Source organism: Marivita sp. (assembly GCF_022763305.1).
Lineage (GTDB): Bacteria > Pseudomonadota > Alphaproteobacteria > Rhodobacterales > Rhodobacteraceae > Marivita.
Window position 1 is genome coordinate 1 of sequence record NZ_JALEGT010000037.1, and the last position, 57,671, is coordinate 57,671.

Annotated in this window: 54 protein-coding genes and 1 pseudogene (1 of these 55 running past the window's edge); 22 read left to right on the forward strand and 33 right to left on the reverse strand. The window is 61.1% G+C overall.

Annotated features, from left to right (window positions below):
- From MRY75_RS06575 to MRY75_RS06655, 17 genes and pseudogenes are all read right to left on the reverse strand, one after another.
- Positions 1–438: pseudogene (locus tag MRY75_RS06575) on the reverse strand (type VI secretion system membrane subunit TssM); the annotation flags it as partial.
- Positions 435–1,886, reverse strand: coding sequence for a type VI secretion system protein TssL, long form (tssL, locus tag MRY75_RS06580; protein WP_292306346.1), 1,452 nt, complete (start codon positions 1,884–1,886; stop codon positions 435–437). The pseudogene MRY75_RS06575 and the gene tssL, both read right to left, overlap by 4 nt.
- Before the next feature lie 15 nt (positions 1,887–1,901).
- Positions 1,902–3,242 (reverse strand): type VI secretion system baseplate subunit TssK, encoded by a 1,341-nt coding sequence (gene tssK, locus MRY75_RS06585; RefSeq protein ID WP_292306347.1) that lies wholly within the window; start codon positions 3,240–3,242, stop codon positions 1,902–1,904.
- 37 nt (positions 3,243–3,279) lie between these two features.
- The gene (gene tagH, locus MRY75_RS06590) at positions 3,280–4,818 is read right to left on the reverse strand and encodes a type VI secretion system-associated FHA domain protein TagH (RefSeq protein ID WP_292306419.1); all 1,539 of its coding nucleotides are present in this window, start codon (positions 4,816–4,818) and stop codon (positions 3,280–3,282) included.
- A 9-nt stretch (positions 4,819–4,827) separates the two neighbouring features.
- The gene (locus MRY75_RS06595; RefSeq protein ID WP_292306348.1) at positions 4,828–5,139 is read right to left on the reverse strand and encodes a PAAR domain-containing protein; all 312 of its coding nucleotides are present in this window, start codon (positions 5,137–5,139) and stop codon (positions 4,828–4,830) included.
- Positions 5,140–5,739, reverse strand: a complete 600-nt coding sequence (locus MRY75_RS06600; protein WP_292306349.1) for a hypothetical protein — start codon at positions 5,737–5,739, stop codon at positions 5,140–5,142.
- A gap of 10 nt (positions 5,740–5,749) precedes the next feature.
- On the reverse strand, positions 5,750–7,708 hold the full coding sequence (tssI, locus tag MRY75_RS06605; protein WP_292306350.1) for a type VI secretion system Vgr family protein: 1,959 nt from the start codon (positions 7,706–7,708) through the stop codon (positions 5,750–5,752).
- Positions 7,709–7,806: 98 nt separating this feature from the next.
- Positions 7,807–10,518, reverse strand: a complete 2,712-nt coding sequence (gene tssH, locus MRY75_RS06610) for a type VI secretion system ATPase TssH (protein WP_292306351.1) — start codon at positions 10,516–10,518, stop codon at positions 7,807–7,809.
- 37 nt (positions 10,519–10,555) lie between these two features.
- Positions 10,556–11,599 carry a type VI secretion system baseplate subunit TssG gene (gene tssG, locus MRY75_RS06615; protein WP_292306352.1) on the reverse strand — a complete coding sequence of 348 codons (1,044 nt, stop codon included), beginning with the start codon at positions 11,597–11,599 and terminating at the stop codon, positions 10,556–10,558.
- Complete coding sequence (gene tssF / locus MRY75_RS06620) at positions 11,563–13,443, reverse strand: type VI secretion system baseplate subunit TssF (protein ID WP_292306353.1); 1,881 nt, start codon at positions 13,441–13,443, stop codon at positions 11,563–11,565. The genes tssG and tssF overlap by 37 nt, the downstream gene beginning before the upstream one ends.
- A 6-nt stretch (positions 13,444–13,449) precedes the next feature.
- On the reverse strand, positions 13,450–13,947 hold the full coding sequence (gene tssE, locus MRY75_RS06625; RefSeq protein WP_292306354.1) for a type VI secretion system baseplate subunit TssE: 498 nt from the start codon (positions 13,945–13,947) through the stop codon (positions 13,450–13,452).
- Positions 13,940–14,773 carry a type VI secretion system accessory protein TagJ gene (locus MRY75_RS06630; RefSeq protein ID WP_292306355.1) on the reverse strand — a complete coding sequence of 278 codons (834 nt, stop codon included), beginning with the start codon at positions 14,771–14,773 and terminating at the stop codon, positions 13,940–13,942. Before MRY75_RS06630 ends, tssE begins: the two co-directional genes overlap by 8 nt.
- 54 nt (positions 14,774–14,827) lie before the next feature.
- Positions 14,828–15,313 carry a type VI secretion system tube protein Hcp gene (locus MRY75_RS06635; RefSeq protein WP_292306356.1) on the reverse strand — a complete coding sequence of 162 codons (486 nt, stop codon included), beginning with the start codon at positions 15,311–15,313 and terminating at the stop codon, positions 14,828–14,830.
- Between the two features lie 87 nt (positions 15,314–15,400).
- Positions 15,401–16,894: a type VI secretion system contractile sheath large subunit gene (gene tssC, locus MRY75_RS06640; RefSeq protein WP_292306357.1), complete on the reverse strand. Its 1,494-nt coding sequence runs from the start codon at positions 16,892–16,894 to the stop codon at positions 15,401–15,403.
- 3 nt (positions 16,895–16,897) lie between these two features.
- Positions 16,898–17,419, reverse strand: coding sequence for a type VI secretion system contractile sheath small subunit (tssB, locus tag MRY75_RS06645; RefSeq protein WP_292306358.1), 522 nt, complete (start codon positions 17,417–17,419; stop codon positions 16,898–16,900).
- A gap of 68 nt (positions 17,420–17,487) precedes the next feature.
- Entirely contained in the window at positions 17,488–18,528 is a 1,041-nt protein-coding gene (tssA, locus tag MRY75_RS06650; RefSeq protein WP_292306359.1) for a type VI secretion system protein TssA, read from the reverse strand.
- A gap of 232 nt (positions 18,529–18,760) precedes the next feature.
- Entirely contained in the window at positions 18,761–19,885 is a 1,125-nt protein-coding gene (locus MRY75_RS06655; RefSeq protein WP_292306360.1) for a class I SAM-dependent methyltransferase, read from the reverse strand.
- A gap of 383 nt (positions 19,886–20,268) precedes the next feature.
- Between MRY75_RS06655 and MRY75_RS06660 the strand changes: the two genes are divergently transcribed.
- From MRY75_RS06660 to MRY75_RS06685, 6 genes are all read left to right on the forward strand, one after another.
- Positions 20,269–20,682, forward strand: coding sequence for a hypothetical protein (locus MRY75_RS06660; RefSeq protein ID WP_292306420.1), 414 nt, complete (start codon positions 20,269–20,271; stop codon positions 20,680–20,682).
- A gap of 1 nt (position 20,683) precedes the next feature.
- Positions 20,684–21,307, forward strand: a complete 624-nt coding sequence (locus MRY75_RS06665) for a MotA/TolQ/ExbB proton channel family protein (RefSeq protein ID WP_292306361.1) — start codon at positions 20,684–20,686, stop codon at positions 21,305–21,307.
- 9 nt (positions 21,308–21,316) lie between these two features.
- The gene (locus tag MRY75_RS06670; RefSeq protein WP_292306362.1) at positions 21,317–21,760 is read left to right on the forward strand and encodes a biopolymer transporter ExbD; all 444 of its coding nucleotides are present in this window, start codon (positions 21,317–21,319) and stop codon (positions 21,758–21,760) included.
- Positions 21,757–22,173, forward strand: coding sequence for a biopolymer transporter ExbD (locus MRY75_RS06675; RefSeq protein WP_292306363.1), 417 nt, complete (start codon positions 21,757–21,759; stop codon positions 22,171–22,173). The genes MRY75_RS06670 and MRY75_RS06675 overlap by 4 nt, the downstream gene beginning before the upstream one ends.
- Positions 22,173–23,777: a DUF4384 domain-containing protein gene (locus MRY75_RS06680; protein WP_292306364.1), complete on the forward strand. Its 1,605-nt coding sequence runs from the start codon at positions 22,173–22,175 to the stop codon at positions 23,775–23,777. The genes MRY75_RS06675 and MRY75_RS06680 overlap by 1 nt, the downstream gene beginning before the upstream one ends.
- 160 nt (positions 23,778–23,937) lie before the next feature.
- Positions 23,938–24,639 carry a hypothetical protein gene (locus MRY75_RS06685; RefSeq protein WP_292306365.1) on the forward strand — a complete coding sequence of 234 codons (702 nt, stop codon included), beginning with the start codon at positions 23,938–23,940 and terminating at the stop codon, positions 24,637–24,639.
- Between the two features lie 3 nt (positions 24,640–24,642).
- On the opposite strand, the gene MRY75_RS06690 is transcribed toward MRY75_RS06685, so the two are convergent.
- Positions 24,643–26,148 carry a caspase family protein gene (locus MRY75_RS06690; protein ID WP_292306366.1) on the reverse strand — a complete coding sequence of 502 codons (1,506 nt, stop codon included), beginning with the start codon at positions 26,146–26,148 and terminating at the stop codon, positions 24,643–24,645.
- 376 nt (positions 26,149–26,524) lie between these two features.
- Between MRY75_RS06690 and MRY75_RS06695 the strand changes: the two genes are divergently transcribed.
- A complete protein-coding gene (locus tag MRY75_RS06695; RefSeq protein WP_292306367.1) occupies positions 26,525–31,318 on the forward strand; it encodes a DUF4214 domain-containing protein in 4,794 nt (1,597 codons plus the stop codon).
- A gap of 81 nt (positions 31,319–31,399) precedes the next feature.
- On the opposite strand, the gene MRY75_RS06700 is transcribed toward MRY75_RS06695, so the two are convergent.
- Entirely contained in the window at positions 31,400–32,461 is a 1,062-nt protein-coding gene (locus tag MRY75_RS06700; protein ID WP_366934913.1) for an OmpA family protein, read from the reverse strand.
- 227 nt (positions 32,462–32,688) lie between these two features.
- Between MRY75_RS06700 and MRY75_RS06705 the strand changes: the two genes are divergently transcribed.
- A complete protein-coding gene (locus MRY75_RS06705) occupies positions 32,689–34,143 on the forward strand; it encodes a caspase family protein (protein WP_292306368.1) in 1,455 nt (484 codons plus the stop codon).
- A gap of 17 nt (positions 34,144–34,160) precedes the next feature.
- Here the strand turns inward: MRY75_RS06705 and MRY75_RS06710 are convergent, their stop codons facing one another.
- From MRY75_RS06710 to MRY75_RS06725, 4 genes are all read right to left on the reverse strand, one after another.
- Positions 34,161–34,940, reverse strand: a complete 780-nt coding sequence (locus MRY75_RS06710) for an IclR family transcriptional regulator (protein WP_292306369.1) — start codon at positions 34,938–34,940, stop codon at positions 34,161–34,163.
- 9 nt (positions 34,941–34,949) lie between these two features.
- Positions 34,950–36,308 carry a TRAP transporter large permease gene (locus MRY75_RS06715; protein ID WP_292306370.1) on the reverse strand — a complete coding sequence of 453 codons (1,359 nt, stop codon included), beginning with the start codon at positions 36,306–36,308 and terminating at the stop codon, positions 34,950–34,952.
- On the reverse strand, positions 36,308–36,976 hold the full coding sequence (locus MRY75_RS06720; RefSeq protein WP_292306371.1) for a TRAP transporter small permease subunit: 669 nt from the start codon (positions 36,974–36,976) through the stop codon (positions 36,308–36,310). The genes MRY75_RS06715 and MRY75_RS06720 overlap by 1 nt, the downstream gene beginning before the upstream one ends.
- 111 nt (positions 36,977–37,087) lie before the next feature.
- The gene (locus MRY75_RS06725; protein WP_292306372.1) at positions 37,088–38,317 is read right to left on the reverse strand and encodes a TRAP transporter substrate-binding protein; all 1,230 of its coding nucleotides are present in this window, start codon (positions 38,315–38,317) and stop codon (positions 37,088–37,090) included.
- A gap of 100 nt (positions 38,318–38,417) precedes the next feature.
- On the opposite strand from MRY75_RS06725, the gene MRY75_RS06730 reads away from it, so the two are divergent.
- Positions 38,418–40,049: a choline dehydrogenase gene (locus MRY75_RS06730; protein ID WP_292306422.1), complete on the forward strand. Its 1,632-nt coding sequence runs from the start codon at positions 38,418–38,420 to the stop codon at positions 40,047–40,049.
- Between the two features lie 16 nt (positions 40,050–40,065).
- On the opposite strand, the gene MRY75_RS06735 is transcribed toward MRY75_RS06730, so the two are convergent.
- The 6 genes from MRY75_RS06735 to MRY75_RS06760 form a co-directional block, all read right to left on the reverse strand.
- Positions 40,066–41,697: an acyl-CoA synthetase gene (locus tag MRY75_RS06735; protein ID WP_292306373.1), complete on the reverse strand. Its 1,632-nt coding sequence runs from the start codon at positions 41,695–41,697 to the stop codon at positions 40,066–40,068.
- A gap of 4 nt (positions 41,698–41,701) precedes the next feature.
- Entirely contained in the window at positions 41,702–42,502 is an 801-nt protein-coding gene (locus MRY75_RS06740) for an enoyl-CoA hydratase (protein WP_292306374.1), read from the reverse strand.
- A 17-nt stretch (positions 42,503–42,519) separates the two neighbouring features.
- On the reverse strand, positions 42,520–42,969 hold the full coding sequence (locus MRY75_RS06745) for an OsmC family protein (protein ID WP_292306375.1): 450 nt from the start codon (positions 42,967–42,969) through the stop codon (positions 42,520–42,522).
- Between the two features lie 29 nt (positions 42,970–42,998).
- Positions 42,999–44,138, reverse strand: a complete 1,140-nt coding sequence (locus tag MRY75_RS06750; RefSeq protein WP_292306376.1) for a glycine cleavage T C-terminal barrel domain-containing protein — start codon at positions 44,136–44,138, stop codon at positions 42,999–43,001.
- Positions 44,139–44,300: 162 nt separating this feature from the next.
- Positions 44,301–44,792, reverse strand: a complete 492-nt coding sequence (locus MRY75_RS06755) for an Lrp/AsnC family transcriptional regulator (RefSeq protein WP_292306377.1) — start codon at positions 44,790–44,792, stop codon at positions 44,301–44,303.
- Positions 44,793–44,955: 163 nt separating this feature from the next.
- Positions 44,956–45,222: a hypothetical protein gene (locus MRY75_RS06760; RefSeq protein ID WP_292306378.1), complete on the reverse strand. Its 267-nt coding sequence runs from the start codon at positions 45,220–45,222 to the stop codon at positions 44,956–44,958.
- A gap of 252 nt (positions 45,223–45,474) precedes the next feature.
- Between MRY75_RS06760 and phnC the strand changes: the two genes are divergently transcribed.
- The 5 genes from phnC to MRY75_RS06785 all read left to right on the forward strand — a co-directional run bounded on the left by phnC (position 45,475) and on the right by MRY75_RS06785 (position 50,187).
- Entirely contained in the window at positions 45,475–46,284 is an 810-nt protein-coding gene (gene phnC / locus MRY75_RS06765) for a phosphonate ABC transporter ATP-binding protein (protein WP_292306379.1), read from the forward strand.
- Between the two features lie 61 nt (positions 46,285–46,345).
- Positions 46,346–47,254 (forward strand): phosphonate ABC transporter substrate-binding protein, encoded by a 909-nt coding sequence (gene phnD, locus MRY75_RS06770; protein ID WP_292306380.1) that lies wholly within the window; start codon positions 46,346–46,348, stop codon positions 47,252–47,254.
- Positions 47,255–47,356: 102 nt separating this feature from the next.
- Complete coding sequence (phnE, locus tag MRY75_RS06775; protein ID WP_292306381.1) at positions 47,357–48,232, forward strand: phosphonate ABC transporter, permease protein PhnE; 876 nt, start codon at positions 47,357–47,359, stop codon at positions 48,230–48,232.
- Between the two features lies 1 nt (position 48,233).
- Positions 48,234–49,568 carry a phosphonate ABC transporter, permease protein PhnE gene (gene phnE, locus MRY75_RS06780; RefSeq protein ID WP_292306382.1) on the forward strand — a complete coding sequence of 445 codons (1,335 nt, stop codon included), beginning with the start codon at positions 48,234–48,236 and terminating at the stop codon, positions 49,566–49,568.
- Position 49,569: 1 nt separating this feature from the next.
- Entirely contained in the window at positions 49,570–50,187 is a 618-nt protein-coding gene (locus tag MRY75_RS06785; RefSeq protein WP_292306383.1) for a chloramphenicol acetyltransferase, read from the forward strand.
- On the opposite strand, the gene phnF is transcribed toward MRY75_RS06785, so the two are convergent.
- A complete protein-coding gene (phnF, locus tag MRY75_RS06790) occupies positions 50,184–50,903 on the reverse strand; it encodes a phosphonate metabolism transcriptional regulator PhnF (RefSeq protein ID WP_292306384.1) in 720 nt (239 codons plus the stop codon). The two genes, MRY75_RS06785 and phnF, sit on opposite strands and share 4 nt — an antisense overlap.
- A gap of 81 nt (positions 50,904–50,984) precedes the next feature.
- Between phnF and phnG the strand changes: the two genes are divergently transcribed.
- Genes phnG through MRY75_RS06805 form a run of 3 tightly spaced genes read left to right on the forward strand, consistent with a single transcriptional unit; the run spans position 50,985 to position 53,093 of the window.
- Positions 50,985–51,440, forward strand: coding sequence for a phosphonate C-P lyase system protein PhnG (phnG, locus tag MRY75_RS06795; RefSeq protein ID WP_292306385.1), 456 nt, complete (start codon positions 50,985–50,987; stop codon positions 51,438–51,440).
- Entirely contained in the window at positions 51,440–52,003 is a 564-nt protein-coding gene (gene phnH, locus MRY75_RS06800; protein WP_292306386.1) for a phosphonate C-P lyase system protein PhnH, read from the forward strand. The genes phnG and phnH overlap by 1 nt, the downstream gene beginning before the upstream one ends.
- Position 52,004: 1 nt before the next feature.
- Positions 52,005–53,093, forward strand: a complete 1,089-nt coding sequence (locus MRY75_RS06805) for a carbon-phosphorus lyase complex subunit PhnI (protein ID WP_292306387.1) — start codon at positions 52,005–52,007, stop codon at positions 53,091–53,093.
- Between the two features lie 2 nt (positions 53,094–53,095).
- Here the strand turns inward: MRY75_RS06805 and MRY75_RS06810 are convergent, their stop codons facing one another.
- A complete protein-coding gene (locus MRY75_RS06810) occupies positions 53,096–53,263 on the reverse strand; it encodes a hypothetical protein (protein ID WP_292306388.1) in 168 nt (55 codons plus the stop codon).
- An 80-nt stretch (positions 53,264–53,343) separates the two neighbouring features.
- Between MRY75_RS06810 and MRY75_RS06815 the strand changes: the two genes are divergently transcribed.
- A complete protein-coding gene (locus tag MRY75_RS06815) occupies positions 53,344–53,946 on the forward strand; it encodes an HAD family phosphatase (protein WP_292306389.1) in 603 nt (200 codons plus the stop codon).
- A gap of 5 nt (positions 53,947–53,951) precedes the next feature.
- Here the strand turns inward: MRY75_RS06815 and MRY75_RS06820 are convergent, their stop codons facing one another.
- Positions 53,952–54,140, reverse strand: a complete 189-nt coding sequence (locus MRY75_RS06820) for a hypothetical protein (protein ID WP_292306390.1) — start codon at positions 54,138–54,140, stop codon at positions 53,952–53,954.
- 80 nt (positions 54,141–54,220) lie between these two features.
- Here MRY75_RS06820 and MRY75_RS06825 point away from each other — a divergent pair, with 80 nt between their 5' ends.
- Genes MRY75_RS06825 through phnN form a run of 4 tightly spaced genes read left to right on the forward strand, consistent with a single transcriptional unit; the run spans position 54,221 to position 57,132 of the window.
- Positions 54,221–55,096: an alpha-D-ribose 1-methylphosphonate 5-phosphate C-P-lyase PhnJ gene (locus MRY75_RS06825; RefSeq protein WP_292306391.1), complete on the forward strand. Its 876-nt coding sequence runs from the start codon at positions 54,221–54,223 to the stop codon at positions 55,094–55,096.
- The gene (phnK, locus tag MRY75_RS06830; protein WP_292306392.1) at positions 55,093–55,863 is read left to right on the forward strand and encodes a phosphonate C-P lyase system protein PhnK; all 771 of its coding nucleotides are present in this window, start codon (positions 55,093–55,095) and stop codon (positions 55,861–55,863) included. The genes MRY75_RS06825 and phnK overlap by 4 nt, the downstream gene beginning before the upstream one ends.
- Positions 55,864–55,867: 4 nt before the next feature.
- Complete coding sequence (gene phnL / locus MRY75_RS06835; RefSeq protein WP_292306393.1) at positions 55,868–56,590, forward strand: phosphonate C-P lyase system protein PhnL; 723 nt, start codon at positions 55,868–55,870, stop codon at positions 56,588–56,590.
- Positions 56,587–57,132, forward strand: a complete 546-nt coding sequence (phnN, locus tag MRY75_RS06840) for a phosphonate metabolism protein/1,5-bisphosphokinase (PRPP-forming) PhnN (protein WP_292306394.1) — start codon at positions 56,587–56,589, stop codon at positions 57,130–57,132. Before phnL ends, phnN begins: the two co-directional genes overlap by 4 nt.
- On the opposite strand, the gene MRY75_RS06845 is transcribed toward phnN, so the two are convergent.
- Positions 57,114–57,671 carry the 3' portion of a DUF1045 domain-containing protein gene (locus MRY75_RS06845; RefSeq protein ID WP_292306395.1) on the reverse strand. Its footprint extends 114 nt past the window's final position, so only the last 558 of its 672 coding nucleotides appear in the window; its start codon lies off the right edge, out of view; the stop codon is at positions 57,114–57,116. The genes phnN and MRY75_RS06845 overlap by 19 nt on opposite strands.

A 57,671-nucleotide genomic window follows, 5' to 3' on the forward strand; every position in this document is an offset into this window, starting at 1 on the left:
CGGGAATTGCAGGCCGGAATTGACGATGGCGGTCGTCTTGCCCGCACCCGGCGGGCCAATCATGATGTACCAGGGCAATTCGTTCAGATGCTTGCGCCCGTTCTTGGACTTGCGCAGTTCCGACATCGCTGTCTTCAGCTTGTCGCGCAGTTCCGAAATCTCGCCGCTGACAGCTTCGTCGCCGTCGTCCGCCGTGGCCGCGATTTCTTCGGTCAGCTGGGTTTCGCGTTTGCGTCGGGTCAGGAAAATGCCGAGTCCGATCCCGCCGAAGATCAACGCGAACACACCCACCGTCACCAGTCGCACCATGATGGAGCCGAAGGGGCGGGACTGGTCCGTTCCGATCAGCGGCCCGAGGTACCAGACAAGCAAAGACAGGACGAATGCCGCGAAGAACAGCCCAAAATAGATGGATGTAAAGAAGCGCAACACCTTCATGCCTCGTTCTCCCGCACCAGAACCACTTCGATCCGACGGTTTGTGGCGCGGCCTTCGCGCGTGGCGTTGTCCGCGATGGGCTCTGCGTCGGCACGTCCCTCTGCACTCAGACGGGAGTCGTCGTCGATCTTGTCGGACATCTTGGTCATCACCGATTTTGCGCGGGCCAGCGACAGGTGCATGTTCGATGGGAACCGCGAGGACCGGATGGGAACATTGTCGGAATGCCCGACGATGATGACCTTTCCGGGTTCATCGTTCAGCGCCGTGGCGATCCGGTCGATGATCGCGTTGAATCGCTCCACAAGCACGTCCGAGCCAGAGCCGAACATCCCTGACCCGGCGATGCGGATTACCAAGGTGTTGCCCTGACCAAAGACCTTGACCAGACCTTCGTCGATCTCCGGCTTGAGGAAGGTGACGAATTTTTCAAGCTGCACGGCCTGCGTATCCACCGGCGGCGGCGGTGGAGGTGGAGGCGCACGACGTTCGAGTTCGGCCACCGGCCCGGCTTCGATGATGGAGAGCTGACCAATCAGATTCTCCGTCCGGTTCGAGAGAACATAGCTGAGGCTGGCGAATTCCGTGATGAGCAGAAGCCCGGTGACACCCAGAGCAATCCAGACCGGCTTCCACGCCGAGAGCGCGCGATAGGGTTTGTCCACCCCCTTCCAGTTCGGAGACAGGTCGCGTTCCATCGCCCCGCGCTGCGCACGGATCACCGAAGCCAGGCCCGCCCGGATGCGCATGTGCTTGTCCGGCCCGCCCTGTTCGACCCGCAAACGGCCCTCGAACCCGAGCGCGAGACACATATACATGAATTCCAGCAGGTCGATATTGTTGGCCGGTTCCTTTTCGAGCCGTGCAAGAAGGTCGTAGAACCGGTCGCCGCCCACCGTTTCCCGGTGAAAGGTCCCGACCATGGATTGCAGGCCCCAGCTTGACTGGCCTCCCCAGGGCGTGTTCAGAACAACGTCATCCAGCGTGGCGCAGAGCGAATAGCGCGCGGCCTTCACCGTCTGTGCCGGGATGCCCGCCTGCAGCGCCCGGTTTTCGAAGGCGCGCACTTCGGACACCACGGATTGGCGCAGTTTGTCCGCATCCATGTGCTGCGCGCGGTTGCGAATTCGGCTGATCAGCGAGAAGAGCGGCGCGGCACAGGCGTTGAGCCGGTTCATCCCGGTCAGGACCTGTTCGACTTCCTGTTGCTGGGCGCGCGGCGTCGTGGCGTCTTGCGCTCCTGCTGCGGCGGGAATGCCGAACGTGTCGACCGGGGATGCCTGCGGTTCTGCAGGCGCGTGCTGGGCAGGCTGTTGAGGCGCTGCCGGCTGGCCGTAGACCGGCTGTTGCGGCGGCTGCGGTGACAGCGAGCGACGACCGCCCGGATTGGGCTTGATAACCGTTCTATCGGTGTCGTCCGGTTCGGCAAACGGGTCTTCGTCAGACATCGCAGCAGCCTCTTGTTAGCTGTTTCTGATCGCCCACAGCTCCATATCGAGGCCGGGGTATTGGCCGGACACATGCACGGCGATGCCGCCGGATGTTGTCATCTTGCCCCAGTACGGACTGTCGGAATCGAGTTCAAAATACACTTTACCTGCCTGGTAGGGCACCTGTCGCGGTGCGACTGGCAGGGGTCTCAATGTGATACCCGGAAGGGCCGAATTGACCAGCTGCCGGATTTCCTCCACCGGGCCGATCTTGGACTGTCCCGCGAAGTGACGACGGATGTCCTCGGCCGGAACTTCTGCCTTGACCGCCAGCACGAAGCCCGCCGTGGACAACAGCTTGCGATCGGCAATGAGGCCGACGCTGATGCCGTACTTGCGTTCTTCGAGGTTGATCAGCACAGCAGACTGTTCCAGCACCGCGCTCAGGTATTGCCGCAGGATACGGAACACCGGCAGAAAGGTCGCCGGTTGGTCGTCGTGTTTGTACGGCGGAAGCTTGGGCACTTCCTTGTTCTCGGCCATGAAGGACGCAAGCTCTCCGGCCAGAACAACGCAGGCGCGATAGACAGCTTCGGGATGCACGTTCTCGATGGTGGTGAAATGCCGGAACAGCGGCAGAGCCTTGTTCACCGTCATCAAGAGCAGAAAGTCCGAGATGTCCGCTGTCCCGCGGGCCGGACCACTTTCTGACAGACGCCCCGCCAAAGCAGTCATGCGGTGGGACAGCAACCCCTCGAGCTCGCTGACGAACCCGGCAAGCGGCGGCGCCGCGCGAATGTCGACGCAGCTTGGGATGAAGGCGCGGTCGAGCAGGATTTCCTTGTCCGGACGCACCTCGATGATGCGGGCAATCGGAATGGCGAGCATATCCGCAAGGTCATCCACTTCGAGCGCGAATTGCAGACGCAGCTTGCCCACGCCGATGGTCACGCCCTTCTTCACCGCGCCCATGACATCGGTGATCTCGATCTCTGCGGGCTTCAACCGGCTGGCGGAATTGCCCCGGTCTGACAGGTCAACCTCCGTGGCGCCCTGCCGCCGCTGCGGTATGGTCAAAACCACGACGCAATCCTTGATGTTCTCGGGCACTTCAAGCGAGGGCGGATGGTCTTCGGCCTGAGGCACGCGAAAAACAGTGCCATCCTGCGTCAGCCCGGCACAGGATTTGAGGGCGAACTTGCCGATTTTCAGCGCCTCGTCGTCGATTTCAAGTTCACTGAAGCCCCAGGCATACGGCGTCACACGGCGCGCCAGCCCTGCAACCAGCGCTTCTGTGTAACGATCAGCCTGCTGGAAATGGTGGGGCTGCAGGAACAGCCCCTCCGTCCACAGCACCTTGTTGTCCCAGGACACGTTCAACTTCTCCTATCGTCTGCGCGCAAACGCACGCCTATTTTAACTTGTCGAGCTGGTCCTTGTACGCGCGAGCGAATTCGCGGCTGAACAACTCGTGAAAATCATTTTCGGCCTGATCGGAAATCTGGGCATACACCTTTTCGTACACTTCCCAGTACCGGGCCTTCTTGCCTTTGAACATACTTCCGATTGCAGTGGATGTCTCGATCTGACCGGCCAAGACCTCTGGGTCGAGCTTGGCCAAGACGCCCTTGATCGCCGCTTCCATGCCTGTGACCATGGCGATTTCATGCGCCTTGATGTCATCAAGCGCCTGTTCGGTCGCTGTCTCGGGGCTCAGATATCCCTTGGCTTTCGGCTTGACCAATGCGGTCACTGCGTCGTCTTCGCTGAGCGAAAACTTCAGCGGGTTGTTCCCGCCCGACGCGATCATCGTCTGGTCGATCCGAAACTCCGATTTGATCGAGGTGCGCGTCATCAGGATCTCGCGCAGGCCCACGATCATGGTCCGCATCACCCGACCCATGCGCGTCATCGTCTTTTCAAGATCGGCTTCATCGACCACGAGGTCTTCCACGTCGAGCGCGGCCAGAAAGGCACGGGCAGCGGCCTGATTGCCGCCCGCGACAGGTGCAACAGGTTGGGGCGCATGTGCAGAAGGCTCCGCAGGCACCGAGGCCGGCGGTGTCGGCGCGGACGGAGGAACGTTTGTCACCTCCGGTTCCGCGATGGGCGGCTCTTTCGGTGGTGGCGCAGATGCCGCCGGTTCGGGCTCAAGCGGTGCTGGCGGTTCGGGTTCCAACGCAGCAGGCGGTTCGGGTTCCAAGGGTGCTGGCGGTTCAGCCGGAGCTTCGTCCTTCGGAGGAATTTCGTCATCCGTCGGCGCGAGGAAGTCATCCCAATCGTCGGGGATCAGTCCCGGACTGCTTTTGCCTGCGGGCGAAAAACTGTCGGTTACCGAGGGGTTGTGCATCGGCAGCGATGCACCCACTCCTTCGCGGCCATCTTTCGGCTTCTGAAAGAAAGCGTCCTCCTCTTCTCCCAATGGGGGAAGAAGATCATCGATCGGGTCGGTCGCGCTGATGCCTTTCGGCCCGGTGGGACCGCCCTCGGAGCCCAGAAGATCGTCAAGGAAATCCCCTTCGGGACCCGGATCATCGAGCAAAGCAAGCGGATCGGGCGCATTTGCGGCATTGCCGTGCGACAATCCCGATTGCTCCGGCTGACGCGGTATCAGGTCGTCAAGATCCGGCAGGTCCTGACCGATCTCCACCACGAGTTCATAGCCACCGGCCGAGAGAACATCACCGTTGTTGAGCGTCGTCGGTGTGCGCCCCAGCGGCACTTTCGAATAGTTCAAGAATGTCCCATTGGTCGAAAAGTCGACGATCACGACCTTGCCGTTGTGGTCTTCGATGACGAAATGGCTTTTCGACAGCATGCGGTCGGGATCCGGCAGCACCAGATCGTTGCCCGGCCCCCGCCCTACAGTGAGGCTGCCGCCTTTCATTTGAACCGGACGGCCATCACCCGGCACCATGCCGGAAGACTGGAATTTCAGGGTCACCGTCATCACTGGCGGTCAGCCTCCTACAAGCACAGTAAATTCACCCTTCACGATCACCCCGCCGCAGAGGACATTGTCGCCAATGCGCGCCGCAGGCAGCTTACCGATGAGCACGGTCGCAGACCCTTTGAGGATCGGGTGCGGAAAGGCCGGATTGGTCATGTCCGTCAACCGCGCCGCTGGAAGCTTACCGACAAGAACGGTGGGGCAGCATGGCGTAAAAATCGGGATGCCCGGAACAGGAATCGGCACAGGCGGAGCCGGAGGCGGAGCGGGCGTAAAGCACGCATGAAAGTCGAACATTCTGGCCTGCGGCGGTCCCGGCATCTAGACGCCCTCTCCCTTTTCCTTGCGCTTCCCGTTGCCACCTCGCCCGATATCAATAGCGCGGTCAATAAGCTCTTGAATATATGCGTCGAAATCGTCTTCGCGCGTTGCAATTGCCTCGACATTCATGGCGAATGCCGCGATCGAAGATGCTCCGGGTGGCGCGGGAACCTGAGCCATATCGCCTGTACCGAGTGTCCCATCCGAATACTGAACAGCCGTGGCACAGTGAACGGTCACATCGTCCGAGTCCGCATGCTCGGTAGCATCGATGGCACTTGTTCGGGTCTCATCACCGGGGCGGAACACCCAAGCCTCAGCCGCCTGCAAAGACGGTGTTTGATTTTCAACTCCAACACCCACGATATCACGGGCAGCCAGACAAGCCCACCAAACCCGTTCGCGTGGCGGGAGGGCAATCGACAAAAGACGCAGCAGATCGACATTCGCGTCCTTGGAGTCAAGCTCTGTGAGCACTTCCTCTATCGATGCGCTGGCGGGTGCGTCGAGGCGCGTTTCCAGCTTCACGTTGGCCTGCGCCAAAAGCTTGGCCGCTGGTTCTGCGGGAATTTTCGTGAGGTCGGAAAAACGGCCTGCCATGACATATCCCTCAGTTGATCATCACGATGCCGCCTTTGAGCGTCAGCACCGCATCGCCTTTGACCGTTGTCATCGGACTGTTTACATCGGCTTTCATGTCCGCCTTAACGGTGATCATCGGACTCTTGATATTGATTGACTTGGGGTCCATCTTGATCGTCGACCCGCCCACCTTGAGTTCGATGGATTTCATGGCGGTGATGGTGATTTTGCCCATCTTCACGTCAACGCTCAGATCGCCCTGTTTGACCAAAGTGCTGCGATCGCCCGTATTGACGGTTTCTGACAGATCTTTGTGGACTGTCGTGCTCAGGCTTCCGGGATCCTTCTTCTCGAGTCCGACAGTGATGGTGGAATCGTTCTTCACGATCTGCTCATAATCCTTCTCGGATTGGAACCGGACCAGTTCATCGTCCTTCTTGTCCTCGAACATCAGTTCGTTGAAACCGCCGCCGCCTTTCGAACTGTTGGTCTTGACGCCGGACTGGGTCTTGTTTTCCGGCAACCCGTAGGGCGGCATGGTCATATCGTTGTAAAGCATTCCAATACACAGTGGGCGGTCGGGATCCCCCTCTTCGAAGCTGATCACAACCTCCTGACCGATCCGCGGGACGGCGATCATCCCCCAGTTCTTGCCAGTCCAAGGCATCATCGTGCGGACCCAGCAAGACGAGTAATCATTTTTTTTGCCGTCCCGATCCCAGTGGAACTGAACGCGGATCCGGCCATACTTGTCGGTGTGGATCTCCTCGCCGCTCGGACCGACGACCAAGGCGGTATGGATGCCCCCCACCTTGGGCCATGGCGTAGAGAGCGGCGCCCGATATTGCGTGTCTGCCGCGTCCATACCCAGAAAGTCGACATGATAAGCCGCCTTGGGCGAATGCGGCAGACCGATCTGCGAAAACACGTAATCCGCCTCGCTTTCGATCATGTCCTCGAACAGTTCCTGCTGAACGATGTGGTGGACACATTCGAGGAGAAGAACTTTTTTCGGCTCACCTTTGGTTCTCGGAAGGTCCGCGATCTGGAACAGATATCCCGCGCACATGTTGATCGCATCAGAGACACCCGTAACGGCGTGCTGCGGCACGGCTTCCGCCTCCATCCGCACGCGGGCCCGATGTTCGCCAAGACCGGCGTCCCGGAAATGGCCCGGGTAGTCGTAGCGTTCGTTCTTGTCGACCAGATACGCCTTCTTGCGACCCGTCTTGTTGTTCGACGTCAGGGTCGCCGTCGATGTCTCGAAATTGTAGTCGTCGAGGACGACCTTGCCGCTGCGCACTTTTTGCTGCGCGCCCCATGAATAAACAAAGGGCTCATCGACCGCGAGGGTGGAGCGCAGCGTATACGGGCGGAACGAGATGGTCGACGGCTGGGCGATACTGACGTGCCGGGCCATGTCATCGACCAGTACCATCTGCTCCGTCGTGGGCGTCTGGTCGAAATAGTAGTAGATGCCTTCTTCCTGCATCAGCCGGTCGATGAAATCCAGATCGGTCTCCCGGTACTGAACGCAGTACTCCCTCGGCTGGTACGAGTGCGAGAGCATGACCTTGATGTGGCCAGAGAAACCATATTCGCCGAGCACGGCCTGAATGATATCAACGACGGTCATGTCCTGAAAAATACGCAGGTCCGTGCGCCGGGTCAGGAACCACAACCAGGAGCGGACTTCGGCCTTGAAAAGCCCGCCGTCATCAAAGAACGACACGAATTCAGCCGAAATGCACGTTCCCCGGAACCATCGCTTCTTGGTGCCGTCTGCGCTTTCGGCCACGAGATGCATGCTGTTTCCGACAATGTCCTCAAGGGCCAATTCCACGTTCTTGCAGAAAAAATTCACTTCGATGGACGGGATGTCGCTGACGCGTTCGGTCACGGTTGCCGAAATCGGCAACAGCTTCTTGTCCTTGCAGCTTCCTTCAAGACGCAAAGGGAATTTCGAAGGATCGTTCTTCTTGAACATCTTGGTCTCTCCTTCAGTTCAGGCAGAGCCTAGCGCATGGCCCCGAGGCTGGCCAAGGCTTGGTAGGGCAGCCTCGGGAACAAAATCATCTTGTGGTCTCAATCGAACGCATAGGTGAACTCGCTGTCCTTCACGTCGATGGCCACTTTCGACACGCTCTTGCCCTCCATCATGCGGCGCAGGAATTCGCCCGAGATATCGGGAAGCATCGTATTGGTCACGATGGCGTCGATCATACGGCCTCCGGACTCGAGTTCCTGACACCGATCTACGATCGTATCGACCACGGCGTCGGAATATTCGAACGGCACACCATGCGCTTCGTTCACGCGCTTCTTGATACGGTCCAGCTGCAGACGGGTGATCTTGCCGATCATGTCCGGGTTGAGAGGATAGTACGGGATCGTGACCAATCGGCCAAGCAGCGCGGCCGGGAAGATCTTGAGAAGCGGATCGCGCAGCGCCTTGGCGATGCCTTCGGGTTCCGGCATCAGGTCGGGATCCGAGCACATATCCATGATCAGGTCCGACCCCGCGTTCGACGTGAGCAGGATCAGCGTGTTCTTGAAGTCGATCAGACGGCCTTCACCATCCTCCATGATGCCCTTGTCGAACACCTGGAAAAACACCTCGTGCACGTCCGGGTGCGCCTTTTCCACTTCGTCCAGAAGCACGACGGAATAGGGTTTGCGCCGCACCGCTTCGGTCAGGACACCACCTTCGCCATAGCCCACATAGCCCGGAGGCGCGCCCTTCAGGCTGCTGACGGTGTGCGCTTCCTGGTATTCCGACATGTTGATGGTGATGACATTCTGTTCGCCACCATACAGCACCTCGGCCAGGGCAAGGGCGGTTTCGGTCTTGCCGACGCCGCTGGTACCGGCCAGCAGGAACACCCCGATGGGCTTGTTCGGGTTGTCGAGTGCCGCGCGGCTGGTCTGAATGCGCTTTGCGATCATTTCCATCGCGTGGTCCTGACCAATGACACGTTTGGCCAAATGATCCTTGAGGTTCAGGACCGTCTGCAGTTCATCGCTCATCATGCGGCCAACCGGGATACCCGTCCAGTCACCGACGACGCTGGCCACGGCCTGTTCGTCGACAATAGGCAGGATCAACGGGTTCTCGCCCTGCAACGTGGTCAGTTCCGCGTTCTTGGCGCGAAGCTGTGTCAGCAGTTCGGCCCGTTCCTCTGCGGTCATCGGGCTTTTCTCGGCGGCGGCTTCGCCGGCGGCATCTGGCGTATCCACCGGAGCGCCCCCTTCGCGCAGCTTGGCGCGCAGGTCGAGGATCTCGGTCACGATGGCTTTTTCCGCCTCCCACCGCTTGTCGAGTTCCGCAAGCCGCGCCTCTTCCTCGTCCTTGAGCGCCTGGATGGTCTCGCGACGGGCGCCTACATCCATGCCTGCGGTCTCATCGCGGCCAATGATCTCGAGTTCCGTTGTCAGGGCGTCGATCCGTTTGCGGCTGTCGTCCACCTCGGCAGGCACGGCGTGCTGGCTGACGGCGACGCGGGCGCAGGCGGTATCGAGAACGCTGACAGACTTGTCCGGCAACTGGCGCGCCGGGATATAGCGGGCCGACAACGACACGGCGGCTTCGATCCCTTCGTCCAGCACCTGAACCTTGTGGTGGTTTTCCAGCATCGACGCGATGCCGCGCATCATCATGATGGCCTTGGGGATGCTGGGTTCGTCGACCTGCACCACCTGGAAGCGCCGGGTCAGAGCCGGGTCCTTTTCGATGTGCTTCTTGTATTCTGCCCATGTGGTCGCACCGATGGTGCGCAGCGTGCCCCGCGCCAGCGCAGGTTTGAGCAGGTTGGCGGCGTCTCCGGTTCCAGCCGCGCCCCCTGCCCCGACAAGCGTGTGTGTTTCATCGACGAACATGATGATCGGCACGGTCGAGGCCTGAACCTCGTCGATCACCTGACGCAGGCGGTTTTCGAACTCGCCCTTCATCGACGCGCCAGCCTGCAAGAGGCCGACATCCAGCGCCAGCAACCGCGCCTCACGCAGCGCGGGCGGCACATCGCCACGCGCAATCCGCAGGGCAAAGCCTTCGACAACTGCGGTCTTGCCGACCCCTGCCTCCCCGGTGAGGATCGGGTTATTCTGACGACGGCGCATCAGCACGTCGACGATCTGGCGGATTTCCTCGTCACGGCCGACAATCGGGTCGATCTCGCCGTTCCGCGCCTGTTCAGTTAGGTCGGTGCAATACTGGTTCAGCGCTTCCTGTTTGCCCATCGCACCGGGCGCCATCGCGCCCGACGCTTCGCCGGGCACGGCGCCACCACCGGTCTGCGACCCATCCTGCGGGCGCAGATGATCCTCGACGGATCCATCCGTGACCTTGTGGAAGTTGTCTGACAGATCGTCCGCGCCGACCTTGGAAAACTCCTTGGAGATGTTCATCAGGATCGACCGCAATTCCGGCGTCTTGAGCATCCCGAGGATCAAATGGCCGGTCCGCACCTGGTTGGAGTTGTACAGCAGCGACCCGTAAACCCACGCCCGCTCCATCGCGTCCTGCAAGTGCGAACTCAAATCCGAGATCGAACTTGCACCACGCGGCAGCGCATCCAACGCACGTGTCATATCAGCGGACAGCTTGCCGGGGTCGATGTCGTAGTGCTGGATGATCTTCTGCACATCGGAATTGTCGACCTGAACCAACTGGGCCAGCCAGTGGATGATTTCGACATAAGGGTTGCCCCGCATCTTGCAGAACACTGTGGCCCCTTCGACGGCTTGGTACCCGACCTTGTTGAGCTTGCCAAAAAGGGCAACGCGGCTGATTTCTGTCATACTCACTCTCCTTCGCCCATGCGCGAAATGGTTTCTTCTAAGCCGCGAGGGCCTCTTTCAATGGAACATCAGTCAAAGGTGTCATGTACAAATCGGCGACTTCGTCAGGATGGTCTTCGGAACCGATCCAGCTTGTCAGACCAAGCTGCGTGGTCGCCCCCAATTGCGCCTGCGGCACGTCCTTGCCGTGAAGGACAAGGTTCACATCCCAATCCAGCTGATCGCCCACGTAGTTGCGCACGATGGCGCGCAGTCGGATCTGGGCCGGCGTGCCCGGCAGGAACCGTTTGTAGTCCTCGAGCGACAGCGGCCCGATCCGCAGTCGGAACTTGGCGGAATGCGACCAGACCCGCTCGCCGATGCAGGTGGTTTGCCCCAAGCCGCCGAGTCCGCCCAGCTGCCAGCGGTCATCGGGTTCGAGCATGAGCCAATCCCCGACGAATTCCTCGATTCGCACCTCGGCGGCGAAAAAGCCCTTGAGAATGGACACGAGGCCTTCCGCGTTCTTCGGTGCCGCCGACAACAGACCGGCAAAATGACGTTTGGCCAGATCGGGCATCGCATCCCGATCCCGCATGTTCTCGCCCATGAAACCGGCCAGAGCGCCGATCTTGTTTTCGAGCTCGGTGTTTTCGCCCCTGTCGAACGCGGGTGCTGGTTGCCCCCGGACCCAGGCGCGGTAGAGCAGTTCCATCAACCGATGCATCAGCATGTCGGTGAAGGCCACGAGGGTGGTGTCCCGGTGGTTTGACTTACGGCCCCGGGCGTATTCCGTCAGGTGCAGCGGCAGCGGACCATGCGCTCCGTAGAGGCCGAAAAACAGGTTCTTGAGCTTGGCCGGCGCATCGGCAGTTTGCGCCTCGAAGGAATGGATCGTGGACTTCGGAAACGCCAGTTCCGGCTCCTGGCCGAAACGCACCTTTTCCTGACGCGGCCGCCGGGCCGTTCCAAAACGGGGCTGATCTGCAAAATGCGCCTCGAGAACGCGCATCGCGAAGAAGATATGATGAGATTGGGGATCGCGGACCAGACGCTCGAAGTGGGTCAGATCACGCGGTTCGCCCCCATCTTGGGTGCCCATCGCGCAATCTCTCCTCTTTGCTGGGTTTTCAAAACGGTTTCGGTAAAACTGTTGATCGTGGAATACTTGCGGAAGAACCTTTCAAGCACCGACCCGATCGTATAGATTGAGCTGCCTTCGAACAGGCTTTCATCCATGAGTATCGTAATTTCGAGTCCCCGTACCGCCGTGGACAACACCCCGTCATGGATGCGCCGCACGATGGGACGCGTGGTCACCGAGATGATGCCCTCAAGCTGGCGCTTCATCGCGTTGTCGCCGATCGGCGTATAAAGCCCGACCAATTCGCGCAGCGCGGCCGCACCTCCACCCGGGGACTGTGTCTCATCGGAAATGGACAGGTAGTTCAGGCTCAAATGGCTGACCGCGCGCCAGGCGGCATCCCCTTGCGCAATGCAGGGCCGGGGTTTGGTCGGGCCGATCAGGGTGCGGATCGTGGCAACCGGCCCTCCATCCGGCAGGTGAAACACATTGTCGACGCCGGTTGGAAGCAGCATCGGCAAATCGCGGTTCGTCACCATGGCTTCGACGGCCAGCTGGGTAAGATCATCAGGATAAGGGGCCTCGTTCGCGTCCACGACAGACAGGTAACTTTCCGAACCGAGGTAATTCGTGCGCAAGCCCCGCAGGGCTTCGCTTTCGCTGCGCTGACGCAGGTGGCGTTTGTGCGTGTAATAGGCCGAACCGACACCCCCGACCGCCGTGAATTCATCTGAGGAATAGAACGCTTTCAGCGGCAGATCATCCTTGCCCTCCGTCCGTATGCCCCGGACGCTGCTGATTGCATAGATCTCGAAATCCTTTGGCGCCGTGCGGTCCGCGACGACATGATATTCGGTGACACGATGCGTGATCGGGACCCTGTCGCAGCGCTTGGGGAAAAGATTGATTGCCGGAACGCAATTCAGCTTGAACGCATCCGGTGTGATGTTGGGCGCGATTTCGGGCCTGTTGTCGCGCAGAAGAAAATAGAGATCGACGCTGTCACCCGTGGTGCGCTGCAACGGCGCTCCCAGTCCCGACACCTCGATAAAGAGGTTTCGCTCGGGCATGGCGAAATATTCCTGCAAGAGCCGGTAGCCGTCGAAAGACGGTCGCGGCGTCGGCAGAAGCGCTTCTTCGGGTTCCAGCCCGCGCGACACCACCGGTTTCGTCAGCGGCACGACCCAGTCATCCCGACGGTCCACGGACCGTGCCACGATCATCGCGGGATTGGCGCACAACATCTCGAACAGCGTCCAGCAGATGCTGACCTGCCCGCCAAGGAAAAAGGTGAGCCGATCCAGCGGCAACTCCTTGATCGGCATGCCGCCATGTCGGGTCAGGCGCAATCTCACGGCGGCCCGCGCCTTGGGGTCCCGCGCGACACCAGCCGCGACAAGCGCGCCACGGCCGTCGATATATTCGGCTTCGGAGACCTGAACGGGCCAAAGCTCCAGATCGGTCGATGTACGGAACTGACACGCCTTTTGCGCACCGGGAACCGGCTTGGACCGAAGGACTGTCAGGCGCGGCAGGGTATATCCCGCAGCCAGATCGGCGTTTTCCATGTCCGGCGACAACTCGGCGATCATCATCGACGGTGTCGGCGCCAGGAAATGAGGGAACACGACGTCCAGCAGGTGACTGGTGAAGGCCGGATATTGCAGATCCAACTCAAGCTGCACGCGGGCCGTCAGGAAAGCCGTGCCTTCAAGCAGCCGTTCGACATAGGGATCAAGGACCTCCAGCCCATCCATCCCGAGGCGTGCCGCGATTTTCGGATAGCTCTGGGCGAACTCGGCCCCCATCTCGCGGAGGAACGCAAGCTCGGTTTCGTAGTGTCTGAGCAGTCGGGTATCCACGCGCGCTTATCCCGTTTGCTCGAGCGACACATGCCCGGTTGTCGTGTCGAACTGGCTGCGCAGATACAATTCAGTGGGCACAGGTTCGGCCCACATGTCCGCGATTATGTCGAAGACAATCACTGCTTCGCGGTCATCATCTCCGGTGCGGCTGACCACGGTGAGCGTGCCGTCGATCAGCCGGGGCTCGAAAAGCTCGACCGCTTTGCGGATTGCATCGCGAACGGCATTCGCCCGCTGCCTGTTGGCAAAATCACCCGTTGAATCCGGAACGCCGTAATTCACGACAGAGCGCGCCACATTCGGGAAGAGTTCACGATCGATCTCCGTGTCGAGATTGCCGGTATTGAGAAGCCAGGCCAGATCGCGCTGAATGATCTCGCGCAGTTTTCGAATGTCGATGACACGATCAGAGGGATTTTCCGATGTGTTCCCGGGGTTTTCATCTGTCAGGCGGTCAAGAATGGACGGCTGCAGCCGGTCTGTCAGTGTGCGGTCAGCCATCAACCCCGACCTCGCCATCGGCAGCGACCGACACCGGGGCAAACTGGAAATTCCGCGTATCCATCAGAGACACTTCGGCCTGATCCGTTGCCAGCAGACGCTGCCCAAGTCCGGCAAATGTGTCACTGCCAAGGTCTTCCCATTCGGTCACGCGGGACAGCTTCATCGCGTCGTTGCCACGTTCTGCGGTCCCGGCATAGCGCGTCGGGATAAGCCCGACGAGTTCACCACCATTCTTCAATGTCAGGCTGGCGGCCGTCCAGACCGTGTCCCGCAAATCCTGCGGCGGGTCGATCCGAAGACTCGACAGCACGTTGAACGGCATCCAGAAATATTTTCCGTTGATGATGATCTCGAGCACCGGACCAAGCCGCATATCGGCATCTGCAATCCACTCGAAATCCTGCTCATCAAGGCTCCCCGAGGTCGTTGGCGCCTTCTCGAACGCCTCTTCGCGCAATTCGGCGGCACGGTCAGGTTTGCCCTGCGCGAGCGCCTTGAGCCCCTGGGCCAGCAAGGCGACCCAATCCTGCGGTTCGCCAAAGATCAACGGGTCCTTGTCGCCCGCGAACACCTTTTCGCGGAAAACCTCGCAGATGATGGCCTCGCGATAGGTCTGCGCCATGGGCAAGGCGGCCTCATCCAACTGCGCCGACAGCTTGAGCTGTGCCACCGCACGCTTCCAGTCGCCCATCACACACAGCAACTGAAACAGGAAAATCCGCAGTTTGGCGTCGTCCGGTTTGGCCCGGACGGCGTCTTGCAAGCTCGCCAGTGCACCGGACAGATCGCCGGCTTTCAACAGGTCTGTAGCGGTATTCTGCACAGGCGAGCTCCTTGTCTTTGCGCCTTCGGTAACTCAGGACATCCGAAACCCGGATTAGAATTTCTCGTCCTGAGCCGCGATATCGTACTTCATTTCCGGCTTGGCACCTTCGGCACCGTCCGGCTTCTGTTCGATATACTTCATGTGGAACGAACCGAAGTTCAGCGTCACGTTCTCCGTGAAACGATCTTCGCCGCCCGAGCCACCTGTGGACACGCTTGTCACGATGATATCTTTGATATCGATCGTGAAATATTCCATTTGCTTACCACCGGCCTTTCGGCAAATCAGTTTGCCGGTGGGGATGTGTTTGCCGTTCGCGGCATGCTGGAACAGGACCGGCGAGGATTTGTCGATCCATTTGGTGACAGAAATATCCTGAAAATTGGCGCGGCCGGCACCGCTGCCGCTGCCCATATGGGTGGTGCCGGAGTTGCTGACGCCCCAAGACCATGCAAGAATGTCGATCTTGTCTTTGTGCGTCTTGTCCTGAGACTCTCCTTTAATGCCGTTCAATTCCAAATATACATCTACGGCCATCACGATACTCCTTTCGAAAATTATGCGGTACGATCCGCGCTGGTGAGATTGGTTTCATGCGTGGCAGGGGCCCCACCACGCACAGTTTTATTGCTTCTCGGCCGGCAGTTTCGAGACCAGTCGGAGCGAAACGGAAAGACCTTCCAACTGGTAATGCGGTCGAAGAAAGAACTGGGACTTGTAGTAGCCCGGGTTCTCAGGATCGGCTTGAACCTGCACTTCGGCAGCCGCCAATGGCTTTTCAGCCTTTGTGCGTTCCGAAGACAGCTCCGGGTTCGCATCCACGTAGTTGCCGATCCAGTTGTTCAGCCACTGCTCCATATCATCACGCTCTTTGAACGATCCGATTTTGTCCCGAACCATGCATTTCAGGTAGTGGGCAAAGCGGCAGGTCGCGAAAAGATAGGGCAAACGAGCGCCAAGGTTGGCGTTCGCCGTTGCATCCGGGTCATCATAGACCGCAGGCTTGTGCAGTGACTGCGCGCCGATGAACGAGGCCTGATCGGTGTTCTTGCGGTGCAGCAGCGGCATCAGACCCGCCTTCGCCAACTCCGCCTCGCGGCGGTCGCCGATTGTGACTTCGGTCGGACACTTCATGTCCACACCGCCATCATCCGTCGGGAATGTATGGGTCGGCAGTCCTTCGATGGTGCCACCGGATTCAACGCCGCGGATACGGCTGCACCAGCCATATTCCTTGAACGATCGGTTGATGTTGAACGCCATCCCGTAGGCCGCGTTCACCCATGCGAACTTGCTCGAGTCACCATCACCGGTTTCTTCTTCGAAGGCGAATTCTTCAACCGGATTGGACTTGGCCCCATAGGGCTGACGTCCAAGGAACCGAGGCATGGCCAGACCGATATAGCGGCTGTCCTCGCTGTCGCGCAATCCGCGCCAGCCCGCATATTCCGGTGTCTGGAAGATCTTGGTGAGATCCCGCGGGTTCGCCAGTTCGCTCCAGCTTTCGAAGTTCATCAGCGACGGCGCTGCCGCAGAAATGAACGGCGCGTGGGCGGCCGCACCGATCTTCGCCATTTCGCCCAACAGCTCGACATCGGGCGGAGTGTGGTCGAAATAGTAGTCGCCCACGAGGCAGCCATAGGGTTCGCCACCGATCTGGTCGTATTCCTCGCCGTAGAGCTTCTTGAAGATCGGGGACTGGTCCCAAGCCGTTCCCTTGAACTTGCGCACCGTCTTGTGCAGGTCCTTCTTCGAGATGTTGAGAACGCGGATCTTCAGCATCTCGTCGGTTTCGGTGTTGTTCACCAGGAAGTGCAGACCACGCCACGCGCTTTCCAGCTGCTGGTATTCATCGTGGTGGATGATCTGGTTGATCTGTTCCGAGAGCTTGCGGTCAATCTCGGCCACCATCGCCTCGAGCGACAGCAGCACGTCATCGGAAATCAGGCTGGCGTTTTCCAGAGCCTGTTGCGCCAATGTCTGCACCGCTGTCTCGACCGCTGATTTGGCCGAATCTGTCCGCGGCTTGAATTCCTTCTGAAGCAGGCTGGCAAAGTCGGACTCAGCGGTTTCGGTTGCGCCGCCTTCAACCTGCGCTTCTGTAGCTTGTTCTGCCATCTCTTATCCCTCGTCCTTCGCAGCATCATCCCCGTCGGTCGGTGCGGCTTGCGCCGCCAGCGACTTCAGGAGCGCCGGATCGTTCATCGTCTTGGCGATCAGTTCTTCCGCACCAGGCTTGCCGTCCATGTAGGTCATCAGGTTGGACAGCTCGTTGCGCGCCTCCAACAGCTTGCGCAGCGGTTCGACCTGCTTGGCGATCGCGCCCGGAGAGAAATCATCCATGCTCTCGAATGTTACATCGACGGACAGATTGCCCTCACCGGTCAGCGTGTTCGGCACCGAGAACGCGACGCGGGGTTTCATCGCCTTCATGCGGTCATCGAAGTTGTCGACATCGATCTCGAGGAACTTGCGGTCGGCGATATTGGGCTGTTCGACTTCCGATTTGCCGGCGAGGTCGGACATGACCCCCATGACAAACGGGAGCTGCACCTTCTTCTCCGAGCCATAGAGTTCAACATCATATTCGATCTGAACCCTCGGTGCGCGGTTTCGCGCAATGAACTTCTGTGAACTGGACATATCATTTCCCCATCTGTTGTTCGCGTTTCTTGATCTTTACTTTCCCAGAGCGCCGCGTCGCATCGGCATCACCAAGAGCTGTCGCTGGACTCACTCTCTTCTTCCTCACTCACACCACCGACAAGCCGAACATTCGCAGCCCCCTCGGGCGCGAGGTCCTTGATGATTTCCATGAATTCAGCGCCAACCAGCCGCTTGGCACGCTTGAGCAGGATCGGCAGCGGGCTCGAGGGCTCGTGCCGCGCATAATAGTCCATGATCCTGTCCAGCGCGGCAGTCACGTCGGCGCGGGTCTCGATCACGCCGGGCACACCACCGGAGCGCGCCGCAGGTTGTGCACCGGCAACCGGACCGTCGGCGGCAGCATCCACTGACTCGTCGACCGCATCGTCGCTCTGAACGTATTTTGCGAGCGTTTTGACGATCTTGTTGAGAAGCTGCTGGAGGTCGTCCAGCGACGGTCCATAACCCGGTGTCTTCTCCAGAAACACGGCATCAATCGCGTTCACGTCGTCAAGCGCCGACTTGGCTGCGGTGTAAAAGGCTTCGAGTTCCTCGTCCGCCGTGTCCGTGAACGCCGCGTCGATCTCGCTCGACGATTTCACCGTTTCGTCTTCGGCCGCCTCCGCCTCGCCATTGAGAATGTCGATGTCGCGGATTGTGACACGCCCCATCACCCGACTGTTGGTGAGATACGCAGCCCTGCGAAGACTGCGCACGACGGTGCTACGACCTCCCAAACCGCTCACCGCGTTGATCCGCATCATCGGATCATTGTCGTCCTCTTCATCCAACTGCGGATGGCACGTGTCCCAATACTCTTCGAGGCAGCCACGAATATAAGCCGTGACCTCGGCGAACCCCACCAAGCCTCTGAGACGCACTTCACAATCGGCAAGATAGACCGCTGCGCGGATATCGTGGCTCCGCTCGAGAACCACCCGTGCCTTGCTTGCGAGGTCCTTGTAGTCGGGATCGCTGCCAGCAACGATCTCTGCTCCGGCCTGACGCTCTTCCTCCGGCTGACCAGCCAGTTCCATCGCGATAAAATCCGGATCATACTCCAAATTCTCGCCGCTCGGCGCGTCATCTCCGTGTGATTTGAGCATGTCCGACACGTTTGCCGCCTTTGCCAAGTGTTTAAAAGTAAATAAAAAAAACCGAAATTCGGTATATCAACTATGGGGAGGTTATCAAGTCTTCGTCAAAAATCCAGCACAAGAATGTGACCTTGGGTAAATTTCTTTGCACAGCGCCGGGCATGGTCAGGCCATTGTCGTCCTGTCCTCGAGCGCGACCGCAGTTCATGAAACCCTACGCGTCGAAAGAGCCTGCTCCTCGTCAGATAAGGGGCTTGTGGCGGGTAAGCTCATAGCCTGACAGACGTGATGCCGCGAGCAGTGGCTCCCAGACCGTCGGCGGATGCCGTGCCTCGGCAGCAACCACCGCAACACCGGTCTGTTCAGCCTTGCGGCGCCACTGGTCCGCTTGTTTCTGCGATGACTTCGCAAGGTACACCGACCCCGCGACACGACCGCAGCCAAGCTGCGCGAAGCGTGCCTCGAACCCGACATAAGGCGCAATCAGAACCGCGCCCGGGCGCGCCTGTTCGACGATCCGATGCTCCATGCGTTCAAGCGCCTCGGGATCCTGAATGGGACGGTAGAAGTAGATCACGTCATACGCGCCGTACTGGTCAAAGGTCAGTGCATCCGCCTGAAAGGCTGCACAATCCGTGACACTGGCCGCCGTGAGCAGTTTCTGTGCTGCATCGACGTAGCTTTGTTGGAAATCGAGCCCGTCCGCTTGCAGAAAATACCGCCGCGCCGACAAGACCTTCAACCCGCCGCCACATCCGACATCGAGAAAGCGCAACGTTTTCGTCTGACCTTGCGCCAGCAGAACGCGATAGGCCGCGTGGAGGTGTTGATGAAAGAAGCTGTTGGCCAATGCGATGTCAGGGAAATACCCGTTATCGCGCGCCTCCTCAGACTGATCTTCCGGATTGAGAACCGCGTGCAGCCAATTGAAGACGGCGTCGCTGGCCGTGACCTGCGACATGGTCAAATCGCTCCGGCGCAGATCGTAAAGAGGTATTCGCTTGCGGCGTCGGTTGATCTGGGACTGCACCAGTTCGCGCATCAACGTCCATTGGTTCAGCTCCACCCGCAAGAGGTTTGCGCGGGAACTCGCAACGCCCCATTCGCGACGAAGGCTGACAAGCGCATCGCGGTCCCGGACAGCGTTTTCCAATGACATCTGAGTGTTCTTGAACTGCGCCAGAAAGCCCGTGTAATCCCGCACCAAACCGTCGATCCGCACGCAGATTGCTTCGGCACGGGGCGCGTTCATCTTCTCGCGAAGCATGACCTCTTTTGAGATTTCTTCGACCTGAGCGCGCAGCTTTTCCCGGAAGGTCTGCAGCTCGGAAAGCGCGCTGTCCGGGGTTTCGAACACTTCAAACATGTCAGTCCTGTCCAATCCAATCTGAAAATTTTGGCCCCGGCTCTGATCCAGACAGAAGCTGCACCCTGCACCGGGAATAATCGCCTCCATCATTGTCGGATCATGTCTGCCAGACAAATGGTTTTCAGTCTCACCCGGCACGACGGCGCTGACCGGCGCCGCCAGGAACTCGAGCCTGCACCAGATCGCGGGCTTGACCGAATGACCGACTCGGCGTTTGCTTGCGGACAGGAAAGCCAACGGTCAGGGCACTGCTGAACATCGCCGCGTATTCTAGATAAATCATTTGAAACAACGCCCTACACACGCAACCTGACCCGACAAATGAACAGAACAGGTCCTGGCGCAACCAGGTCATATTTCGGGAGGCCACTGTGAACAAAATCCAAACCTGGCTGTCGGCGGTGTCGTTTGGCCTGCTGGCCTCGGTTGCGTCAGCGCAATCCGGATCGCTGTCCGTCGAACTCAACAAGTTCGAACCCGGAGACCCGAGCGGGTGCCAGGCCTACTTCCTGTTCCGAAATGGAACCGGCAAGAGTTTCGAGGGCTTCGAGATGAGCCTCGCCATCCTTGACGGCAACGGCGTGATCGACCGCCTCCTGTCCATCGACGCGGCCCCTCTGCCCGTTCAGCGCACAACCCTGAAGCTGTTTGCCATTCCCGAAATCGCATGTACGGATATTTCCGAGATCGTTCTGCATGACATGCCGGTCTGCAAGCCGCAGAACGAGGACAATACCGACTGCTTCGAGTTTCTCGAGTTGGGCAGCAAGACCGACGCCGCGCTGGTGAAGTGACGTGTCGGACGCATTTGCGAATATCGGAACCGGCGGGCCGATCATTCTGCTCCTCGCCGTCATGTCGGTGTTTTCACTGGCGCTGATCATCTACAAGATCGTCCAGCTGTCCCCGGTGCTGAAAGGCGCTGCCACCCGCGACGCCGCCCTTGCGAGCTTTGAAGCCGGCAACCCCGAAGACGCGCGACGCCAGGCCGAAACGGGCACCGCGCCAGCCGACCGCGTTCTTGCCTTTGCGATTCAGTCGCTTGAAAAGGGTCGGTCCGGCCCGGCCCTGATGACCGAACTCATGCGGCGCGGCAACGAAGAGCTGGCGCGCATGAACAGCCACATCCGCGTGCTGGAACTGATTGCGATGATTTCCCCGCTCCTTGGCCTCTTGGGCACGGTTCTGGGAATGATTCAATCCTTCCAGGAGCTTGAAATGGCCGAAGGTGCTGCAAACGCCTCTGTCCTTGCGGGCGGGATTTGGCAGGCGCTGCTGACCACGGCCGCAGGACTTCTCGTGGCCATTCCCGCAGCGGTCGGGGCTTCGTTGCTGTCCGGGCGCGCCGAACGCGGCGCACAGCTGATCGAAGGGGCCATCTCGCAACTGATGCTGATCGCGGATCAGCCTCGCAAATAGGGGCGCGGCATGCATGACCCCGGCACGACACTCAGCCTGACGCGCCCAAAGCCTCCGAAGGCGTTGATCTCGCTTGTGCCGATGATCGACGTCATGCTGATCCTGCTGGTGTTCTTCATGGTCACATCGACCTATCTCAACCTCGACATGATCCCTGCCGTCAAACGCGGCGACGACTTGCCTCAGACCGCTGCACCGTCTCAGGGCGCTGGTGGTGCAGCCCTTCTGATCCGGATCGGAGCAGACGGCATCCCAACCGTTCGGGGCGCCGGGCTGGACCTCCCGGCCCTGGAAACGGTGTTCCGCACGCGATTGACCGAGGCACCCGAACTGCAGGTTCTCCTGTTGCCGTCGGGGGCAGCAGACATGCAGGCGCTGGTTTCGGTCATGGATGTGGCAACACGGTCCGGCGTGACGAATCTCCGGGTGGTCCGGCTGGAGGTTGCGGAATGAGACTGTCGCGTCCCGTCACCAAGCAACCCCCAGAGACCATCGTTGCCCTGATCGACGTGGTGTTCTTCCTCTTGGTCTTCTTCATGCTGATCGGTCGGATGGATGCAACCGCACCGTTCGATGTCAGCCCACCCACGGCCACAACCGGGGCCGACATGCCATCGGGCGGGATCACAGTATCGGTCTCGGACAAGGGTGATCTTGCCGTCGATGGCGTGGTCGTCGACGACACCGCGCTTGATGCCACCTTGTCGGCCCGGATCACGGATGCACCGGACACGCTGGTCCGCATCAATGCCCATCGCGCAACCGAACTGCGCCACGTCTTGCCCCTGGTCGGCCGGATCGAGTCGCTCGGCGCGCGCGAGGTCGTGCTGGTCGTCACCCCTGAAACCGCGCCTCCGGTCCGGTGATGCGGGGTGCGCTGACCTGGGCACTGGCCTTGATCATGTCGGTCGGCGCACATGGTGCTGGGGCCTACGCGATCTATCTCGCCACCCGCCCGGGCGACATTCCGGACCAGCCTGTCCCGGAAACCCGGATGGAGCTGACCGCATACCAGGTGCAACGCAGCACCGCGCGCGAAACCGCCCCCGATGCAGATCAGGCCATGGCCGGAGACACTTCCGGCACCAGCCTTGGACAGGGGGTCATCACCACCTCCAGCGCCACGCCAATTGCAGCGGAAGGGAGCGAGACCAGCGCGCTTGCGCCCGAAAGCGCGCCGCTCTTGGCCCAGTCGCCGACGGGCGCAGAAGCCGACATCGTCACGGATGCGTCCCAAGAGATGACGGCCATCACTGCCCCACAATCAAGCGCGCCCGCAGCAGCCCCCGTCACAGACCGCGCGCAATCCAGCGCTATACCGGCTCAGAGCCTTGCTCCCACGACACCGCGCACCAGAACCAATGCTGTTGCAGCCAGCCTGCCCGTCACAGAGATCGCCAGCACATCGACCGTGGCCGCGAACACGTCCAGACCTGCCGCACTGCCGGTCGCTGCATCCAGTGTCGAGACCGTCACCCCTGCCGCGTTCCGCCCCGAAGAGACCGAACCTTCGACCAGCACAACAGAGGCGCTGGCCCCGGACAGCGCCTCTGCCGATGAAGCCCGTCCCGAAATCCTCCCCGTTGCGCAAACGCCCGTGGACGCCGATGCCGCAGCCCCGATCGCGCCCAAGGCCGACCGCGCAAGAGCGGCGCTCGCCTTCCAGGGAACCGGCGAGGGTGCCGTCGACCCGGTCTCGCTCTCGGCGTTCCAGAGCTTTATGGAACCCGGTGATCTTGGCGGCGCAGCGGCAGACGTGCGCGATGGCATCACCGGCGCGCTCAGCGCCGTCCCCTGCTCCCGCCTGCAGGTTCAGTTCGACCCATCGGACAACACGCTGCTGGTCTCGGGCCACGTCCCGGAACCCGAACTGCGCTCAGAGGTCGTGGCTGCCATGCAGGCACAGATGGGAGCCGATATCCCGGTGCGGGAAAACCTCCTGATCCTGCCGCGTCCGCAATGCGGAGCGCTGTCCGGCATTGCGAGCGTCGGCCTGCCGCAATCGACGGACCAGATCACCAATCCCCTGCTTGTCGGGGACAGCACCCATGCCCGTGAATTCCGCTATACCGCTGGCAACCCCTTGGTGATGACGTTGCAAGGCGCGGATTACGATGCCTATGTCTACGTGGACTATTTCGATGCCGACGGGAATGTCCTGCACCTTTCACCAAACCAATTTACACCGCTGTCGCTGACCCCGGCCGAAGCGGCGTTGCAGATTGGTGCGGCCGCTCCGCTCGCAGCGGGTGAACCGGGTCTCTATATCGAAATCGGCCCTCCGTTCGGACAGGAAATCGCCGTCGCCTTCGCATCATCGGTTCCTCTATACGACGGGGTGCGTCCGCTGGTCGAACCGGCCGGGCCCTATCTCGACTGGCTGCGGGACCGGGTGAGCGACGCCCGTGCACGAGAGCCAGATTTCAAAGGCGAATGGGTCTATTTCTTCGTCACCACCGCTGCAGAATGACGCCTGCCGCTGCAGCAACGAGGATGCCCGCCTTGCTTTGTGGCTAAACCCGTCTTACCCTTACGTCACGCATCTTCCGGAGCCGCGACACACGAGATCGCGCGATCATGTCAAACCCATTTGTGTCCACGTCATTTGCCAAACGGAAAGCCCAACGATCATGACTTCAAGAAACCAAACCACCCGGATTCTCGGCCTTCCCGTTGTGATGGGGATGCTCATCAACCCGGCCTATGCATCGACTCCCGATGCCTTGTCCGCGACCTCGCCCATCCGCGGCGGCGTCGAAAACATCTACCCGGAATTCGCGCAGGTCGGTGGCGATGACATCGGCGGCAGCGCTGACAACGACTCGACGAGCAATGACAGACCGCGAACAGCGCCGATCGGCCCCGAGGTCGAGGCGACGACGGCGCAAACGACTTTGATCATCAACCGCTTGGATGAAAGCGAGCAAATCTGCGAGACCATGGGAAACGAGTATCGTCCCGCCTGCTTTTCCGCCGTCTACCGGCAACTGGCCGAAGAAATTCCGGCGAACGGCGATTATGCTGAAGCGCGTGAGGTGTTGCTCGACACGGCGCGCAAGCTCGACACCCTTGTCCGCAACAATCTGGACCGCCAGAAACCCGCGCTGACTGCACGGGTGCGGCGGGAGGGCGGCACCTCTGCGCCGACGCCTCCGATGCGTGCTGTTCAGGCCTCCCGCGTCGCGGAAGTGACCCGACAGGCCAGCAATATCCTCGAAGAGGCCGAAACAGTCCTTCTGCGGTCCGCCAGTTCTGACGCCAGCCGCGCCATCCATTACCAGCGCATCGCTGCGGCGGTCGGATCGAACAAGGTGCTTCTGCGGTCGAGCTGAGGTCTATTCCAGACCGTACGCGGCCCGGATTCCCCGCTTGGTCCCGGGCCCGATATCGCCGTCGATAGACCCGTCGTAGAAGTTGAACGCCTGCAGCTGGACCTGCAGTTCGCGCCGTGTTTCCGCAGCGAACATGGTCGGCCGGTCCAGCAAAAGGTTCAGCACATCCTGACTGCCGCTGCGCAGCGCCGCATAGAGGTATTCCGCCGCATCTTTCGGCCCCTTGCCCGGGATCAAGCCATCGTCGATCAAAGCCGCGAAATTGAATTGCGCCTCGGGGTGCCGCAGGTCGGCTGCACGCTCGAACAGCTCGAGAGCCTTCTGTGGGTTCGGGCGCAGACCAAGCCCTCCTTGGTAATGCAGGAAGCCAAGATCGTTGATTGCATCGGCAAAGCCCTGATCGGCAGCCGCCTGATAGAGTTCAAGCGCGCGCGCTTCGTCCACCTCGACACCAATCCCCTGCTCGTAGAGTTTTGCCAACTCCATCTGAGCCTCGGGCGAGCCCCGCTCGACCGCGCGTTCCAGAAAGCTGACGGCCTGCGCCGGGTCAAATCGGCTGTCGTCGGGATTGAGGCGGATATAGGCGAGCCCCAGCATCGACCGTGTGTCCCCCAGATTGGCCAGCGCCAGCAATTGGGATTCCTGATCCGGACGCAGTTTGGACCACGATTTCGAAGGCTCTGCCGCAGCGACATCGGGTGTGTCTTCGGGGCCGCCTGACAGGTAGAAGGGCTGACCGGTCAAAGACCCGTAGGTATAGGGCTCCTGGAGATTCTGGGTTTCGGCCAGAACCGCATCGCGCACCTGACGGAACATCAGGCTGATCTCCAGCCCCGGCTTCGACATCTTTTCCATCAGCGCCCGCGCATAGGGACTGTTGCCGCGTGTGCCGTCCAGGGCGACCTGCCCGTCCTTCGCGGCAAACGCCACCAGCGTGCCACGATCGGGATTGGCCGGAGCCAGGCCCCCAACCCCACGCGTCGCCTGTTCGGTCGATTGCAGCGCAGATTGCACGACAGCATTGGTGTCGATGCTGCCGCCCAGGGGATTGTCGCGACAGCTGTCCAGGATCACGATCCGCATCACTCGCGCCTTTTCGACAACGGCAAGCATTTCCTTCAACGAGACAGACTGGTTCTGCACGTCCAGATTGGACCGTGGCTGTGCGTCGATGGGGATCAGAAAGTTCTCGCCCTGAACCTCGATCCCATGTCCCGCGAAATAGATAAGAGCAAGGTCTGCGGTTTCGGACCGGAACGAAAAATCCTTCATCACAGCGCGCAACTCGTCGAGGCTGACGTCGATCACGCGGGTCACGTCGAACCCGATCTCGGTCAACGTGTCCGCAAGTGCCTCGGCATCATTGCGGGTATTGGTGAGCGGTGTGATCGTTTCGTAATCGGCCATGCCGATCACGAGCGCCACCCGATCCGGGCTGGCCCAGGCCAGCGACAGGCTCGAGCAGAGTAGGATAACAGGAAGGATGACCAGTCGGACGATGAAGTTCATGGTTTGATCCTATCACATGTTTTGCGAAATGCAGGGCCAGCATAAGCCGGGATCACGGCGATTTCACTCAAATCTTTGCGAAATCGGGCCAGTTTGCCGGACGACACGCCGATCTGCCGCCCAAGTCTGCCAGTCGACGCGCCTAATACGAAATATCGGATCACTCCCTCAGGCCAAGCTTGACTCGTAGCGGGATTGGCAGTCACATCAAGAGGACACCACCGGGACCCCAGATGCTTTGCACGTCGCCAGACGGCACGCGACCGAAAATTCAATCGTCAAACCTATTTTCCATAAGCACCTGCCAAGACTGTAACTCACCCGGATTTTCAACTGGCTGTTCGACAGCCCGACCATTGCAAGACGGATAACACCCATGGAAGAATTTCCGGATTTTGACAGTTTCGACTTCGGGACATTCAACCCGAACGGGAACTTTGGATCGGCGATCGCCGGCGTGCCGTCCCTTGGTGGTATTTCAGGACCGAATGATTTCGCGGACTGGTTTCGCGTCACCCTCGTCGAAGGTCGTCAATACGACATCCAGCTCCGCGGCGCACCGACCAGCGACGGCACATTGGCCGATCCCTATTTCTACGGAATCTACGATCTGGGCGGCAACTTCATCGAAGGCGCCAGCAACGATGATGGCGGGACCGGGCTGAACAGCCGTGTCCAGTTCACGGCACCTTATTCCGGCACATATTATTTCTCGGTCACCGACGCCGAAAACCTGTTCGACAGTTCCGGTTTGGTTACAGGTGGCACCTACACACTCGAATTCAACGACCTGAGTGCGCCGGAGGTCATCAACGAAGGCGACAACATCACACTGTCGATTCAAACAGAGATCCCGTCGCAAATTCCCTTCCCGGGCAGCGGTACGCTTAACGACTTCGTTGTCAGCCAGCAGATCTCTGTCATCGTCACGAGCGCCGAAGCCGTGCGAGATGAGGATTTTACGGTTTCCTACTCCTTCGGCGCACCTCAAACCTTGAATTTCGCCGCGTTGTGGGATGACTTGGTCGAGGACGATGAAGAGGTAAGCGTCCGTATCGTGGGGACCGTTGAATGGAGCAATGCCACCTTCGGCGGCACCATCACAACAGAGATTGACGTCACTCGAAATTTCATCATCAACTCCGCGCCTTACGGCGTACCTGATCCGATTCTCGACTATACGTTCACGGAATCCGAAGTCATCGGCAACGTGCTGACGAATTTCGCCGATGGCAGCGAAGAGCTGTTCACCGTCATTCCTTTCGCCTTTGAGAGCCCCACCGCGACCGGCGAGTTGCTGGAGAATGGGGACATTCTCATCAACAGCGCGACAGGACGATCCGGGGACAGCCTCGTCATCCGCTTTACCGCCGTCGACAGCCGCGGTGCCCAGACGGCGTCCGAACAGATCATCGAATTCGGCGCGCTGGATGACTACCTCCCCGGCGAAGATGCGCTCGTGCTGGGCAGCATCGACGTCGGCACACCCGAGCTGGGCAGCATCGAACAGCTTGGCGATCGCGATCGCTTCGTCGTCACGCTTGAGGCGGGGCAGCTTTATTCGATCGGGCTGGTCTCGACTTCGGATGGTATCCGCACGCTGGCCGATCCGGAGATCTTCGGAGTCTTCAACAGCTTGAACGTTGCCCTGCCGAATTCGGGCGACGACAACAGCGGCACCGGACTCAATGCGCTGGCCGGGCCCTTGTCGGTTCCCACGACCGGGCAGTACGAAATCGAGGTGGGCAGCCATACCCCGTTCGGACTTGGCGGATACGAGCTGAGCGTCACATCGCTCGGTGCCGCCGACGATTACCTTCCGGGCGCCTTTGCGGATGTCTTCGGAACGGCCGAAGTCGACAATCCCGCCTTTGGCAGCATCGAACAGCTTGGCGACAGGGACCGGTTCGAGATTACGCTGCAGGCGGGTGTCGAATATGACATCTCGCTCACTGCGATCGCAGCAAGCGGCGGGTCAACGGTGATCACTCCGGAAATCGTCGGGGTCTTCGGTCCCGGCGGCGCATTCGTACCCCTGAGCAGCGCCAATCAGGACGGTGCCAATGTCAGCGCGGTTTTGTCCGATCTGACTGTCCCCAACGACGGCGTCTACCACATCGAAGTCGGCGATGCTTTGGACACATCGACCGGGGATTACGAACTGCGGGTCGACTTTTCGGGCTTCGTCGATGATTTCCTGCCCGGCATCGCCGGTGGGGTTGGAACAGTGGCCGTCGGAGGCCGCTCGACCGGAGAAATCGAAACTATCGGAGATATCGACGCGTTTCGGGTCACGCTGCAGGCCAACACCACCTACCAGATCGGGATCCTCGGACAGGAGTCCAACAACGGGACGCTTCTCGATCCGGAACTGTTGGGCCTCTACACGACAAGCGACCTGTCGGGGACCCCGATCCGGTCTGTCCAGACCCTGGATCCGCAGCTCATCGAAGATGACAGCATCTCGTATTTCACCCCGCAGACGGCGGGCGACTACTTCATCGCGGTGCAGGACGGCTTCGGCGGCTTGGGGACGTACACCGTCGCCGTGACGGACCTCGGATTCCGGGACGATTTCTCGGCCGATATCGACACCACCGGGTCCATCACTCCGGGGAGCACGGCAAATGGGCGGATCGACTTTGCGCAGGACAATGACTGGTTCGAGGTGAACCTGTCCGCGGGCCGTCTGTATCAGATCAACCTCGTGTCGTTGGAAGGCGCCGATACGCTGGCCGATCCGTTCTTCAATGGCGTCTATGACGGGGCGGGCAACTTGATCGAAAACACCGCCAATGATGACGGCGGCACCGGCACAAGCAGTTCCCTGCAATTCGTCGCGGACGAAAGCGGCACATACTATCTGTCGGCCGCCGGCTTTGGCAACGCAACAGGTCAATACCGGATCGAACTCAACGATCTTGGCCCGCTCGATGACGGGCGCTTCGACATCACCATAGCGTTTGCATCGGACGACGTTCCGAATTCCTACAGGTCCGCCTTCGAGGATGCGGTCGAGCGCTGGGAAGACATCATCACAGGCGACCTGCCCTACGCCTTTGTGGATGGGTACGGCTATGTCGACGACATCCTGATCGAAGTGGCCGTGGACGACATCGAGCTGTCTTTCGAAGGTGTGAGCCAGAACATCCTCGCCATCTCCAGCGTGCTTGACCAGCGCGATGGGCTGTCCGGCGCGGACGCGCTGCCAACCTATTCGCGCATCGTGATCAATTCCGAAGAGGTCGGCACACTGCTCAACCTCGATGAATTTGTCGCCAACACGATTGGACGTGCCCTTGGTTTCGGCGCCCTGTGGGAAGAGTTCGGCCTTGTCCGCCTGATTGATGGGGTCCCGACCTACACCGGGCCAAACGGTCTGCGCGAGCTGGCGGACCTGAACGACGATCTGAATGGCGTCAATGCGCTCGAGGACGGAGAGCTGGGAGGACTTGCCGCAGAATACTGGAGCGAGGCGATCTTCGACGAAGAACTGATGACCTCGCGTGTCGAAACCCGCAGGCCCGAAGCCGGACCGGGCAGTCCGGGCATACCTGACAACCCGATCAGCGCGCTCACGGTCGCCGCCATGCAGGACCTCGGCTACACGGTGGATTACGACGAGGCCGATTTCTTCCGCCTCGATCCCGGTGCCCTGTCGCGCCATGTTACGACGGGGCACGACACCACGCCCGAGGTTGCCACCGTCGCACAGAGCATGGCCCAGCACCGGCTTCTTTCCGACTTGGCAGACACCGACGGCATGCCCGCAGGCGCGGCCTATATTTACACCCGGCCGAACGCGCTGTCCGAAACTCCGGCCAGTTTCGCACTCAATGACGTGAACACGGAACTGGTCTTTGCCAGCGGCACGAACGCGGTCTTCATCGAAGCTGTGACCGGCGACAGCCTCAACATCGAACTGACCGGCACCTTTTCAAAGAACGACCCGGTCGAGCTGTCTCAGCTTTCCGGTACGGTGACGTCGATGGAAGTGCGGTCGCTGGTCGGCCAGCTGCTGTTCAGCGTCGACTACACGCAGGAACCGACAACGGTCGCCGACATTGCCGCGCAATGGCCCAATTACGCCATGGACGGTGAGAACATCATCATCATCGACACGCTGCCCGGCACTGTTGCACGGGTGAATCCAAACGGAGGCGGAGCCGCAGACAACCGGATCTTCACCGGTGCCAGCGATGATTTCGTGAGGGGCGGCGATCTTGCAGAACTCATCCATGGCGAGGCGGACAATGACTCGCTGCAAGGGCGCGGCGGGAACGACTCGCTCATCGGTGGATCAGGCGATGACACGCTGGAAGGGGGAACCGGCGACGATCTGGTCAACGGTGAATCCGGCATCGACATGGCGGTCTTCTCGGGCGCACAAAGCGCATACAGCCTGACTCTCGGCAACGGGTCGACGATCATCGAAGACCGGCGGGGCGACGGCAACGGGCGGGATACGCTGATCGGTATCGAAATGCTGGATTTCGATACCGACTTCTTTGAAGGCACGCCGTTCAACCTTCAGCAATTCGGCGGCACCACGGGGCTTTCCGCCACCGATTTCGAGAACTTCATCGAACTCTACATCGCCTACTTCAACCGCGCCCCGGATGCGGTGGGTCTCAATTTCTGGGGCACCGCCTTTGCCAATGGCGTGAGCCTTGCGGAATCCGCGAGATTGTTTGTCGGTCAGGACGAAACGGTGGCCGCATATCCCAGCGATCTCAGCAATTCGGATCTTGTGACGACGATCTATCAAAACGTTCTTGGGCGCATCCCCGATCAGGCTGGGTTCGATTTCTGGGTCAACTCTCTCGACAGTGGCGGCATCGGTCGGGACATTGCGATCCTCGGGATTCTCGAAGGGGCCAAAGCCGACCCGTTCGACGGCGCGCCGCAGGACTTCATTGATCAGCAACTGGCCGACCGGGCTTTCCTCGCCAACAAGACCGATATCGGTGCCTATTTCGCCGTGCACAAGGGAATGTCGGATGTCGACAATGCGTCTGAGGTCATGGCGCTCTTCAACGGCTCGGCAGAGAGCATCACAGCCGCGGTTGCGCGCGCGGACGCCTTCCACACTGCCGCGCTCAACCCGAATTCGGGCGAATTCCTCATGACGGTCATCGGTGTTCTGGACGATCCGTTCAGCGGCAGTTGACGGCCAGCCCAACCTCGGAAACAGAAAGGGCACCCGCGCGGGTGCCCTTTCGTTTGGCTTACATGTCCTCTTGCCGAGGGATCACTCCAGCAGCGCCGTGAATTCGATCCGGCGGTTGCGCGCCCGGTTCTCCGGGGTGTCATTGTCGACAAGCGGGCGGTCTTCGCCATAGCCCACGGCCCGAAGGCGGTCTCGCGGGATGCCCTTGTCGGTCAGCCAGCTGACCACCGAAGCCGCGCGCCGTTCGCTGATGACCTGGTTCTGCTGATCGCCCCCGATGGAATCCGTGTGACCGGCGATTTCCAGACGGAAGGACGGGCACCGGTTCACGATGTCGTAGATGTTTTCCAGCAGCGGCAGGCTCTTGTCATCCAGCCGAGTGCTGCCCGACGCAAAGAAGATGTTACCCGTCTTGGACAGGATCTCGAAGCGGCCCAGACAGGCCTCTTCGGTCATGTTGCCCTTTTCCTCCAAGGCGACGGCAGCCGGCGTGAACACCGCTTCCGGCAGGTCCGGCGGCGTACCCGGTTGCGCGCGATCGAACACGAAATTGAAGCTCACGACGCCGATCGGCGTGATGTCGACATTGGCCGCTTCTTCCAGCTTGCGCCGGCCTTCTTCCAGATCCAGCTCTTCCAGCGTGAAAGCGATGGGCGTGATCGACGAGACCACAACGCGGTCGTTGTCGATCAGCGTCACCGCAACATCCGTGCTCCTCTCGAGCGTCACGCCGCGCAGGGTAAAGGTGTAATCCAGTTGGATTTCCTTGCGACGCGTCAGATGCAGATCCGTCAGCAATTCAGGCGACAGCTGCGTCGTGATCACCGCTTCGGGGAACCGGAAGGTTTCGAAAAACAGGAACCGCATCCGCACGTTGCGCAGATCGACCTGCGTATCGACCGAATCCAGCAGGACTCGAACCTGCGCCTGACCGTCTTCGGTGATCAGACCTGACAGTGTTGCAAAAGAGCTTGTTTCAGCGATTTTTGATTTCTTGACTGATAAAAACCTCAATTCGGACGCGTCACCATCCAAATTCCAGCCATACTCGAATGGATCAGCACTTTGGGCAGACGCCATGCCGAAGGGCACGATGACCAACAGGGCGATGGCACAGACGAAACGGTGGAGAGCAGTTCTCATAATGACCTCGCAGATGAATTGCGGAAACAGGGTAAGACATACGTGCTTGTTAAAATCGAAGTTTAGCACAGACCTTGCATGCTTGCCTAGGACACGCGATACACAGTGGACATTATGATAGCCTATACCATTATTTTTTGTGTACCAACCGGATACGGCAGGAGGAAGCTTTGACCGACTGGCTACGACGACTGGGAAATCTTATTGCCTGCAAGAGTGTTGCAGCGATGTTGCTTGTGGCAGGGGCAGCTCCGGGCTGGGCTCAGGAACGCATCGCCCTCGTGATCGGCAACTCGAATTATCAATCTGTGTCTCCCCTCGACAATCCGACCCGCGACGCCGAATTGATCGCGTCGACATTGGAACAGATCGACTTTCAGGTGACGCTGCTGATCGACGCCACACAGGTCGAAATGAAACAGGCGCTGTCCGATTTCGGGCGCAACCTGCGCAATGGCGGTGCGGATACGACCGGACTGTTCTATTACGCCGGGCACGGCGTGCAGAGCTTTGGCAACAACTACCTCTTGCCCGTGGATGTTTCGCTCAACGACGCGGCCGATCTGGACCTCGAAGGGGTCGAAGCGCAGTCAGTGCTCCGCCAGATGGCCTCCGCGCGCAACCGCACCAATTTCGTCATTCTGGACGCCTGCCGGAACAACCCGTTCGAAAACATGGCCGAGTTCGACTCGCCCGGTCTCGCCGAAATGAAGGCACCGACTGGCACCTTCCTGTCCTATGCCACGTCGCCCGGCGCTGTGGCGCTGGATGGCCTCGGGCAGAACAGTCCGTTCACGACCGCCCTGGCACGCGAAATGACCCGCCCCGGGGTTGCTGTGGAACAGATGTTCAAGCAGGTGCGCGTGTCGGTTCTGGAACAGACCAACGGCCTGCAAACCCCTTGGGACACGTCGTCCCTGACCAATGACTTCACCTTTGTGAACGCTCCGACCGAAAAGCCCGAAGATTTCGCAGCGCGACAGCTGTGGGAGTCCGTACAGGCCACGCGTGACCCGGTTCAGATCATGCTGTTCCTGCGCGGTTATGGCGACAGCCCCTATGCCGAAGAGGCACGTGCCCTTCTGGCCGAGGTGATCGAAACCGAATTGACCAGCGATGCCCCCGCTGTCGAACGCCCGGCACCGGCCGGTCCGTCTGCGGACGAACAGACATTGTTCGAAACCGCCCAGGCCAACCCGACCGTGGATGCGTATCAGCGCTATCTCGATGCGTTCCCGAACGGCACTTTCGCCGAATTCGCCCGCGGCGAAATAGCGGCGCTTGAGGCGCAGGCCAGCGTCGATCCGGTCGGCGAAGGCGTGTCCCCAACGACCGAGGAAACCGAGCTTGCGCTGGCCACCGTCGAACAGGAACGGTCTTCCGTCCCCAACGTGGTCAAGTTCAATCTGCCGCTGGTCGCTCCGGGCTCGGTCATTGACGGGATCATCCTGTCCGAGATCACCAACATGTCGCCGCTCTTTCCACCGGTCGAAGGCTTGCCTGAGGAGTACTGGAAGGAACAGACGTGCTCGAACTGCCATGAGTGGACGCAACAGCGACTCTGTGATCAGGCGAATGTCTACGTAACGCTCAGTGGTCAGAAGTCTCTGGAAAAGCCCCACCCGTTCGGCGGCATTCTAAAACGCAACCTGCGCCAATGGGCGGTCGGCGGCTGCGAATAACCCGAACGTCCCAACCGTCAGAGGCGGCTGAGTGTCTCCAGACGCTCGGCCGCTTCCTGCACCTGCGGCACCATTTTGATCAACGTCTGAAGGTCGTAGCGCTGGCGCGGCGCGTGGATCGACAAAGTGGTAAGCAATCGGCCCTCGGTATCCCGAATGGGCACCGCCACCGCGACCATCCCCTCCATGAACTCTTCGTTGTCGGTCGAAAAGCCACGTGACCGCGTCAGTGCAAGTTCATCCAACAACGTGTCGACATCGGTGATCGACTTCTTGGTCGACGGCTCAAGCTTCAACCATGTCAGCACGCGCTTGAGCTTGTCCGTCCTCAAAGAGGACAGATACATCTTTCCGCTGGCCGTACAGTGAAACGGCACCTGCGTGCCCACCGGAAGCTGGATGCGCAGCGGCCAATGGGTTTCGACCCGGTCCAGATAGACCATCCCGTAGCGCCCTGGCGCGGCAAGATTGCAGGTCTCGCCCAATTCATTCTCGAGCGCCTGCATGATGGCCAGACGCTCGGTCCGCAACCGCTGCGAGGACAACGTGTTGCCTGCGAGCCTGCGCAGTCTGCGGCCGGGCCCGTAAGACCGACCGTCGATGTCTCGCTGCAGAAAGCCCTCCTCTTCCGCCGTGACCAGAAGCCGATGGATCGTGGGCTTGGGCAGCCCCAAAACATCCGACAGCGTGGATGGTGACACCGGCACGCCAGCGCGCGCGACTTCTTCCAAAATCAGAAGAAGCCGCAGATTTGTCGGGATCTGCCCTTTGGTCTCATGGTCAGATGCGTCGGGCATTCATCGGTCTCACCTATCCGGCAACAGGAACAACGCCAGTTGCGGTGTCAGGGCGACAAGGACCCATACCCCGATCAACGCAACAAGGTAGGGCACCGTGTATTTGAGCAGCCGGAAGTACGGAACACCCGTCACGCCTGATGCGACATAAAGGTTAAGCCCATAAGGCGGTGTGATGAACCCGATCGACGCACCAACAAGGAAGATCACCGAAAAATGGATCGGATCGACGCCGACACTTGCAGCGATCGGCGCAAGAATGGGCGCAAGGATGATCGTGACCGGAAGCGACTCGAGCACCATACCAGAGAAGAAGACGATCAGCATCGCCGTTGCCAGAACCGCGTAATATCCCCCCATCGACGTCACGAAATCGCCGATCACCTGCTGGGCGCCCAGCAGGGACAGGATTTGCTGCATCACCACCGATATGGCGATCAGCGGTGCGAGGATCCCCGTGATCTCGGCGGACCGCATGGTGATCCCGGGGATCTGCGTCAGGGTAAATCCTTCCACCACCAGCATCTCGCCATAGCTCTTTTCTTCCCAGGTCTTGTCAGACCGCAGGCGAAGCACCTTGGTGACAAGCCACGAGACGAGACCGGCAATGATGCAGAAGCCCACGGTGACGCCGGCGGCCTCGGTCGGAGAGAACTTGCCGGTATAGATGCCCCACAGAACCAGGCCAATGGCAAAGAAACCAAGCCATGCGCCGAACGCAGTCTTGAGCACGCGGTTCAGCTGCAACGGGATCAGGAATCCCCAGCCGTTGATGCGGCAGATGATATAGCAGGCCAACTGCATGCCGATGACCATCAGCGCGCCCGGCAGGATGCCCGCGACGAAGAGATCCGAAATCGGCAGGTTCATCAGGAACCCGTAGACGATGAAGATGATCGACGGCGGGATGATGATGCCGACCGTGCCCCCTGCCGCAGCCGTCGCGGCCGAGAACCGTTCGTCGTATCCGCCCTTGACCATCTCAGGATGCAGCATCGATCCGATGGTCGCCGTTGTGGCCGAGTTGGACCCGGAAATCGCCGCGAAGAGGCCGCAAGCGCCAAGCGATGCCATCGCCAACCCGCCCCGCAGCCAGCCCAGGCAGGCATAGGCGAATTCCGACAGCCTTCGGGCGATGCCGGACTTGTTGATCAGATCGCCCGTCAGGATGAACAGGGGCATGGCCAGAAGCGCGAACCCCTTGTTGAACACATTGAGAAGTTCCGCCCCCATATTGTCCAGCGTCAGCCCCAGCACGAAGGAACAGCCGATCACCCAATAGGCGATGACCAGAAGCACGGGGACGCCCAGCATGAAGAGGAATGTGACCCCGAGCGAGATCAGCGTGATGATGGTTCCGTCGCCCATTACGTGTCCCCCCCGATCACGGCTTGCTGGATCAGCGGTTCGCCAGAGCGGTAATTCTTCATGTCATCCTGAATATTCTCGATGGCGCGCGCCGCCATCAGCGTTCCGGCCAGAGGCGCACCCAGCAGGAACCACCATTGCATCGTATTGTCAGTGCCCAGAACGATCTGGAAATTCGACGCCGACAACGCGACCACACGCATGGTCGTTACGAGGAAAATGAGGGCGAAGCCGAACCAAAGCGCAAAGTCCAGCCACAGGCAGGCCATCTGCCCACCGCGCGGCATGCGCGTTCGGAATTCGGAAAAACTCAGATGGGTGCGGACCCGGATGTTATAGGCCGCACCAAACCACGCCATGACCATGAACAGGAAGGGCGGGATGGTCGTCGACCAGGGTTGCTGGTTGGAAAAGACGAACCGGTCGATCACGCCCCAGAAGATGATCCCGGCCGTTCCGAGGTAGCAGACGATCATCACCGTCCGTTCGAAATAGCGCTCGATCAACGGCACGTGATGATACACCCAAGACAGGGCCAATCCTGCCAGCAGCAGAAACACCGCTCCAAAGATGTAGACTGAATTCGGCGCGAGCGCCTGTCGGATCGTCCAGGAATCCTGACTGGCAAACGCACTGATCAGCGCGCTGAAATCGGACCAGAGCTCCATCGGTCCCCTCCTCCCATGTGAACACTGTGCCGGATTATTCCGGTCTTTGCGTCTTTAGGTGAAACAGCCCCGGCAAAGCGGGGCTGCGTCATGTCATATCCTAAAGCCGGATCAGCCTTTCCACCAGCGGCGCGGCTCGACGTTTTCGGCCAGCGTGTGCGGGTTGTTGCGGACTTCGTTGTAGATGTCCTGATAGGTGTCGATGCCGTCGGCCCAGCCGTTGATCCGCTCGCGCCACTGCTCCCACAGTTGCGGCTGGAATTCCGGCGAACACATTTCTTCGGCCTTGCGGACCTCTGCGTCCGACAGCTTGGCCACACGCACGTTGTTGTCCGCAAAGATCGTGCCCGGCATGGGCGGATCGGTGAAGCCGACGGTGTTGACCAGCGCCGCTTCGTTGGCGGCCTGCACATGCACCTGAGTGAGATAGGAGGCTTCCATCACAGCATCCTGCAATTCGCCCGACAGACCGTCGAAGGTCTCGGAGCGCATTGCGGTGTGCTCGGTGCCGCAGAAGAAACGCAGGTCGACGCTCTGGCTGACCACCGGCGACATGTTCGCGTAGGCCACCGCCGACGCCCATGTTTCCGCACCGTCGATGAGGCCCTGCTTCAGACCGTCCAGCGTTTCCTCCCACGCGATCGGAACCGGATTCAGGTTGAGCGCTTCCATCGCGATCCGGCCAAGCTGCGTTCCGGTCACGCGGTTCTTGGTGCCCATGATGTCTTCGATCTTGGTGACCGTCGGCTTGTCGGCGAAGCTCTGACCCATCTGGATGCCGCGCAGTTCGGCATGGGTGAAGAGGAACTTCAGACCGTGACGCTTCTCGAACGGATCACGCAGGATGCGCTGCGATTCCGGCGAATACATGAAGTAGTACTGGTCCGCACGGCTGCGGAACATGTACGCGTAGTCCAGCACGTTCAGATAGGGCGCGCCACCGGCCGAGTTCTGGGTCGAGGCGGCATAGATGTCGATGATGCCCTGCTGCGCCTTCTCAACACAGGAAAGCTGTCCGCAGATCTGGTTGTTGCCGATGAACTCGATGCGAATCTCGCCGTCCGTGCGCTCCTCCAGATCGCGTGCGAACTCAAGACACCCGGCCCGTTCGATCAGCAGGTTCTGCGGGTTGAAGCCCGCCGCGCCGAACTTCAGCGTGTGTTTCGCTTCCTTCGCAAAGCGCTTGTTGTATGTTGATTCCGCAGCCTTGGCGAGGTTCGCAGCGGTCATGACACCACCGAATGTACCTGCCGCCAAGAGCGTGGAACTCATGCCGTAAGTCCCCGCAATGCGGAAGAAATCCCGGCGCGAGACTCCCTTGATACGATCTCCTATCTTCATTGCTTATCCTCCCGTTTTAGCAATTATTGAGACTTATCTTTTCAAAAAAGACTAGAATGGCTTTTCCGATCTGCATAGAGTTTTTTGCACCAAGGGGAGGATTTCATCCGTGGAAGCAGACTATGTGATCGTCGGAGCAGGCTCTGCCGGCTGCGTTCTTGCCAACCGTCTCAGCGCGAATCCGGCTGTCAAAGTCGTTCTGCTCGAAGCCGGTGGACGTGATCTGAACCCGTGGATTCACATCCCCGTCGGCTACTTCAAGACGATGCACAATCCGGCGGTGGACTGGTGCTACCGCACCGAACCCGATCCCGGGCTGAACGGGCGGCAACTCGACTGGCCGCGCGGGAAGGTGCTGGGGGGATCGTCCTCGCTCAACGGTCTGCTTTATGTGCGCGGACAGCCGCAGGACTATGACCGCTGGGCGCAGATGGGCAATCCCGGCTGGGCCTGGGACGACGTGCTGCCGCTCTTCAAACGCTCGGAAAACCAGGAACGCGGTGCGGATGAGTTCCACGGCACCAAGGGGCCGCTGTCGGTGTCCAACATGCGCCTCAGCCGTCCCATCTGCGACGCTTGGGTCGAAGCCGCCCAGGCCGCAGGCTACCCGTTCAACCCGGACTACAACGGGGCGACGCAGGAAGGTGTCGGCTATTTCCAACTGACCACCCGCAACGGGCGCCGGTGTTCCAGCGCCGTGGCCTTCCTCAACCCGGTCCGGTCACGCCCGAACCTCACCATCATCACCCGCGCCGCCGCCAGCCGCATCCTGTTCGAGGGCAAACGCGCCACCGGCGTGGCCTATCGCGATGCGGGCGGGATCGAACACACCGTCAAAGCCCGCGCCGAGGTGATCCTCTCCTCCGGCGCCATCGGGTCCCCGCAACTGCTCATGGTCTCCGGCATCGGCGAGGCAGACCACCTGCGCGACCACGGCATTACCGTGCGGCACGAATTGAAAAGCGTCGGCAAGAACATGCAGGACCACCTGCAGGCCCGGCTTGTGTTCAAATGCAAGGAACCGACCCTGAACGACGAGGTGCGCAGCCTGCTCGATCAGGCGCGCATCGCCGTCAGGTATGCGCTCCACCGGCGCGGGCCGATGGCGATGGCAGCGAGCCTTGCCACCGGCTTCATGCGCACCGGCGATCATGTCGACACGCCTGACATCCAGTTCCATGTTCAGCCATGGTCCGCCGACAGTCCCGGCGCGGGGGTGCATCCGTTCTCGGCCTTCACCATGTCGGTCTGCCAGTTGCGCCCCGAAAGCCGGGGCATGATCCGCCTCGCCTCATCCGATGCGGCGGTCTATCCCAAGATCCACCCCAACTACCTGTCCACCGAAACCGACTGCCGCACGATTGTCGAAGGCATCAAGATCGCCCGCCGCATAGCGCGACACGCGCCGCTGACCGACAAGATCTCCGAGGAATTCCGCCCCGATGCGGCGCTCGACATCGACGATTACGACGGCACGCTGAACTGGGCGCGCAACAATTCGACGACGATCTATCATCCCACCGGCACCTGCAAAATGGGCCCCGGCGGCGATGCCGTGGTCGATGCCCGCCTGCGGGTGCATGGCATCGCCGGGCTGCGCGTAGCGGATTGTTCGATCATGCCCGAGATCGTCTCGGGCAACACCAACGCCCCGGCCATCATGATCGGAGAGAAAGCCTCCGACATGATCCTCGAAGACCTGAAAACAGGGGTTTACGACAAGATCGCGTGATGGCTGACCAAAGACCTCAGGCCAGATCCCGCGCCTTTTCACGCAGGGCGAATTTCTGGATTTTCCCGGTCGAGGTGCGCGGGATCTCGGTGAACACGAACCGCCCGGGCACCTTGTAATGCGCCAGATGTTCGCGGCACCACGTCCGCAACGCCTCCGCATCCGCCTCCTGCCCCGCCGCCAGTTCGACAAAGGCGCAGGGCGTCTCGCCCCAGCGCTCGTGCGGCATCGCCACAACCGCGACCACAGCCACCGCGTCATGCCGGTAAAGCACCTCCTCCACCTCGATGGACGAGATGTTCTCGCCCCCCGAAATGATCACGTCCTTTGACCGGTCCTTGAGCTGGATATACCCGTCCGGGTGCCGCACTCCCAGATCGCCGGAATGGAACCACCCCCCGGCAAACGCCTCTTCGGTGGCCTTGGGATTGCGGAAATAGCCTTTCATCACGACATTGCCCCGGAACATAACCTCGCCCATCGTGAGCCCGTCGCGGGGCACCGGCTGCATCGTTTCCGGGTCCAGCACCTCAAGCCCCTCAAGCGGCAGATAGCGCACCCCCTGCCGCGACTTCAGCCGCGCCTGTTCCGCGCGGGGCAGATCGGACCAGTCGGCATGCCAGTCGTTCACCACGGCAGGGCCATAAGTCTCGGTCAGACCATAAAGATGCGTGACCTCGAACCCCGCGTCCTTCATGTCCGCCAGCAGCTTTTCCGGCGGCGGGGCGGCGGCTGTGAAAAATTGTACCGTTTGGTCAAATTTCCGTTTCACCTCGTCAGGTGCCGAAATCATCAACGACATGACAATCGGCGCGCCGCACAGATGGGTCACACTCTCATCCGCCAACGCCGCCCAGATCGGCTCGGCCCGGACCTGCCGCAGACAGACATGGGTGCCGATGATCGCAGACAGCGTCCACGGGAAACACCAGCCGTTGCAATGGAACATTGGCAGCGTCCACAGATAGACCGCGTGTTTCGGCATCGACGCCGTCAACGCATTGCCCTGCGCCAGCAGATAGGCGCCCCGGTGATGCGAGACCACACCCTTGGGATCCCCCGTCGTGCCGGATGTGTAGTTGATGGAAATCGCGTCCCATTCGTCTTCAGGCATCAGCCACGTGTAGTCAGGATCGCCCCCGGCGACGAAGGCGTCATAGTCGATGGCCTCCACCTTGGGGGTCGGGTCGGTGAATTCCGGATCGTCATACTGGATCAACAGCGGACGGACCGACGCCAGCGCCAAAGCCTCTTGCATCAGCGCCATGAATTCCCGGTCCACGATGACCACCTTTGCCATCGCGTGATCCAGTTGGAACGCGATGATCGCGGCATCCAGCCGGGTGTTGATCGAATGCAGCACCCCACCGCACATCGGCACGCCGTAATGGCATTCCAGCATCGCCGGCGTGTTCGCCAGCATCGCCGACACCGTATCCCCCCGCCCGATCCCATGCGCGGCCAAGGCCGAGGCCAACTGCCTTGAGCGGCTGTAGAAGTCGGCATAGCTGCGCCGCAACGCGCCATGCACCATCGCGGTGTGATCGGGAAACACCGTCGCCGCCCGTTCGAGGAACGTGAGCGGCGTCAGAGGCTGATAATTCGCGGGATTGCGATCCAGACCGGTGTTGTAGGGGTTCTGCGTCATGGGCTCAGGCGTCCTGCCACTGGGGGGCGCGCTTTTCGATGAAAGCGCCGATGCCCTCTTCTGCGTCACGCGCCAGCATGTTGTCCACCATCACCTGGCTGGCATAGGCATAGGCCTCGGCCAGTGGCATCTCGCGCTGCGCATAGAAGGCCTGCTTTCCGGTCGCGAGTGTCATGCTGGATTTCGACGCGATCTTGCCCGCCATCTCCATCACCGCCGCGCACAGCGCATCCGAAGGCACGGCGCGGTTGACCAGACCGATCTCGGCGGCACGATCCGCCGGAATCATGTCGCCTGTCAAAAGCATCTCCATCGCATGTTTGTTCGACACATTGCGAGACAGCCCCACCATCGGCGTCGAACAGAACAGACCGATGTGAACGCCCGGCGTGCTGAACTTGGCGGTGTCGGCTGCAATCGCCAGATCACAGCTTGCCACCAACTGGCACCCGGCGGCGGTGGCAACGCCCGTCACCTCGGCAATCACCGGTTTGGGACAGGTCACAATGCCCTGCATCACGCCGGAACACTGGGCCATGACACGCGCGAAAGAGGCACGCCCGCCATCCTCGGCCGTGCGTCCTGCCGTCATTTCCTTGAGGTCATGCCCAGCGCAGAACGCCGGGCCGTTGGCCGCAAGCACGATCACCCGCACGGCCGGATCGGCCCCCGCTTCTGCAAAGGCTGCGCCCAAAGCGGCCAGCATGGCTTCGGACAGGGCATTGCGCCGCCCCACGTCATTCAACGTGAGGCGCAGAATGCCGGTGTCATCAAGGTCGCGCAGAAGGATGTCGCTTTGGGTCACTGGGAGGCTCCGGTCAGTCAGAGGATGTTGATCTCAACGCTGTCGGCCAGCGTATTGGCGATGAAGCAATAGCGGTGCGCGCGGTGCTGCATCTTGTCGAGTTCCGCCGCGTCAGGCGCGAACCCGGCATCGAAGCGCACCACCGGGTGCAGGTCGATGCGCGTGACCGACATCTGCCCCTTGGGGTTCTTGCCCAGATAGGCCACCGCTTTGTCCTGATAGCCCGCCACCGGCCAACCTGCCTTGGCGGCCAGCGCAAGAAAGGTCATCATGTGGCAGCTCGACAAGGCCGACGCCAACGCCTGTTCCGGGTTGGTGTTGGACGGATCACCGCCCCAATCGGGGGCGGCGTCCACGGTCACGTCAAACGCATCGTTGAACTGTACGCGATGTGCGTTGGAATACTTGCCGGTCAGCAAGACGGGTTCGGCGCGCTGCCAGTGCAGCTCGATCGAAAGGTCGGACATGGGTCAGGTCTTTCTTCAGAGACGCGCGATCACGCGGCGGCAAGGGATTTCTTGGGATCGTAGAACGGGCGCTCCACCACGGTCGCACGGGTCGGACCCGACGGGGTGATGACCTCGACCTCGGAGCCGATCACCGCGCTTTCCACCGACACCATAGCCAAGGCGATGTTCTTCTCAAGACGCGGCGAATAGACGGCCGATGTGACCTTGCCCACGTTGGTGCCGTTCTTGTTGATCGCCCAGAAGGTTGTGTTCGGCCCCTTCAGCGGATCGCAGTCGATGACCAGACCCACCTGCTTACGGGTGACGCCCTTTTCCTTGATCCGGCGCAGCGCGGCCTTGCCGATGAAATCGGCGTCCATATCAAGATTTACCAAACGGTCAAATCCAAGCTCGAACGGGTTGGTATGAATGTCCGCATCCGCGTGATAGGACAGCATCCCACCTTCGATCCGACGGATCGACGAGGTGTGGCCGGGCTTCAGACCGTAGGCCATGCCGGTCGCCATGATCTTTTCCCACAGAACGTCGCCCTGCGATCCATCGCGCAGGTAAAGCTCGTAGCCCAGTTCGCTGGACCAGCCGGTGCGCGACACGATGAGCGGGATGCCGTCCAGATCGACCTCGCGCAGCCAGTAGTACTTGAGGTCCATGATGCTGTCGCCAAAGAGCGCGCGCATGATCTCGCCCGATTTCGGCCCCTGCAACTGCAGCGGGGACACGTCGGGTTCGCAGATCGACACATCCATGCCGGAATGCACCGCCACACCCTGCGCCCAAAGTAGGATGTCGCTGTCGGCGAGCGAGATCCAGAAGTGGTTTTCCGCCAGTCGCAGCAGGATCGGGTCGTTCAGTATGCCACCTTGGGCATTGGTGATGAGGATGTATTTGCACTGGCCGACGGCCATCTTGGACAGGTCGCGCGGGGTCAGCATCTGGACGAATTTCGCCGCGTCCGGACCGGTGATCTCGACCTGACGCTCGACCGCCACATCACACAGGATCGCGTCGTTCACGAGGTTCCAGAAGTTCTGTTCCGGATCGCCGAAATCGCGCGGGATATACATGTGGTTGTAGACCGAGAACCCCTTGGCGCCCCAACGCACGGTTGCGTCGAAATAAGGGGATTTGCGGATTTGCGTGCCAAAGCCAAAGTCTTCTGCATCCATGGTAAGCGCCCTTGAAACTGTCCGACAGCCTCTGTCGGAACTGGTGGAAACTGGCCGTTATCTAGACGCGGAACGCGCCGATCTGCGGACCAAAATACGGGCACGGCCAAGACCGATCGGCCTGATTTGCGAAATCGCTTCGGTCCGTTTGGTCCTGTAGAGTCAACGCACCGATGCGGCCGCGAGTTTCGCGATATTGGGGCGACTCGATTTGACGCTGCGGGTCACGATGTAGGTCATGTAGCGATCGACCCCCAACTCGGCGTCGACCATCTTCTGCATGAGTTCCTGGAACGCGGCGAGATTGGGACTGATCACCTTCATCACGTAATCCATCCCTCCTCCGGTGGCGATGCATTCGATGATTTCGTCATGATCGCGGACAAAGCTTTCAAAGCGGTCGAAATCGGCTTTTCGGTGATGGGTCAGCGATACGGTGACGACGACCTGCGTGAAATCGCAGATACGCTCAAGCGCAATGTCGCCATGATAGCCTCGGATGAATCCGGCCGCCTTGAGCCGGTCGAGCCGCACCCAGCAGGGCGTGGCAGAGATGTTCACGATCTCGGCAAGCCGCGTCTTGCTCAATTGGCCATGCTGCTGCACCGCACTCAGAATGCGAATGTCCGCCGCATCAAGGCCAATCCGTCTCATGCCCATCGTCCTTTCACTCGTGTTCCGCGGGGAAACGCAGGCCAAACCTCTGGTCTGCTTGCGGTATATAGAGTGATGAACCCGACGGACGCACCGGATTTGCGACGTCTTCACCCGCGGGGGCGTCAAAAACAAAACTGCGGGAATCTATGTCGGATGCGGATCAGGCGGGATCAGCAGCGGGTGCGATGTCTTCCCAGTGTTCGCCCATGGCGACAATGCAGGACGTGCCGTTTGCATAGGTCTGGACGAGGGTCCAATCTCCGCTCGACGGCGCGATCCAGACTTCCAGCAAGGCATCAGGCCCACGCATGCCACGGCCAAGCCTTTGTGCGCCGTGGATCGTCAGCAACTGTTTTTCCAGACGCGCACTGTCGTCGCAGAAAAGGTCCGAGATCGTCGCAGCCTCGGTTCGGGGTGCGAGGCTCAAGATGCATAGGGTCAGGCCAAGGAATGATCGCATGTGATGACCGTAACACCGCAGGTCCTAATGTAACAGTTTCATGACGATCTGTGGATAACTTTTCCAGCAGATGTGCCTCCGCCGCCGCGCCCGCAAGCAGGCTGCACAGGCAAAAGGCATGTCACAAATCTGTTGCCCGAACTTCGCAAACACGATTCAAAACTGTCGCAATAGCTTTGCAGGCGCCCCCTATCAGCCGCGTCAACACAGGGGGATCCGATGCTCGAACTCAAGGCACTGACCAAACGGTTTGGCGATAAAACGGCCGTGGATGCTGCAACCTTTACCGTCGACAAGCCGATGATGATCGGCATCATCGGGCGGTCTGGTGCAGGCAAGTCGACGCTGCTTCGCATGCTCAACCGTCTCAGCGACTCGAGCAGCGGCCAGATAATGTTCGAAGGTCGCGAGATCACCGCTCTGAAAGGAGCCGCCCGGCGCGAATGGCAGTCGCGCTGCGCGATGATCTTCCAGCAGTTCAACCTTGTCCCGCGCATGGACGTTGTGTCGAACGTGCTGCATGGCACGTTGAACCGCCGGTCGACCTTTGCGACGATGTTCAACCTTTATCCGCAGGCGGACATCCACAAGGCCATCGAGATCCTCGACCGCTTGGGCATCGCCGAACAGGCTCCCAAACGCGCCGAAGCGCTGTCGGGCGGCCAGCAGCAGCGCGTCGCCATCGCGCGGGCGCTCATGCAGGACCCCAGCATCATTCTGGCCGACGAACCGATTGCCAGCCTTGACCCGATGAACGCCCAGATCGTGATGGACGCGCTGCGCCGCATTCACGAGGAAGACGGGCGCATGGTCATCGCCAACCTGCACACGCTCGACACCGCGCGACGCTATTGCGACCGGGTGATCGGGATGCGCGACGGGCGGATCGTCTTTGACGGTCGCCCCGACCAACTGACGACCGGTGTCGCCCGCGACATCTATGGCGCTGGCGCGGATTTCTCGGAAGCCGCGACCTCCACCGCCATCGAAACACTGGACAGAGCCAACGCGACCCTCGTGGTGGCCTGACCCAGCCCAAACCCCGCTCCGGCGGGGTCATTGCCTTTCATCACACCCAATGGAGAGACAGATGAAAAAGACCATCGCACTTGCGCTTGCGACCACCGCACTCCTGAGCACTGGCGCTTTCGCGCAAGAAGTCACAGAGTTCCGCATCGGCCTCTTGGGCGGCGAGAACGCTCAGGACCGTCTGAACAACAACGAGTGCCTGCGCGCCTATACCGAAGAGCTGCTTGGCGTTCCGACGCGCCTCTTTGCACCGGCCGATTACAACGGCGTGATCCAGGGCCTGCTGGGCGGGTCGCTTGACATGGCATGGCTGGGTGCGTCGTCCTACGCAGCCATCTATCTCGAAGACGCAGACGCGGTCGAGCCGGTTCTGGTCAAGACCAACCTCGACGGTTCGTTCTCGTATCACTCCATCGGGTTTGCCCGCAAGGACAGCGGCATCACCTCGCTCGAGGATATGCAGGGCAAGGTGTTCGGCTTCGGTGATCCGAACTCTACTTCGGGCTACCTGATCCCCTCCGTCGAAATCCCGCAGGCCACCGGTGCCACGATGGAATCCGGCGACTATTTCGGTGAGGTCAAGTTCACCGGCGGTCACGAGCAGACCATCGTTGCCGTGTTCAACGGCGACATCGACGGCGGCGTGACCTGGGCCGACGGTCTGGGCAACTGGGAAGACGGCTACAACTCGGGCGCGCTGCGCCGCGCCGTGGATGCGGGCCTTGTCGACATGAACGAGCTCGTGGAAATCTGGAAGTCCAAGCCGATCCCGGAAGGTCCGGTCGTTCTGCGCAAGGCGCTGCCCGACGACGTGAAAGCCAAGATGGTCGAAATGGTCGCCAACCTGCACGAAACCGACGAAACCTGCGCCTATGGCGTGGCCGCCGGCGAGACCGCAGGTTTCGCTCCGATCGGTCACGACGCCTACGAGACGATCATCGCCGTCCGTCAGGCCCAGATCAACAACTGATCCCGATACCGAGGACCGGGCGGCTGCATCGCCGCCCCGGTCACCCCTGCCCGCATCCGGCCCGTGCCGGGCGCGGGCACACGCGCCAGAAAAGGCTTTCCCATGACCGACGCGACGCTTCATTCCCCGCAGAGATCTGTGGGCGACATCCAGACCCATTACATGGCCCTGACGCGCCAGAAGCGGCTTTACAGCGGCATCGCGATTGCCGTGTTCGCGCTTCTGATGGTGTCGGGCTTCTACGTGGCCGACGCGCGCAACGCGGGCGGGTTCTGGGATGGCTGGCACCAGATCCTCGATTTCCCCGCCAGCGTTCTGTCCGAAGCGTGGGAGAAGCGCGCGAACTTGCCGGGGCTGATGGTCAAATACCTGCCCGCGCTGATCGAGACGCTGAACATCGCTGCCGTGGCCACTCTGATCGGCGTCATCTTCGGGCTGGGGCTGTCGTTGATGTCCACGCGCGGCCTGGCCAAATGGCCGTTCCTGATTCCGGTCTTCCGCCGCATCTCTGACATTCTGCGCGCCATCCCCGAGATCGTGATCGCGCTGGTGCTGATCTTCATGATGGGCGGCGGGCCGGTCCCTGCAATGGTCGCCATCGCGCTGCACACCGCCGGTGCCATGGGCAAGCTTTATTCCGAGGTCAACGAAAACGCCGACCTCAAGCCGGTCGAGGGCCTTGCCTCTGTCGGCGCGAACTGGATGCAGCGCATGATGCTGGGCGTGATCCCGCAAGTGGCCCCGAATTACCTGTCCTACGCGCTGCTGCGACTCGAGATCAACATCCGCGCCTCGGCCATCCTTGGCTTCGTCGGCGCAGGCGGCATCGGCTATGAACTGCGCAATTCCATGACCTGGGGACAGGGCCGGTTCGACGAGGCCGCCGCGATCTTCATCCTGCTCTTCATCACCATTGTGGTGGTGGATCAGGTCTCTTCGCATTTCCGCAATCGCCTGATCGGCACCGGAGGCCACTGACATGACCGACGCAACCGCTTCCCTGCCGATCACGTCCCTCAAGGACGAGGCCGACCGACTGTTTGCGCGCAAGCGCCTAAGGACCTTCGGTATCCCCGGCGTGATCCTCGCCTATCTGGTCTACGTCTTCTTCGCCTTCGACGTGCCGGGCCTTGCCGACCGGATGCGCCTCGACAACGCGGCGACGCTGGTGTCCGACAGCTACAGCTACAAGACGCAGGTCACCCGCGACAACCGCTCCGGCGACATCACCGTCGCCAAGGAGGGCGAGCGCAAAGGCGCCTATCCCGACGGTATGACCCCCGACTGGGTTGAGATGATCAACGGTGGTGCCGTCGTCGACCTGCCGGACGGGCATCGCGTTCTTTTCGGCCTCGACAACAGCGCGGTCTATATCCACCCCACCTTTGGCGAGATCACGGCACAGGTGTCGCGCGCCGACGGCGTGACCCTGTCCCTACCCGAGGCCGATCTGCCCGACTGGATCAGCTATTCCAAGGCGCGGCTCGACATCCGCACCGAGGCGGGCCGCCTGACCATGACCCGCTCCAAGACCGAAGTGTTCCGCTACTTCTTTGGATGGGAGCTGTTCTGGTTCACGCTCGACAGCCCTTATCACGACACATCCGTTTTCCAGATCGTGTTCGGCCCGCAACTGGACGAGACACGCTCCAACATCACCGGTGCGGTTCAGGATTTCTGGAACAACGCCATGTGGCGGCACAAGGACGTCGTCTGGGCGCTTGGCGAGACCGTGCTGATGGCCTTCCTAGGCACGATGGGGGCTGCGATGATCGCGCTTCCGCTGGCCTTCATCGCCGCCAAGAACTTCACCCCGCTGCGATTGGCGCGGCAGGTGGCACGTCGGTTCTTCGACTTCGTGCGCGGTGTCGATGCGTTGATCTGGACCATCGTCCTGTCCCGCGCCTTTGGTCCGGGCCCGTTAACCGGCGCTCTGGCGATCCTTATCACCGACAGCGGGAGCTTCGGCAAGCTCTTCTCGGAAACGCTGGAAAACGTCGATGAAAAGCAGATCGAAGGCGTCGCCTCCACCGGAGCCAAGCCGCTGCAACGCTATCGGTTCGGAGTGATCCCGCAGATCATGCCGGTTCTGCTCAGCCAGATCCTCTACTTCCTCGAATCCAACACCCGGTCTGCCACCATCATCGGCGCGATCACTGGGGGCGGGATCGGCCTTCTGATCACACAGGCAATCCAGACCCAGAAGGATTGGGAAGAGGTGTCCTACTATATCGTGCTCGTCATCCTGATGGTCATCGCAATGGATTGGTTCTCGGGCTGGCTGCGCGGCAAGCTGATCGGCCGCAAGGACTGACATGGCCCGCCTCAAACATGACGCGCCCTTCGTCCACGAGGGCTGCACCCTGACCGACAGCACCTTCGGCGCCTATACCGAGATCGGGTTGGGCAGCCGGATCACCAACAGCCATATCGGCGATTACAGCTATTGCGACCGCTACGGTGACATTGCCAATGCGGATGTGGGCAAATTAGCCAATATCGCCAGCTTCGTGCGGATCGGGGCCACGGATCACCCGCTGGACACGGCGGCCTGTCACCACTTCCTCTACCGGTCGCAGGATTACTGGGACGATGCCCGCCCGGACGAGGATTTTCTGAACCACCGCAAGTCCCGCCGTGCGGTGATCGGCCATGACACCTGGATCGGCCACGGCGCGATGATCAAGCCCGAGGTCACTCTGGGGCACGGCGCGGTGGTGGCCAGTGGCGCGGTCGTGACCAAGGACGTCGCCCCCTACACCATCGTTGCCGGAACCCCGGCGCAGGTGATGCGTCACCGTCAACCACCCGAGATCGCCGAACGCCTGATCGCCCTCGCGTGGTGGGACTGGCCGCACGACGCCTTGCGCATGGCGCTCGATGATTTCCGCGCGCTGAGCGCCGAGGCGTTTCTGGAACGGTTCGGCGGTTAGGTCTCCAACGTCAACGTCACCCGGTCCCCGGCGAACCAGGTGCGCCCGTATTCGACCGGATGCCCCTTGGCCTCGACATTGACGCTGGTCGACCGCAACAGCGGATCGCCCTCGCGCAGGTGCAGATGCAGTGCCTGCGTGACATCCGCCAGGACCGCCGTCAGCCGGGTCGACGCGCGAGTGTAGTCGGCCACCCCTGCGCGGGCCAGCGCTTCGGTCACACCACTTGTCTCGGTCAGGTATTGGTCGATGCCCGGCGTCCGCTCGAGCGGGAACACGCTTTCGAAGATGGCAATCGGCGCACCATCGGCCAGCGACAGCCCGCGATAGGCGCAGACCGGCGCGCCCTCGTCGATCTCGAGCGCCCAGGCTTCTCCGGTCGTGGCAGCCCGGCATTCCACATCGAGGATGCGCTTTTCCGGCCTGCGTCCTGCAGCCAGCAGGTTCTCGTGGAACCGCACCCGCGCGCCAATGGGGTAATCCGTCGGCGTTGACGCGACAAAGGCCCCGGCCCCGCGCCGGGTGCGCACCAGCCCTTGCTCCACCAGATCCGACAGCGCATGGCGCACCGTGTGCCGGTTCACGCCGAACCGCGCGGCCAGTTGCGCCTCGGTCGGCAGCTTGTCTCCGGGCAGGTACCGCCCTTCGGACATATCCGCCTTCAGGGCCGACGCGATCGCCTGCCAGATCGGGGTCGTGGACCGGGTGTTACGCAAATTTCACAAAACTCCGCTGTCTCGGATCGGGGAATCTGGTATAATATGTCTAGTTGTATATAAACTTGCAAAGTTGTCGAGATGAAAGACAGTTTCGATCCCAATGCCGACCGCAAGGCGTGGATGGGCCTGATGGCCAAAGCACCCGAAGGCCGGGTGACCGCCCTTCTGGACGCCGCCCTGACGCGCCCTGCCTTTACATGGCTGCGCGCGCCAGAAGTCGGCAGCGTCATGGTACGCGGTCACACAGGCGGCACGGGTGCGCCCTTCAACCTTGGCGAAATGACCGTCACCCGCTGCGCCTTGACACTCGACACTGGTGAGGTCGGGCACGCCTATATCCAAGGCCGCCGCAAGGGGGATGCCGAGGCTGCCGCGCTGGTCGATGCGCTGATGCAGACCGAAAGGGCCGCAGACCTGCGAGCCAAAGTGCTCGACCCTCTGGCGCGGGAACAGGCGCAGCGACGCACCGACCGCGCGGAAAAGGCCGCCGCGACCAAGGTCGATTTCTTCACGATGGTCCGGGGGGAAGACTGATGCAGGCTCAGACACTTGAGGGCGGGTTCGCCCATCCGGCCACCGACGCCGCCAATGCCTTTCGCGGCGTGATGGAGGCGATGGCCCGTCCCGGCACGATCCACAACCTGACAGGCGCAACCCCGCCTGAACCCTTGTCGGTGGCGGCAGGGGTCACGCTGCTCACCCTCTGCGACACCGAAACGCCGCTCTATCTGGCGGGCGCGGCGGATTGCGAAGCCGTGCGCGCCTGGGTGGCCTTCCACACCGGTGCGCCCATCTGCGGCCCGTCGCATTGCATGTTCGCCCTCGGAACATGGGAGGCCCTTTGCCCGCTCTCGGCCTATCCCGTGGGCACGCCGGAATACCCGGACCGGTCGGCGACGCTGATCGTGGAATGTGCAGACCTTGCTGCGGAGGGCGAGACCCTGATCGGCCCCGGCATCCGCGACACCGCGCGCCTGTCCCTGCCCGAAACCGAGGCTTTCCAGAGCAACGCGGCCCTCTTCCCGCTTGGTCTGGATTTTGTCTTCACCAGCGGCGACCGCATCGCGGCGCTGCCGCGCAGTACGAAGGTTCTTTGATATGTACGTAGCAGTCAAAGGCGGCGAACGCGCGATCCAGAACGCCCATGCGTGGCTGGCCGAGGAGCGGCGCGGCGACACATCGGTGGCCGAGCTGTCGGTCGCGCAAATCCGTGAACAGCTTTCCCTCGCCGTCAACCGCGTGATGGCCGAAGGGTCGCTTTATGATCCCGATCTGGCCGCTCTGGCGATCAAGCAGGCGCGCGGTGATCTGATCGAGGCGATCTTCCTCATCCGCGCCTACCGCACCACCCTGCCCCGCTTTGGTGCCTCGGCCCCGGTGGACACCGGCGAGATGGCCTGCGACCGGCGCATCTCGGCCACGTTCAAGGATCTGCCGGGCGGTCAGGTGCTTGGCCCCACCTTCGACTACACACACCGCCTGCTGGATTTCAAACTCGCCGCCGAAGGAGAGATCGCCGAGGCCCCCCGTCGCGAGGCCGACCAAGGCCCGGTGCCGCATGTCACCGAGTTTCTGAACAAAGAAGGCCTGATCGAAGAGGCCCCGCGGGACGACACAACGCCGCCCGATCTCACCCGCGAACCTCTGGAAATGCCCGCCGACCGCGCGCTGCGCCTGCAGGCGCTGACCCGTGCGGACGAAGGCTTTACCCTGTCGATGGCCTATTCCACCCAGCGCGGCTATGCGCGCAACCACGCCTTTGTCGGCGAATTGCGCATCGGCACCGTGCCGGTCGAGATGGAGATCCCCGAATTGGGGTTCGACATCGAAATCGGCGAAATCACCCTCACCGAATGTGAAACCGTCAACCAGTTCAAGGGCTCCAAAACCGAGCCGCCCCAATTCACGCGAGGCTACGGGCTGGTCTTCGGCCAGACCGAACGCAAGGCCATCTCAATGGCGCTGGTGGACCGGGCGTTGCGGTGGGAGGAACTGGGCGAAGACAACGTGGGCGCGCCTGCGCAGGACGCGGAATTCGTCCTCTACCACGCGGACAACATTCAGGCGACGGGGTTCCTCGAACATATCAAGCTGCCGCATTATGTGGACTTCCAGTCCGAACTGGAATTGGTCCGCAAACTGCGCCGCGAGGTCGAAGCGACCCAGCATCGGGAGGCTGCGGAATGACCTCAGTCGCCGCCACCGTCTCCGCCGTCACACCCGCCGTCGCCGTCACTGTCGGACGAGCCTTCGAGGGCAGAATTCAACCAACTGCCCTCAAAGCAGATGCCGATAACGGTCCGTCCAGCCAGAAGGGCGACAAAGCCCAGCGCAATCAGGATCACGGTCCAATCCATACCATCTCGCCCATCGTTCGCTCGAACGGCGTAACACGGGATTGCGGCCCTCTTGTGGCACATCGGAAAGGGGACATGGCATGACCTCCAAACACGTCGTCTTCGACATCGGTGGAGTGCTCGTCGACTGGCAACCGCACCTCGCTTGGGCCGACCGGTTCGGATCAGCCGAGGCTGCCCATGCCTTCATCGAGCGCACCAATTTCCGCGCACTCAATGCCCGCGGCGATGCCGGCGAACGCTTTGCCGATCTCGCGCTCGAGGTCGAAGATCCCGATGACCGCGCGCATTTTGCCGATTACGTGTCGCTCTACACCAAAACCGTTGTCGATCCGATCCACGGCACATGGGCCATTCTCGACCGGCTCAAAGCCCAAGGCACCCCGGTGCATGCGATCACCAACTGGTCGGCGGAAACCTGGCCCGAAGGGCTCAAGGTGCATCCCCGTCTGGGTCAGGTGTTCGAAGCTCTCGTGGTCTCCGGTCAGGAAGGCTTCATGAAACCCGATGCCCGGATTTTCCACCTGCTCTGCGACCGTGCCGGGGTGACGCCCGAGGACTGCATCTTCATCGACGACGGGCTGCACAACGTGGATGGCGCGCGCGCCGTCGGCATAGACGGCATCCACTTCACCTCGCCCGACGCGTTGGAAGCCGCGCTGATCGACCGAGGTGTGCTGTGACCCGGTCAGCCGCGACGGCGCTTCAGCGGCAGGTCGAAGATGCCGCTCTTGTTGGCGGTGTCGGCCAACCAGCCATCCGGACCGATCACGTCGCTGGGCAACAGCCGTTCCAGACGCGGCAGGATACGGAACAGGACGGATTCGAGGGCCAGCCACGCCACAAGGGACCCGCCTGCCCACCAGAGAAAAGACATCAGCAACGCGACCATAACACCCCTGGGTTTTCGGACAGCGACTCGTTGCGTCGCATTAACCACAGCAGTGAGACAGTCTTGTGACACCCTCATCGGAATACAATTTCGCCTATCTGGACGAACAGACGAAACGCATGATCCGCCGCGCGATCCTCAAGGGTCTGGCGATCCCCGGCTATCAGGTGCCCTTCGCCAGCCGCGAAATGCCGATGCCCTACGGTTGGGGCACCGGCGGCGTCCAGGTTTCGGCCGCTGTGCTGACGCCGGATGACCGCTTCAAGGTCATCGACCAGGGGGCAGATGACACGACCAACGCCGTGTCGATCCGCACCTTCTTTGAACGCACAGCCGGCGTCGCCACCACCACCGCCACACCCGAGGCAACGGTGATCCAGACCCGCCACCGCATCCCCGAAGTGCCGCTGACCGAGGGCCAGATCCTTGTCTATCAGGTGCCGATCCCGGAACCGCTGCGCTTTCTCGAACCGCGCGAAAGCGAGACCCGCAAGATGCACAGCCTCGAGGAATACGGGTTGATGCATGTGAAGCTCTACGAGGACATCAGCCGTCACGGCCACATCGCCACCTCCTATGCCTATCCGGTCAAGGTCGAAGCGCGCTACGTGATGGACCCATCCCCCATCCCGAAATTCGACAATCCCAAACTGGGTGATTGCCCCGCAATCCAACTCTTCGGCGCGGGCCGTGAACAGCGCATCTACGCGCTGCCGCCCTACACGCAGGTGGTCAGCCTCGATTTCGAGGATCACCCGTTCGAGGCCTCGAAAGCCGACCATCCCTGCGGTCTTTGCGGGGCTGAGGACAGTTATCTGGACGAGGTGATCGTCGACGATTCAGGCGGGCGGATGTTCGTCTGCTCCGACACGGATTATTGCGAAGGGCGGCAAGCGGCCGGTCATCGCGGCAAAGATTTGGGCGGAAAGGACGCTGCATGACCCCCCTTCTCTCCGTTCAGGGCATCACAAAACGCTATGGCGCGCATATCGGCTGTGCGGATGTCTCCTTCGACCTTTATCCCGGCGAAGTCATGGGCATCGTGGGGGAATCCGGCTCGGGCAAGTCCACGCTGCTCAACTGCATGGCAGGCCATCTGCGCCCTGATGCCGGGTCGGTGGTGTTCGACACGCGCGGCCACGGGCCACGCGACACCGTCACCATGTCCGAACCCGAACGCCGCATGCTGGGCCGCACCGATTGGGCCTTTGTCCACCAGCACGCCCGCGACGGGTTGCGCATGGGCGTGAGCGCGGGTGGCAATGTGGGCGAACGGCTGATGGCCGTGGGTGCCCGGCATTACGGCGACATCCGCGACAAGGCGGTCGACTGGCTCGAACGGGTCGAGATCGACGCAGGCCGGGTCGATGACCGCCCCACCACCTTTTCCGGCGGGATGCAGCAGCGCCTTCAGATCGCCCGCAACCTCGTCACCGGACCCCGGCTGGTCTTCATGGACGAACCCACGGGCGGACTGGATGTCAGCGTGCAGGCGCGTCTGCTCGACCTCCTGCGCGGGCTGGTACGCGACATGGGTCTGTCAGCGATCATCGTCACCCATGACCTTGCCGTGGTGCGCCTGCTGGCCGACCGGCTGATGGTGATGAAGGACGGGCTTGTCGTCGAAAACGGTCTGACCGATCAGGTGCTGGACGATCCGCAGCACGCCTATACGCAACTCCTTGTCAGCTCTGTTTTGCAGGTGTGAGACCATGATCGACCTTTCCAACGTGTCCAAGACCTTCACCCTGCACAATCAGGGCAGCGCAGTGATCGAAGTGTTGAGCGATGTCAGCCTGACCGTCGCCCCCGGCGAATGTGTGGCGCTGACCGGAGCGTCAGGCGCGGGCAAATCCACGCTGATGCGAATGATCTACGGCAATTACCGGGCGCAATCCGGTGTGATCCGCGTCGGTGGCGTGGACCTTGCCCAGGCCGAACCGCGCGAGATCATCCGGCTGCGCCGCGAAGTGCTGGGCTATGTCAGCCAATTCCTGCGCGTCGTGCCGCGTGTGCCGACGCTCGACGTGGTGGCAGAACCGCTTCGTGCCGTCGGGGTGGGCAGCGATGAGGCCCGCACACGGGCCAAAGAGCTTCTGGCCCAACTCAACATACCCGAACGGCTCTGGTCCTTGTCCCCCACCACGTTCTCGGGCGGCGAACAGCAGCGGGTGAACATCGCGCGCGGCTTTGCGCACCCCTATCCGGCGATGTTGCTGGATGAGCCAACCGCCAGCCTTGATGCAGCCAATCGCGAAGTTGTCCTGTCGCTGATCGAAGCCGCCAAGGCGCGCGGTGCTGCGATCATCGGCATCTTCCACGACGAAGCCGCCCGTGCCCGCGTCTGCGACCGCGAGATCGACGTGAGCCGTTTTACCCCCGGCTTGTCCTCGGGCAGCGAAGCGGTAGAACGCTACAACGAGTCTGCGGCATGAGCGCGGGTCGCCTCATTGCCGTTGTCGGACCATCAGGTGTCGGCAAGGACAGCGTCATGGCGGGCATGATCGCCGCACGCCCCGACATGCGCCATGTGCGCCGCACCATCACCCGCGCGCCGGGATTGGGGGGCGAGGATTACCATGCGGTAACGCCTGAAGCCTTTGCCAAAGCCGCCGAAAACGGCACGTTTTGCGTCCACTGGACTGCGCATGGCCTGTCTTACGGTATCCCGGCGGATGTCCTCACGGATGTGCAGCGCGGCACGGAGTGTCTTGCGAATTTCTCGCGCAGCGCGTTGCTGCAGGCCAAGGCGCTTTTTCCAAACCTGACGGTTCTCAATATCACCGCCTCCCCCGCTACGCTTGCACGTCGTCTGGCAGGGCGCGCGCGAGAGACCGAGGCCGAGATCGCAGCCCGTCTGGCGCAGGCGGACAAGTGCCTGCCTGCCGGTTTGGAAGTAGTGACGATCACCAATGATGGCCTGTTGGACGACACCGTGGCAAAGGCGCTGGCCGCACTTCAACCGGCAAGGGTGTAGCGTTGGATCAACTCGAACCGTCCATCCGCGCGCTCTCCGACCAGGGCCACTTCGTCCATCACAAAGGGCGCGGGCAAGGGCGGCAAATGGCTGCGGGCGGTCTCGGTCCATTGGTCGATCTCGTCGACCGGCAGACGCCCTGTCAGGGTCAGGTGAAAGCGGAACTCCTCCATCACGTAAGGATAGCCCCACCGCTGCAAAAGCGCCTCCTGCCGCTCCGACAGCCGCGCCTTGCGACGCCGCTCCAGCTCTGCCTCACTGGGCGGCGCGCGGAACGCATCCAGCGCCTCGACGCAGGTGGCGGCAACGCGCACAATGCCGGACGTATCCCCCACGGGCGTCAGGGCGAGGAACCGCCCCAATGCAGTCAGAGCCAGACCGTCGCTTTGCGCAGGCGCGCAGGCCGCCGCCATCTCGGCCACCGCGCTGTGCAGACCGTCGAAATCCGTCCCCTCGGCCAGTCGAAACGGCGGTTTCAAGGTTCCGTGAAACCCATATTTGCGTGGTGTCATTGTCACGTCATGAAGACCGGGCACATG

Bases quoted from the DNA above. Each gene is read 5' to 3' on its own strand.
- phnL (WP_292306393.1), top strand. From the start codon at position 55,868: ATGATCGACCTTTCCAACGTGTCCAAGACCTTCACCCTGCACAATCAG.
- MRY75_RS06600 (WP_292306349.1), bottom strand. From the start codon at position 5,739: ATGGCAGGCCGTTTTTCCGACCTCACGAAAATTCCCGCAGAACCAGCG.
- MRY75_RS06695 (WP_292306367.1), top strand. From the start codon at position 26,525: ATGGAAGAATTTCCGGATTTTGACAGTTTCGACTTCGGGACATTCAAC.
- tssG (WP_292306352.1), bottom strand. From the start codon at position 11,599: ATGGGCACCCAAGATGGGGGCGAACCGCGTGATCTGACCCACTTCGAG.
- MRY75_RS06735 (WP_292306373.1), bottom strand. From the start codon at position 41,697: ATGACGCAGAACCCCTACAACACCGGTCTGGATCGCAATCCCGCGAAT.
- phnD (WP_292306380.1), top strand. From the start codon at position 46,346: ATGAAAAAGACCATCGCACTTGCGCTTGCGACCACCGCACTCCTGAGC.
- MRY75_RS06805 (WP_292306387.1), top strand. From the start codon at position 52,005: ATGTACGTAGCAGTCAAAGGCGGCGAACGCGCGATCCAGAACGCCCAT.
- MRY75_RS06725 (WP_292306372.1), bottom strand. From the start codon at position 38,317: ATGAAGATAGGAGATCGTATCAAGGGAGTCTCGCGCCGGGATTTCTTC.
- MRY75_RS06595 (WP_292306348.1), bottom strand. From the start codon at position 5,139: ATGCCGGGACCGCCGCAGGCCAGAATGTTCGACTTTCATGCGTGCTTT.
- MRY75_RS06820 (WP_292306390.1), bottom strand. From the start codon at position 54,140: ATGTCTTTTCTCTGGTGGGCAGGCGGGTCCCTTGTGGCGTGGCTGGCC.
- MRY75_RS06785 (WP_292306383.1), top strand. From the start codon at position 49,570: ATGGCCCGCCTCAAACATGACGCGCCCTTCGTCCACGAGGGCTGCACC.
- phnC (WP_292306379.1), top strand. From the start codon at position 45,475: ATGCTCGAACTCAAGGCACTGACCAAACGGTTTGGCGATAAAACGGCC.
- MRY75_RS06635 (WP_292306356.1), bottom strand. From the start codon at position 15,313: ATGGCCGTAGATGTATATTTGGAATTGAACGGCATTAAAGGAGAGTCT.
- MRY75_RS06815 (WP_292306389.1), top strand. From the start codon at position 53,344: ATGACCTCCAAACACGTCGTCTTCGACATCGGTGGAGTGCTCGTCGAC.
- MRY75_RS06705 (WP_292306368.1), top strand. From the start codon at position 32,689: ATGTTGCTTGTGGCAGGGGCAGCTCCGGGCTGGGCTCAGGAACGCATC.
- MRY75_RS06715 (WP_292306370.1), bottom strand. From the start codon at position 36,308: ATGGGCGACGGAACCATCATCACGCTGATCTCGCTCGGGGTCACATTC.
- tssE (WP_292306354.1), bottom strand. From the start codon at position 13,947: ATGGCTGACCGCACACTGACAGACCGGCTGCAGCCGTCCATTCTTGAC.
- phnE (WP_292306382.1), top strand. From the start codon at position 48,234: ATGACCGACGCAACCGCTTCCCTGCCGATCACGTCCCTCAAGGACGAG.
- tssH (WP_292306351.1), bottom strand. From the start codon at position 10,518: ATGACAGAAATCAGCCGCGTTGCCCTTTTTGGCAAGCTCAACAAGGTC.
- MRY75_RS06745 (WP_292306375.1), bottom strand. From the start codon at position 42,969: ATGTCCGACCTTTCGATCGAGCTGCACTGGCAGCGCGCCGAACCCGTC.
- MRY75_RS06750 (WP_292306376.1), bottom strand. From the start codon at position 44,138: ATGGATGCAGAAGACTTTGGCTTTGGCACGCAAATCCGCAAATCCCCT.
- tssI (WP_292306350.1), bottom strand. From the start codon at position 7,708: ATGTTCAAGAAGAACGATCCTTCGAAATTCCCTTTGCGTCTTGAAGGA.
- phnG (WP_292306385.1), top strand. From the start codon at position 50,985: ATGAAAGACAGTTTCGATCCCAATGCCGACCGCAAGGCGTGGATGGGC.
- MRY75_RS06675 (WP_292306363.1), top strand. From the start codon at position 21,757: ATGAGACTGTCGCGTCCCGTCACCAAGCAACCCCCAGAGACCATCGTT.
- MRY75_RS06655 (WP_292306360.1), bottom strand. From the start codon at position 19,885: ATGTTTGAAGTGTTCGAAACCCCGGACAGCGCGCTTTCCGAGCTGCAG.
- MRY75_RS06670 (WP_292306362.1), top strand. From the start codon at position 21,317: ATGCATGACCCCGGCACGACACTCAGCCTGACGCGCCCAAAGCCTCCG.
- MRY75_RS06755 (WP_292306377.1), bottom strand. From the start codon at position 44,792: ATGAGACGGATTGGCCTTGATGCGGCGGACATTCGCATTCTGAGTGCG.
- phnN (WP_292306394.1), top strand. From the start codon at position 56,587: ATGAGCGCGGGTCGCCTCATTGCCGTTGTCGGACCATCAGGTGTCGGC.
- tagH (WP_292306419.1), bottom strand. From the start codon at position 4,818: ATGACGGTGACCCTGAAATTCCAGTCTTCCGGCATGGTGCCGGGTGAT.
- tssB (WP_292306358.1), bottom strand. From the start codon at position 17,419: ATGTCCAGTTCACAGAAGTTCATTGCGCGAAACCGCGCACCGAGGGTT.
- phnE (WP_292306381.1), top strand. From the start codon at position 47,357: ATGACCGACGCGACGCTTCATTCCCCGCAGAGATCTGTGGGCGACATC.
- tssC (WP_292306357.1), bottom strand. From the start codon at position 16,894: ATGGCAGAACAAGCTACAGAAGCGCAGGTTGAAGGCGGCGCAACCGAA.
- phnH (WP_292306386.1), top strand. From the start codon at position 51,440: ATGCAGGCTCAGACACTTGAGGGCGGGTTCGCCCATCCGGCCACCGAC.
- tssA (WP_292306359.1), bottom strand. From the start codon at position 18,528: ATGCTCAAATCACACGGAGATGACGCGCCGAGCGGCGAGAATTTGGAG.
- MRY75_RS06690 (WP_292306366.1), bottom strand. From the start codon at position 26,148: ATGAACTTCATCGTCCGACTGGTCATCCTTCCTGTTATCCTACTCTGC.
- MRY75_RS06680 (WP_292306364.1), top strand. From the start codon at position 22,173: ATGCGGGGTGCGCTGACCTGGGCACTGGCCTTGATCATGTCGGTCGGC.
- MRY75_RS06810 (WP_292306388.1), bottom strand. From the start codon at position 53,263: ATGGATTGGACCGTGATCCTGATTGCGCTGGGCTTTGTCGCCCTTCTG.
- MRY75_RS06700 (WP_366934913.1), bottom strand. From the start codon at position 32,461: ATGAGAACTGCTCTCCACCGTTTCGTCTGTGCCATCGCCCTGTTGGTC.
- MRY75_RS06720 (WP_292306371.1), bottom strand. From the start codon at position 36,976: ATGGAGCTCTGGTCCGATTTCAGCGCGCTGATCAGTGCGTTTGCCAGT.
- MRY75_RS06710 (WP_292306369.1), bottom strand. From the start codon at position 34,940: ATGCCCGACGCATCTGACCATGAGACCAAAGGGCAGATCCCGACAAAT.
- phnK (WP_292306392.1), top strand. From the start codon at position 55,093: ATGACCCCCCTTCTCTCCGTTCAGGGCATCACAAAACGCTATGGCGCG.
- tssL (WP_292306346.1), bottom strand. From the start codon at position 1,886: ATGTCTGACGAAGACCCGTTTGCCGAACCGGACGACACCGATAGAACG.
- MRY75_RS06685 (WP_292306365.1), top strand. From the start codon at position 23,938: ATGACTTCAAGAAACCAAACCACCCGGATTCTCGGCCTTCCCGTTGTG.